At 52.0% G+C, this 57,671-nt stretch carries 53 protein-coding genes and 1 pseudogene (2 of these 54 running past the window's edge); 33 read left to right on the top strand and 21 right to left on the bottom strand.

Going from position 1 to position 57,671, the window contains the following annotated elements; all coding sequences use genetic code 11:
• The 4 genes from ACK13D_RS17755 to ACK13D_RS17740 all read left to right on the top strand — a co-directional run.
• A protein-coding gene (locus ACK13D_RS17755; RefSeq protein WP_418796965.1) for an Ig-like domain-containing protein crosses the window boundary here: on the top strand, positions 1-1,489 show its 3' portion. It extends 4,940 nt beyond the left edge of the window; 1,489 of the gene's 6,429 nt are visible here — the last part of the coding sequence; its start codon lies off the left edge, out of view; it ends in the stop codon at positions 1,487-1,489.
• A 283-nt stretch (positions 1,490-1,772) separates the two neighbouring features.
• Complete coding sequence (locus ACK13D_RS17750) at positions 1,773-3,098, top strand: TolC family protein (RefSeq protein WP_132499722.1); 1,326 nt, start codon at positions 1,773-1,775, stop codon at positions 3,096-3,098.
• Positions 3,099-3,186: 88 nt separating this feature from the next.
• Positions 3,187-5,463, top strand: a complete 2,277-nt coding sequence (locus tag ACK13D_RS17745; RefSeq protein WP_154210940.1) for a type I secretion system permease/ATPase — start codon at positions 3,187-3,189, stop codon at positions 5,461-5,463.
• A complete protein-coding gene (locus ACK13D_RS17740; protein ID WP_010257175.1) occupies positions 5,460-6,704 on the top strand; it encodes an HlyD family type I secretion periplasmic adaptor subunit in 1,245 nt (414 codons plus the stop codon). The genes ACK13D_RS17745 and ACK13D_RS17740 overlap by 4 nt, the downstream gene beginning before the upstream one ends.
• Before the next feature lie 62 nt (positions 6,705-6,766).
• Here ACK13D_RS17740 and ACK13D_RS17735 read toward each other — a convergent pair whose 3' ends face one another.
• Positions 6,767-7,084, bottom strand: coding sequence for a NirD/YgiW/YdeI family stress tolerance protein (locus tag ACK13D_RS17735; protein WP_346550000.1), 318 nt, complete (start codon positions 7,082-7,084; stop codon positions 6,767-6,769).
• 40 nt (positions 7,085-7,124) lie between these two features.
• On the bottom strand, positions 7,125-10,022 hold the full coding sequence (locus ACK13D_RS17730) for an autotransporter outer membrane beta-barrel domain-containing protein (protein ID WP_418796964.1): 2,898 nt from the start codon (positions 10,020-10,022) through the stop codon (positions 7,125-7,127).
• Positions 10,023-10,680: 658 nt separating this feature from the next.
• On the opposite strand from ACK13D_RS17730, the gene ACK13D_RS17725 reads away from it, so the two are divergent.
• On the top strand, positions 10,681-10,893 hold the full coding sequence (locus ACK13D_RS17725; protein ID WP_223566314.1) for a putative hemolysin: 213 nt from the start codon (positions 10,681-10,683) through the stop codon (positions 10,891-10,893).
• 537 nt (positions 10,894-11,430) lie between these two features.
• On the opposite strand, the gene ACK13D_RS17720 is transcribed toward ACK13D_RS17725, so the two are convergent.
• The 3 genes from ACK13D_RS17720 to ACK13D_RS17710 form a co-directional block, all read right to left on the bottom strand.
• A complete protein-coding gene (locus ACK13D_RS17720; protein WP_010257166.1) occupies positions 11,431-11,634 on the bottom strand; it encodes an Hha/YmoA family nucleoid-associated regulatory protein in 204 nt (67 codons plus the stop codon).
• 234 nt (positions 11,635-11,868) lie between these two features.
• The gene (locus ACK13D_RS17715; RefSeq protein ID WP_029519695.1) at positions 11,869-12,291 is read right to left on the bottom strand and encodes a PACE efflux transporter; all 423 of its coding nucleotides are present in this window, start codon (positions 12,289-12,291) and stop codon (positions 11,869-11,871) included.
• A gap of 623 nt (positions 12,292-12,914) precedes the next feature.
• Positions 12,915-13,925 (bottom strand): LacI family DNA-binding transcriptional regulator, encoded by a 1,011-nt coding sequence (locus tag ACK13D_RS17710; protein WP_163852405.1) that lies wholly within the window; start codon positions 13,923-13,925, stop codon positions 12,915-12,917.
• Positions 13,926-14,033: 108 nt separating this feature from the next.
• On the opposite strand from ACK13D_RS17710, the gene ACK13D_RS17705 reads away from it, so the two are divergent.
• The 4 genes from ACK13D_RS17705 (at position 14,034) to ACK13D_RS17690 (ending at position 17,046) form a co-directional block, all read left to right on the top strand.
• Positions 14,034-15,047, top strand: a complete 1,014-nt coding sequence (locus ACK13D_RS17705; protein WP_031292307.1) for a Gfo/Idh/MocA family oxidoreductase — start codon at positions 14,034-14,036, stop codon at positions 15,045-15,047.
• Between the two features lie 143 nt (positions 15,048-15,190).
• Positions 15,191-15,727, top strand: coding sequence for a tetratricopeptide repeat protein (locus ACK13D_RS17700; RefSeq protein ID WP_022624294.1), 537 nt, complete (start codon positions 15,191-15,193; stop codon positions 15,725-15,727).
• A gap of 87 nt (positions 15,728-15,814) precedes the next feature.
• Entirely contained in the window at positions 15,815-16,264 is a 450-nt protein-coding gene (locus tag ACK13D_RS17695) for a sigma-70 family RNA polymerase sigma factor (protein ID WP_022624293.1), read from the top strand.
• Positions 16,261-17,046, top strand: coding sequence for an anti-sigma factor family protein (locus ACK13D_RS17690; RefSeq protein WP_022624292.1), 786 nt, complete (start codon positions 16,261-16,263; stop codon positions 17,044-17,046). Before ACK13D_RS17695 ends, ACK13D_RS17690 begins: the two co-directional genes overlap by 4 nt.
• Positions 17,047-17,072: 26 nt before the next feature.
• On the opposite strand, the gene ACK13D_RS17685 is transcribed toward ACK13D_RS17690, so the two are convergent.
• Positions 17,073-17,651 (bottom strand): YceI family protein, encoded by a 579-nt coding sequence (locus tag ACK13D_RS17685; protein ID WP_031292304.1) that lies wholly within the window; start codon positions 17,649-17,651, stop codon positions 17,073-17,075.
• A 698-nt stretch (positions 17,652-18,349) separates the two neighbouring features.
• On the opposite strand from ACK13D_RS17685, the gene arnB reads away from it, so the two are divergent.
• Genes arnB through arnF form a run of 7 tightly spaced genes read left to right on the top strand, consistent with a single transcriptional unit; the run spans position 18,350 to position 25,698 of the window.
• Positions 18,350-19,486 carry a UDP-4-amino-4-deoxy-L-arabinose aminotransferase gene (gene arnB / locus ACK13D_RS17680; protein WP_418796963.1) on the top strand — a complete coding sequence of 379 codons (1,137 nt, stop codon included), beginning with the start codon at positions 18,350-18,352 and terminating at the stop codon, positions 19,484-19,486.
• A gap of 1 nt (position 19,487) precedes the next feature.
• A complete protein-coding gene (arnC, locus tag ACK13D_RS17675; RefSeq protein ID WP_010257142.1) occupies positions 19,488-20,471 on the top strand; it encodes an undecaprenyl-phosphate 4-deoxy-4-formamido-L-arabinose transferase in 984 nt (327 codons plus the stop codon).
• Positions 20,468-22,447 carry a bifunctional UDP-4-amino-4-deoxy-L-arabinose formyltransferase/UDP-glucuronic acid oxidase ArnA gene (arnA, locus tag ACK13D_RS17670; protein ID WP_045139866.1) on the top strand — a complete coding sequence of 660 codons (1,980 nt, stop codon included), beginning with the start codon at positions 20,468-20,470 and terminating at the stop codon, positions 22,445-22,447. The genes arnC and arnA overlap by 4 nt, the downstream gene beginning before the upstream one ends.
• Entirely contained in the window at positions 22,447-23,349 is a 903-nt protein-coding gene (gene arnD, locus ACK13D_RS17665; protein ID WP_346556406.1) for a 4-deoxy-4-formamido-L-arabinose-phosphoundecaprenol deformylase, read from the top strand. The genes arnA and arnD overlap by 1 nt, the downstream gene beginning before the upstream one ends.
• Positions 23,349-25,016, top strand: coding sequence for a lipid IV(A) 4-amino-4-deoxy-L-arabinosyltransferase (gene arnT, locus ACK13D_RS17660; protein ID WP_187515722.1), 1,668 nt, complete (start codon positions 23,349-23,351; stop codon positions 25,014-25,016). Before arnD ends, arnT begins: the two co-directional genes overlap by 1 nt.
• Positions 25,016-25,336, top strand: a complete 321-nt coding sequence (gene arnE / locus ACK13D_RS17655; protein WP_010257131.1) for a 4-amino-4-deoxy-L-arabinose-phosphoundecaprenol flippase subunit ArnE — start codon at positions 25,016-25,018, stop codon at positions 25,334-25,336. Before arnT ends, arnE begins: the two co-directional genes overlap by 1 nt.
• Complete coding sequence (gene arnF, locus ACK13D_RS17650) at positions 25,333-25,698, top strand: 4-amino-4-deoxy-L-arabinose-phosphoundecaprenol flippase subunit ArnF (protein ID WP_187515721.1); 366 nt, start codon at positions 25,333-25,335, stop codon at positions 25,696-25,698. Before arnE ends, arnF begins: the two co-directional genes overlap by 4 nt.
• A gap of 104 nt (positions 25,699-25,802) precedes the next feature.
• Here arnF and ACK13D_RS17645 read toward each other — a convergent pair whose 3' ends face one another.
• Positions 25,803-25,994, bottom strand: coding sequence for a hypothetical protein (locus ACK13D_RS17645; protein WP_262405363.1), 192 nt, complete (start codon positions 25,992-25,994; stop codon positions 25,803-25,805).
• 177 nt (positions 25,995-26,171) lie between these two features.
• Here ACK13D_RS17645 and ACK13D_RS17640 point away from each other — a divergent pair.
• From ACK13D_RS17640 to ACK13D_RS17630, 3 genes and pseudogenes are all read left to right on the top strand, one after another.
• Positions 26,172-26,447 (top strand): annotated as a pseudogene (locus ACK13D_RS17640) (N-6 DNA methylase); the annotation flags it as partial.
• 119 nt (positions 26,448-26,566) lie between these two features.
• Complete coding sequence (locus ACK13D_RS17635) at positions 26,567-26,899, top strand: type II toxin-antitoxin system RelE/ParE family toxin (protein WP_031292300.1); 333 nt, start codon at positions 26,567-26,569, stop codon at positions 26,897-26,899.
• Positions 26,896-27,186: a helix-turn-helix domain-containing protein gene (locus tag ACK13D_RS17630; protein ID WP_022624282.1), complete on the top strand. Its 291-nt coding sequence runs from the start codon at positions 26,896-26,898 to the stop codon at positions 27,184-27,186. The genes ACK13D_RS17635 and ACK13D_RS17630 overlap by 4 nt, the downstream gene beginning before the upstream one ends.
• Before the next feature lie 269 nt (positions 27,187-27,455).
• Here ACK13D_RS17630 and ACK13D_RS17625 read toward each other — a convergent pair whose 3' ends face one another.
• The 3 genes from ACK13D_RS17625 to pqiB all read right to left on the bottom strand — a co-directional run bounded on the left by ACK13D_RS17625 (position 27,456) and on the right by pqiB (position 29,784).
• Entirely contained in the window at positions 27,456-27,743 is a 288-nt protein-coding gene (locus ACK13D_RS17625) for a type II toxin-antitoxin system RelE family toxin (RefSeq protein WP_010257115.1), read from the bottom strand.
• Positions 27,740-27,991, bottom strand: coding sequence for a type II toxin-antitoxin system Phd/YefM family antitoxin (locus ACK13D_RS17620; RefSeq protein ID WP_010257113.1), 252 nt, complete (start codon positions 27,989-27,991; stop codon positions 27,740-27,742). Before ACK13D_RS17620 ends, ACK13D_RS17625 begins: the two co-directional genes overlap by 4 nt.
• Before the next feature lie 140 nt (positions 27,992-28,131).
• A complete protein-coding gene (gene pqiB, locus ACK13D_RS17615) occupies positions 28,132-29,784 on the bottom strand; it encodes an intermembrane transport protein PqiB (protein WP_418796962.1) in 1,653 nt (550 codons plus the stop codon).
• Positions 29,785-30,378: 594 nt separating this feature from the next.
• Here pqiB and ACK13D_RS17610 point away from each other — a divergent pair.
• The 3 genes from ACK13D_RS17610 (at position 30,379) to yahO (ending at position 32,388) form a co-directional block, all read left to right on the top strand.
• Positions 30,379-30,705 carry a DUF3302 domain-containing protein gene (locus ACK13D_RS17610; RefSeq protein WP_010257107.1) on the top strand — a complete coding sequence of 109 codons (327 nt, stop codon included), beginning with the start codon at positions 30,379-30,381 and terminating at the stop codon, positions 30,703-30,705.
• 1 nt (position 30,706) lies between these two features.
• On the top strand, positions 30,707-31,843 hold the full coding sequence (locus tag ACK13D_RS17605) for an HlyD family secretion protein (RefSeq protein ID WP_010257104.1): 1,137 nt from the start codon (positions 30,707-30,709) through the stop codon (positions 31,841-31,843).
• Between the two features lie 275 nt (positions 31,844-32,118).
• On the top strand, positions 32,119-32,388 hold the full coding sequence (gene yahO / locus ACK13D_RS17600) for a DUF1471 family periplasmic protein YahO (RefSeq protein WP_010257103.1): 270 nt from the start codon (positions 32,119-32,121) through the stop codon (positions 32,386-32,388).
• A gap of 313 nt (positions 32,389-32,701) precedes the next feature.
• Here the strand turns inward: yahO and ACK13D_RS17595 are convergent, their stop codons facing one another.
• Both ACK13D_RS17595 and ACK13D_RS17590 read right to left on the bottom strand, forming a co-directional pair.
• The gene (locus tag ACK13D_RS17595; RefSeq protein WP_010257101.1) at positions 32,702-33,652 is read right to left on the bottom strand and encodes a sulfonate ABC transporter substrate-binding protein; all 951 of its coding nucleotides are present in this window, start codon (positions 33,650-33,652) and stop codon (positions 32,702-32,704) included.
• 95 nt (positions 33,653-33,747) lie between these two features.
• Positions 33,748-35,637, bottom strand: a complete 1,890-nt coding sequence (locus ACK13D_RS17590; RefSeq protein WP_418796961.1) for an aliphatic sulfonate ABC transporter substrate-binding protein — start codon at positions 35,635-35,637, stop codon at positions 33,748-33,750.
• Between the two features lie 274 nt (positions 35,638-35,911).
• On the opposite strand from ACK13D_RS17590, the gene ssuD reads away from it, so the two are divergent.
• The 5 genes from ssuD (at position 35,912) to ACK13D_RS17565 (ending at position 43,022) form a co-directional block, all read left to right on the top strand.
• Positions 35,912-37,084 (top strand): FMNH2-dependent alkanesulfonate monooxygenase, encoded by a 1,173-nt coding sequence (ssuD, locus tag ACK13D_RS17585; RefSeq protein WP_033759967.1) that lies wholly within the window; start codon positions 35,912-35,914, stop codon positions 37,082-37,084.
• Between the two features lie 19 nt (positions 37,085-37,103).
• Positions 37,104-38,516 (top strand): FAD/NAD(P)-binding protein, encoded by a 1,413-nt coding sequence (locus tag ACK13D_RS17580; protein ID WP_418796960.1) that lies wholly within the window; start codon positions 37,104-37,106, stop codon positions 38,514-38,516.
• Positions 38,517-38,584: 68 nt separating this feature from the next.
• Complete coding sequence (locus tag ACK13D_RS17575; RefSeq protein ID WP_033759964.1) at positions 38,585-39,994, top strand: LLM class flavin-dependent oxidoreductase; 1,410 nt, start codon at positions 38,585-38,587, stop codon at positions 39,992-39,994.
• Positions 39,995-40,351: 357 nt separating this feature from the next.
• Positions 40,352-41,812, top strand: coding sequence for an MFS transporter (locus ACK13D_RS17570; protein ID WP_029519691.1), 1,461 nt, complete (start codon positions 40,352-40,354; stop codon positions 41,810-41,812).
• Entirely contained in the window at positions 41,805-43,022 is a 1,218-nt protein-coding gene (locus ACK13D_RS17565) for a monooxygenase (RefSeq protein WP_089415107.1), read from the top strand. Before ACK13D_RS17570 ends, ACK13D_RS17565 begins: the two co-directional genes overlap by 8 nt.
• Positions 43,023-43,316: 294 nt before the next feature.
• Here ACK13D_RS17565 and ACK13D_RS17560 read toward each other — a convergent pair whose 3' ends face one another.
• The gene (locus ACK13D_RS17560; protein WP_346549968.1) at positions 43,317-43,787 is read right to left on the bottom strand and encodes an SgcJ/EcaC family oxidoreductase; all 471 of its coding nucleotides are present in this window, start codon (positions 43,785-43,787) and stop codon (positions 43,317-43,319) included.
• Between the two features lie 934 nt (positions 43,788-44,721).
• Here ACK13D_RS17560 and ACK13D_RS17555 point away from each other — a divergent pair.
• Positions 44,722-45,759 (top strand): tyrosine-type recombinase/integrase, encoded by a 1,038-nt coding sequence (locus ACK13D_RS17555; protein WP_187506003.1) that lies wholly within the window; start codon positions 44,722-44,724, stop codon positions 45,757-45,759.
• A gap of 448 nt (positions 45,760-46,207) precedes the next feature.
• Here ACK13D_RS17555 and feoB read toward each other — a convergent pair whose 3' ends face one another.
• The 3 genes from feoB to ACK13D_RS17540 form a co-directional block, all read right to left on the bottom strand.
• Positions 46,208-48,535: a Fe(2+) transporter permease subunit FeoB gene (gene feoB / locus ACK13D_RS17550; protein ID WP_418796959.1), complete on the bottom strand. Its 2,328-nt coding sequence runs from the start codon at positions 48,533-48,535 to the stop codon at positions 46,208-46,210.
• The gene (locus tag ACK13D_RS17545; protein WP_010257073.1) at positions 48,535-48,759 is read right to left on the bottom strand and encodes a FeoA domain-containing protein; all 225 of its coding nucleotides are present in this window, start codon (positions 48,757-48,759) and stop codon (positions 48,535-48,537) included. The genes feoB and ACK13D_RS17545 overlap by 1 nt, the downstream gene beginning before the upstream one ends.
• 483 nt (positions 48,760-49,242) lie before the next feature.
• A complete protein-coding gene (locus ACK13D_RS17540; RefSeq protein WP_010257071.1) occupies positions 49,243-49,623 on the bottom strand; it encodes a YgiW/YdeI family stress tolerance OB fold protein in 381 nt (126 codons plus the stop codon).
• Positions 49,624-50,594: 971 nt separating this feature from the next.
• On the opposite strand from ACK13D_RS17540, the gene ACK13D_RS17535 reads away from it, so the two are divergent.
• The 3 genes from ACK13D_RS17535 (at position 50,595) to ACK13D_RS17525 (ending at position 51,845) form a co-directional block, all read left to right on the top strand.
• On the top strand, positions 50,595-50,831 hold the full coding sequence (locus ACK13D_RS17535) for a YgdI/YgdR family lipoprotein (protein WP_010257065.1): 237 nt from the start codon (positions 50,595-50,597) through the stop codon (positions 50,829-50,831).
• A gap of 63 nt (positions 50,832-50,894) precedes the next feature.
• A complete protein-coding gene (locus tag ACK13D_RS17530) occupies positions 50,895-51,437 on the top strand; it encodes a YfaZ family outer membrane protein (RefSeq protein WP_022624262.1) in 543 nt (180 codons plus the stop codon).
• A 105-nt stretch (positions 51,438-51,542) separates the two neighbouring features.
• The gene (locus ACK13D_RS17525) at positions 51,543-51,845 is read left to right on the top strand and encodes a hypothetical protein (protein WP_031292295.1); all 303 of its coding nucleotides are present in this window, start codon (positions 51,543-51,545) and stop codon (positions 51,843-51,845) included.
• 52 nt (positions 51,846-51,897) lie between these two features.
• Here ACK13D_RS17525 and ACK13D_RS17520 read toward each other — a convergent pair whose 3' ends face one another.
• The gene (locus tag ACK13D_RS17520) at positions 51,898-52,083 is read right to left on the bottom strand and encodes a DUF2256 domain-containing protein (protein ID WP_010671932.1); all 186 of its coding nucleotides are present in this window, start codon (positions 52,081-52,083) and stop codon (positions 51,898-51,900) included.
• 872 nt (positions 52,084-52,955) lie between these two features.
• Here ACK13D_RS17520 and ACK13D_RS17515 point away from each other — a divergent pair.
• Positions 52,956-53,357: an H-NS family histone-like protein gene (locus ACK13D_RS17515; protein ID WP_010257055.1), complete on the top strand. Its 402-nt coding sequence runs from the start codon at positions 52,956-52,958 to the stop codon at positions 53,355-53,357.
• A gap of 229 nt (positions 53,358-53,586) precedes the next feature.
• On the opposite strand, the gene ACK13D_RS17510 is transcribed toward ACK13D_RS17515, so the two are convergent.
• Positions 53,587-54,033, bottom strand: coding sequence for a VOC family protein (locus ACK13D_RS17510; RefSeq protein WP_010671933.1), 447 nt, complete (start codon positions 54,031-54,033; stop codon positions 53,587-53,589).
• Positions 54,034-54,101: 68 nt separating this feature from the next.
• Positions 54,102-55,664: a sensor domain-containing diguanylate cyclase gene (locus tag ACK13D_RS17505; RefSeq protein WP_418796958.1), complete on the bottom strand. Its 1,563-nt coding sequence runs from the start codon at positions 55,662-55,664 to the stop codon at positions 54,102-54,104.
• Between the two features lie 275 nt (positions 55,665-55,939).
• On the opposite strand from ACK13D_RS17505, the gene ACK13D_RS17500 reads away from it, so the two are divergent.
• A complete protein-coding gene (locus ACK13D_RS17500) occupies positions 55,940-56,341 on the top strand; it encodes an H-NS family histone-like protein (RefSeq protein ID WP_010257048.1) in 402 nt (133 codons plus the stop codon).
• 91 nt (positions 56,342-56,432) lie between these two features.
• Here ACK13D_RS17500 and ACK13D_RS17495 read toward each other — a convergent pair whose 3' ends face one another.
• Both ACK13D_RS17495 and ACK13D_RS17490 read right to left on the bottom strand, forming a co-directional pair.
• A complete protein-coding gene (locus ACK13D_RS17495; protein WP_022624257.1) occupies positions 56,433-57,425 on the bottom strand; it encodes a GlxA family transcriptional regulator in 993 nt (330 codons plus the stop codon).
• A 75-nt stretch (positions 57,426-57,500) separates the two neighbouring features.
• On the bottom strand, positions 57,501-57,671 hold the 3' end of the coding sequence (locus ACK13D_RS17490) for an MBL fold metallo-hydrolase (RefSeq protein WP_010671936.1). The gene runs 609 nt beyond the window's last position; 171 of the gene's 780 nt are visible here — the last part of the coding sequence; its start codon lies beyond the right edge, outside the window — the gene reads right to left on this strand; the stop codon is at positions 57,501-57,503.

Here is a 57,671-nt window from a genome sequence, read left to right as displayed (position 1 = left end):
GGTGGTGTGGAGCACGGATTCCGGTGCGCATATCAAGGGTCAGGGTTATACCTATAGCTACGACGGTGCGGGTAACGTGAACGGCGTCGTGACTAATGGCGCAGAGTACAATGTGGACTCCAGCACCGCCGCCAGCAAAATGCGCGTTCCGGTGATCACTTCGCTGGAAGACGGCGGTTATCTGGTGGTTTGGGAAGCGAGCCTGAACGGCAACTGGACGGTTTATGGCCGTCAGTATGACGCAAACGGCACGCCGGTCACGGCGGAGACCGTGCTGGCAACCACGACCCTGAACGCAAATGCCATCATTCCTGAATGGGAGCCGTTGCCATCTGTTACAACGCTGGAAAATGGCCAGGTTGCGATTACTTATGCGATTAAAGCCACCGGATATGATGTTGGTGTGTCAGTTTATGATCCGTCAACGCATGCTGTAACAGGCAGCTTCGTAGCGAACCAGACCCTGACTAACAATCAGGCGTCATCCGCAGTCAGTGCGCTGCAAAACGGTAACTACGTGGTGACCTGGGACTCTAACGATACCAGCGGACCGGATCAGAATGGTTACAGCGTCTGGGGCCGCATCTACGCGGCAGACGGTACGGCGCTGACCAGCGAGTTCCTGATCAACACCACGACGGCTGGCGATCAGCACATGGCGAGGGTGGTCAGTCAGGCTGACGGCAGCTTTATTGCCGTTTTCCTGTCAACAACCGACATCGCGCCGGGTGCAGGTACCAGCGGTATCTACGCACAGTACTTTGATGCAGCGGGTAATAAAGTGGGCCAGCAGATCCAGATCAACCAGCTGACCTATGGTGAGCAGGTTGAAGTCGATGCGACCTTCCTGGCGGGCGGTCAGCTCTACGTGACCTGGACCGATCAGGGCGTGGGCGACGGCGATGGCTCAGCAATCAAAGGCCGCTTAGTTGATCTGAACGAGACACTGGGACTGACGTCTGAAACGGGATCGACGCATATTGAGTATCAACCTGCTCAGTACGATCTTAATGGCACTTCAGGTAATGATGTACTGGATGCACGCGGCGCGAATTCCGTCGATGCAAAAGAGGGCGATGATACTATCGTCATTAACAGTACTCATTTTAGCAGTGTGAAAGGAGGAGAAGGTCACGATACGCTGGTCTGGGATTCTAATAACGATTTAGAACTCGGAACGGTATCAGGAAAAATTAGTGGAATTGAAGCTATCCATCTGGGTAATAACACGGCGCAGACATTATTTATCAGCGCCAGCGATGTGCTCGAAATTACTAAAGATAATGGTAGTGAAGCGAACACATTACATATTACGGGAGATGTGGGAAGCTCAAACAATAGTAATGCAACTGATACCGTTAATATTGGAAAGTCAGAATGGACGGCTTCGGCCGCACAAACTGAAAATGGCGTTAATTATGACGTCTATACCAATAATGATGACACCACTGTCAAGCTGTTAATCCAGCATGGCTTAAACGTTATCTGATAGAACTGGCGATGACTCCGGTCATCGCCAGCTTTTTTTCACATCAAACTCACCTGATGGGCCTGTTTAAGGCAGGCCCATCAGGTGAGCCCCAGATCTGATTGCGCAGATGAAAAAAATAAATAAAGGCATGTGGGCAGCATGTAAAACCTAAATATTTCTTTTTAGCAGAATTAACGTTGCCATATGACATGTTGGGCGGTTAAAACAGTTCCGGTCGCAGGATTGAATTAGCGACAGAGAAAATTAGCCATCCCACTTTATTTGTTATTTTGAGTTAACTATGAAAAAAAACTTGTTTACTACAAAATCCAGATGTTCGCTGCATGGTTTAATTGCGGGATTGCTATTTTTTAATCCCCTGTTAAATGCCCATGCAACGGACTTTATTGAAATGATTCGTATGACAGCAGACCATCCATCGGTAAAGTCTGCTTTATCAAACAGCACCGGTGCTATGTATGATATCGATCAGGCAAAAGCCGCTGATGGTTTTCAGGTCAGTACGGGTATCAGCGCATCAGGATATTCAGGTCAACCCGGTTATGAGAATAATCCGGTCTCCCCGCATATCACTGTAAGTAAATTACTTTACGATCACGGACGTACTGATGCGAGCGTTGCCGGAAAGCAGGCTGCTTATTCCATGCAGCAGGCTCAGGTAAATGTCACGCGCGAAAATCTCAACGAGCAGGTGCTTTCTCTTTTTACCTCTGCAGCCACTAATGCCACAGTGGTCGCTGTGCTGGATAAAGAAATTAACGCACTGCAGGATCTGCTTAATCGGGTAAAGAATATTGCCAGTATTGATAGCGGCAGAGCTTCTGAGATCAATCAGGTTGCGACTCGCCTCAATTCGGTGATTGCCAGTCGTGAAATGAGCTACACCACCTATATCCAGGCGCAGCAGCAACTCAGCTCGCTGCTGAACCACGAGATTGTTATCACCAGAGGCCTGCCCGATCTGAAAAAAGCGGGTCTGTTGCCCGCGTCACTGGCACAGGCACAACAGGTACTGAAAGAAAATCCCAACTGGGCGGTCTCACGCGAGCGTAAAGAGGAAGCGAGAGCCGCAGTGGATCTGGCCTCAAAGTGGAACAGGCCGAAATGGAGTGTGCAACTGAGTATGGACAGTCCAAAGCGCAACGGTGAAATGGAACCGTTTAAAGCGGTGACGTTACAGGTGAGCAGCGATATCAATCTTTGGGATGGTGGGGCTGGCAGGGCAAATGCTAAAGCTGAAACTCAGCGACTCATTGCTGCAGAGGCGGATCAGGATGCAACACTCCGGACATTGAAACAGCAGCTGGATCAGCTGTGGGTCTCCTTACCGCTTCGTGAACGCCAGCTCAATGCATTACAGAGACAGTCAGAAACCGCGTTGAAAACCTGGAAAGCGGGGGAAGTGCAGTTCTTCGCGGGGCAGCGCCCGTTAACGGATTTAATCTCGTTTGCTACCGACTATTACTCCAGTCTCGCAAGTTATCAGGAGCAGCAGATGCAGTATCTGGCTGCGCAATGGAACATCGTTGCGGCACTGGGTAAAACCAGCCAGCTGGTGCAGAAGGTTAACGCTTTACCAGCGAATACCATCGAAGCGGTGCACTAATCACGCTGACGTAAAAAACGAGTATTTCTGGCCGCTGTCATGCTTTGCCGCCAGACCAGAATGAATTAGTTGTCCAGGGGACGCCATTGTGACTGATATACAATTTGAGCCTGCTGGCTCTGAACTGAATGCTGAAAACAGAGTGTTATCCAGATCGCCATCAGATACGCAGGAGACTTTGCTGGTTGCACTGCAAAGCGCACTGCGCCTGTTTGACGTCCGGCTTACGCTAAATGCTTTACGTGTGGGTATGCCTGCATTTCCACCAGACGCTGATATCAGCGCCCAGAATGACTGGGCATTGCGCACGCTGCAGAGCCGCGGCATGAGTGCTGCCTGGCAGAAGATTGACCTGACGGATGTGAAAAGCTTTGTTCTCCCCGCCATCATGCGTCTGGAAACGGGCTACTGCGTGCTGACACAGTGTAGCGAAAAGAAGTGCGCCATTATCGATCCCGCACTGGGCAGCCAGCCTGTTGAGGTCGATTTCGCTCGCCTGGCTCAGCACTATAGCGGCGAGTTGTTGCTGCTGCGACCTAAGTCTTATCTTGATCATCGTGCCGATGACATTGTCCATGTCGGTAAAGGGCACTGGTTCTGGAATACTTTGTGGGGATTCAAACGTTATATCTTTGAAGCCGCCGCATTGTCAGTCGTTATTAACCTGCTCGTTCTGGCGATGTCCGTATTCACCATGACGGTTTATAACCGGGTACTGCCTAACCAGACCTACGTAACACTCTGGACGATGGCTATCGGCGTGAGTCTGGCGTTGTTGTTTGAACTGGCTGCACGGCTGGGTCGGGCCTGGATTACCGATCGCGCCGGTAAAAAGATCGATCTGGTGTTGGGCGCACAACTTTTTCGTCACGTGCTGAACGGCAAAATGTCGGGTCGAGCCCAATCCAGCGGTGCATTTGGCAATGTCATGCAAAGCTTTGACAGCGTCCGCGAGCTTACTACGTCAGCCGCTTTAACGACGGTTGCTGACTTACCCTTTGTTTTACTCTTCCTGGTTGTAATCCATCTGGTTGCCGGGCCACTGGTCTGGTGTGTGATCCTGATATTAGTGGTCATCGTGGCGATGGTGCTGCTGATGCAGATCCCTTTGAAACGCCACGCTGAAGAGTCAATGAAAATAGGCAGTAACCGTTACGGTCTGGTTATTGAATCACTGGATAATCTTGAGACCATCAAAGTTCTGCGTGCTGAAAACCTGGTCGCCTCTAAACACGATGTTGCCAGCGTAAAACTCTCTGCAGTGAATATGAAATCGCGGTTCCTTGCCACTATGGGCTCAAGCGTCATTCAGACGACCCAGCAGTTTGGTACCGTTATTCTGCTGGTCTGGGGTGCTTATCTGGTCGGTGATGGTGATATCTCAATGGGAGGCATCATTGCCACTATGACCCTGATGGGGCGCGCCATAATGCCCATAGCAACGCTTGCCGCGCTGGGATTGCGTATTCAGCAGGCAAAAACCTCGCTGGCCATCCTCAATAAAGTGATGCAGGCCCCTGCTGAACGCGATAATGAGAAGGTTTATGTGCAGCTTCCCCAGGGCAGCCAGACCGGGATTGTCTGTCAGGGCGTTTCATTACGTTATAAAGACGATTTACCGGCCATCGTTGAGCAGCTTGATGTCCGGTTCTGTCAGGGCGAGCGGGTTGCCATACTGGGCAAAATGGGCAGCGGTAAATCTTCGCTGCTGCGCATGCTGGTTGGGCTATATCCACCCACAACAGGCACGATCACCGTTGCTGGCGTAGATATAGGCCAGGTCGAGCCGGTGGAATTACGGACGCGTATCGCGCTGGTCAATCAGGAACCACGTTTTATGTATGGTTCGCTGCGTGACAACCTGGTGATGGGAGCACCCTACGCCAGCGACGAAGAACTGATGGCCGCTGCAAAAATGACCGGGGTGAGTGATATTGTCGCGGCTCATCCCATGGGCTTTGGTATGCCTGTCAGTGAGCGTGGTGAAAACTTTTCCGGCGGACAAAAGCAGGCGATAGCCCTGGCTCGCGCCATTCTGTCGAATCCGGATGTTCTGCTACTGGACGAACCTACATCGGGGATGGATATGGGGTCGGAACGCACTATCCTGCAGGCGCTCATCCCGGCAATGGAAGGCCGAACCGTGATTATCGTGACCCACCGTCCGGCAGTGCTGAAATACGTTGATCGGGTGATTGTGATGGATGAAGGCATCAAAGTAGCTGATGGGCCGCGTGAAGAGATTATCGGTTTATTAAACAGCGGGAAGATCCCGGCCGCATCGGTGCTGCGTAACGCAGCGAAACATGCTGGCGTTGAGATAAGCACAGAGCGTCAGCCACAATCTGGCGAGGTAACAGTATGAGCAGCCTGTCCCCTGATAAAAACGTTGATCAAAAGCGCCTGACCGAACATACAGCCAGTGACATGGTGAGGGCCGCCCGTCAGGATCGCTGGGAAGGCTGGCTATTTATTGCCTGGGGCAGCGTGGCGTTAATGGTGCTGGTAATCGTCTGGGCCGCCAATTTCAACATCGAAGAGGTGACAACCGGGTCAGCCAAAATTGTTCCCAGTTCCCGCGAACAGGTTTTGCAAAGCCTTGAGGGCGGTATTTTGCAGGAGTTAATGGTGCATGAAGGCGATACGGTTGAAAAAGGTCAGGTTGTGGCCAAAATCGATCCCACGCGCGCCGAAGCCTCCTTCCGCGAAAGCGCTAACCGCCTGCTGGCACTGAAAGCCCAGGCCGCGCGTCTTGAAGCAGAAGCGACCGGCAGCGAGCTTGTGTTCCCGCCAGAGGTCATGAAAGTACCTGAACTGGTTACCCGTGAAACCGATGCCTGGAAACTACGTAAAAGGGCGGTAAATGAGTCAATTGAAGGCTATCTGAAGTCAAAAACATTGCTGCAGAAAGAGCTTGAAATGGCGCGACAGCTCTCAGCCAGATCGCTGCTGTCAAAAACTGAGGTTCTGAAACTTGAGCGTCAGATGAATGATGCCGAATTGCAAATTACCGAGCGAAAAAACCGCTACCGTAACGAGGCTAACGATGAGCTGTCCAAAGTCGATGTTGAGATGACAAGCCTGCAGGAAACTGCCCATGGCCGCCATGATACGCTTGAGCGTACTGAAGTCCGCACGCCAGTACGAGGCATTGTTAACAGTATTAAAATCAATACGCTTGGCGGTGTGATCCAGCCTGGTGCCGCAATAATGGAGGTGACACCATTGGATGACCAGCTGCTGGTGGAAACCCGTATCCGGCCCTCTGATGTGGCTTTTCTGGCACCCGGTCAGGAAGCTGTGGTAAAAATTTCTGCCTATGACTATTCGATTTATGGCGGCCTGACCGGACATGTTCAAAGTATCAGTTCGGGCGCGCTAAAAGATGAGGAGAGTAAAGCTGCCCGCAGGCCAGGCGTCGATGATACTTATTACCGGGTAATGGTATTAACGGAAAATAATACGCTGACGAAAAGCGGCAGTCAGGAACTACGGGTTATTCCCGGTATGACGGCCACCGTTGATATTCGTACGGGCGAGAAGAGCCTGCTGCAATATCTCTTGCGTCCTCTGTTGCGCGTACAGGAAGCGTTTCGCGAAAAGTAAAACCTGCCCTGAATGTAAAAAAGCCAGCGCTATAGCTGGCTTTTTTACACAGAAGTCCGGAATTATTTCAGAATGAAGAGCCGATCAACATCGATTTCGCTATGGCCGTCATCGCGATCTACCTCACCCGTTATCCGTACCTTTTTACCAATAAGGAAGCCGTTGTCGTCTTCGTCATCCTCGTCGACATCAATACGGATACGACCCGTTGAGTCCTGTAACCAGTAGTGGTCATCGTCAGCCCGTCCACTAATCGTACCGATAAGGGTAACATGACGTTCGTCTCGCATGTTTTTTGCTTCTGCGATGGTGGACTCCTGCCGTGCGAAAGCGGATTCTGAGCAGATCAAGGCCAGCAGCATCCATAATGTTTTTTTCATTAACACCTCCTGTTATACGAGCGCTTGCTGCACGTTGATTCTAAAAACTAAAACGGTAGCCAGCATTAACCTGACGTTGGTTAAAACGTTTTCCGTCTACCATATCTGCCTCCAGGAAAAGCGTATGGCTGCTGATTTGGGCACTCAGGCCGACGCCGTTATTCCAGCCATTTCCTTTAAAGGAAAGACGTTCATTTGATCCGTTCAGAGCATAAGCAGCATCCCCGGCATACTCGCGCATTACACCCGTTTTTACATAGGTGTTGAGTTTGTAATTGCTCTGATTGATTTCATACCCTGCCAGCACGCTTGCCCGGCTCATCAGTGATTTGTAGCTTGAAAGTGTGATATTGAGACCATTAGACGCACCTACGGAAGCACCATCCTGATGACCTGCTGTCAGCTGTAGTTGCGGTTCAAGATAAAAACCTGCCAGCCGATCAGAGAAGCTGAACTTTTTGCCCGCCTCAAGCGATCCGCTCAGACCTGAAGAGACACCGTTACCGGATACCTGGTTATTCTGTGTATCGTGAACATTGAACTGATTCCTTAGCCGGTTGACTTTCACAACGCCATCAACATAGAAACCGGCATCATTTACCCAGGTGGTGTAGAAGCCATAATGCTCAGAACGGATGTTGCCGTTACCATTTTGGTAATGAGGCGATCCTTCAGTTACCCCCATGAACAGGCCCAGATAGATCGGAATTTCATCGGACAAACGTTTATCGACCCCAAACTGATAACCGGTGTAGTTCAGGCTGAAACGGCTCAGCTTGCCATTATCAAAGCCGCTGAACCGTCCATCTATAGCGCGCAGCCAGACATTCCCGGCTGTCTTACCCTGACGAACATCACCCATACGCTGCATCAGCGTCTGCATTTCGGCATAGTTCATCAGATAGCCAGTGTTGAGGAAGTTAGCCCCTGCGTTGGCCGTGCTGGTAATAGGGGAAGTTGCGTTGTCTTGCCCGGCAGGCGCCGTGCCACCGTTATCGGCTGGAGTCGCGGCAGGCTCATTGGCAGGAGTCGCGGCAGGTTCATTAGCAGGAGTCGCGGCAGGCTCATCCGCAGGGATAACGGCCGGATCATCTGCTTCAGGGGTTTCTGGTGCTTTAGGTGAGGAGAGTACCCAGTTGTTGCCTTGCTTATTGACCGAGTAAACATAGCCACCAAGTTCCACGTCGGCGTTGCCTTTAAAGGTGGCGATGCCATCAGTCGTTTCAACCACAGTCAGTACTTCGTTGCCAGTGGTGACGGCACTGCCGCGGTTCTGTATGGTCAGACCGTAATCACCGGAACTACTCTCTGTCACCACAACTTTATCGCCAATGTTATTCACGCCAGCACCATCGCCTGCCAGATTGGTGCGCAAGGCGAAGTCGCCGCTGCCGCTGAGGTTGGCGATAGTCAATGTTGAATAGGTTGCGTCATCCGAGGCTGCAGAGAGGTCAACCAGCGAGTTACTCAATGTCAGATTATCGACATTGGATGTTCGCGATACATTCCAGGTGCTGTCGGTCAGATTAACGTTCAGATGGCCATTATTGACGTTATCGCTGCTGGCGCTGCCAGACCAGAGTGAACCCGATGTCAGATTGAGGTCGATGAGTCCGGCCCGGGATAAAACGCTACCAACGATCTGCGCTTTTCCGTCGGTGGTGATGACACCTGCTGCATAACCATCATCATATTGCGTAGCCATGGCTATCCCATTCGGAGAGCCCATATCAATGGTCAGATCACCCGTAAGATTCGCTTTACCACCAGCCATGGCGTAGACACCTGTAGCATTCTCCGGGCCGGTAATGGTCACTGCATCACCGTTAACTGTGCCACCGCTTGTGGACCAAATACCCAGGGTCATGGTATCCACATTTTTCATCATAATATCGGTGTTCTGCAGATTAATGGTTGCGCCGGTTGACTGTGCGGATACGCCATAAAAACCTGCTGAATAGACCGTATTGCGTTCTTCTTCACTGCCAATGAAGTTAACGATGGCATTGTCGCCCATAGCCACAATGCCGCCAGTCTGATCAGAGGAGATCACGCTACCGGCACCAATGTTTGACAGGCTGTTGTCACGGCCTGACAGACCTGCAGAGGTCTCACCCGCAGTACTGATTGTCAGATGATCGGCCTTCAGCTCACCCCAGCTCCAGATGCCAGCAGAAAGATCCCCAGTGGTAATAATGGTCGAGTTGCTGCCCAGATCAACCGAACCATTATCCTGGATATTAATACCCTGCGAATTATTGCCAAGGGTGTTGATCGTCAATGCATTTGCTTTCAACGTGGCCACGCCATTAATCGACTCACCGGTCAGGTTATCAACCTGAACGGCATTACTGTTAAGACCATTCGTCTGTAAATTACTGTCGTCGCCCAGACTGGCGTGACTTCCGTAACCGCTGACGCGCAGAGCCGTTCCGCCAGTGCCCTGGGTGCTTATTTGCAGGTTGTTTGCCTGCAGCGAGGAACTATTGCTGACAACGACGCCCTCGGCGAAAGAATCACCTGATGCTACCGTGGTGACCGAGGAACCTGATCCTAAACTGGCGGTTACATTTTTTCCGCCGAACTCAATGCCGACCGCTGTTTTACCGGAAACGTTGAGGGTTAACTTATCTGCAGTAAATTCACTGTTTGCCGCTTCAATAAAAATCCCTTTTGCATAACGTTCAGCATCTGACACGCGAACTGTGCTGCCGCTGCCGATGGTAACCGTTGCGGCGGTAGCGCCATTAACCAGGATGCCATAATAACCGTCGCCAGATGACTGGTCGGCAATCAGCGTGGTGCCATCAGTTAAGATGATCTCATTGCCTGTCTGGCTTCCGATGACTGCAGCATAGCTAACCAGAGGCACAACCCCCATCCCACTTGCCAGCATTAATGCTTTTGCGATTTTATTTCGCGGGAATTTATTATTCATCTCAGTCACTCTTCCTTAAGATTTTATTGATAGTCTGATCGTTAAATAGCACCTGAATCGTGAGTTGTTATTCAGGTGTTAAGCAGCAGCGATATTTAAGCGATACCAATAAGTTGTAGGTTATATTGATCCCATTAATGGCAGTGCGCATACAAATGTTGCGGGATTATGCAGCGGGAAAAGGATTTATGTAAAGGCATCGCAAGTGTGCCTGTTTTAAGTAAACGTTAAAGGCGATGCCCTATTCGCGAGGAATTTCCATTAAAAATTAAGATAGTGCATCGATTGTAATAATGGGGTTTTTGTTAATTATCTTCACATGCATTCTAATTTTGGCTTTATTCATTTTTTAATCACTGCATTAAAGGTCTATCTGCTTATGTGTCGCGTGAGGTTGTTAAGCGCGGGTTTAGTGGCAGCACGCTATAATTATGCATCGCTACCCATAGTGGTGAGTGCAGAGTGGACGGCAGAATGGAAACATGATGATTGTCACCCCTGAGGTTAACATGTGGCAGGAGAAAGGAGGATTCCTGATAAAGTCGTTGTTGTGCTATCAGACTTAATCACACTACTGGAGGGTAAATGCTTAATTCACAAAAATAAGGTTAAGAGAGGTTTTATGACCGTCACAAACAGGTTAGCAGGAGTTTCACTGATGTTACTGGCTTCACTACTTATCGCCTGCACACCGCACAGCAAGGAACCGCAGCGTTTAACAATGCGTAATCCAGCCAGTGAATATTGCGTTAATCGCGGTGGTCAGCAGGTCCAGGAAAAATCTTCGGCAGGTATAACAACCTATTGCCTGCTACCCTCTGGAGAAAGGATTGAGCAGTGGGCTCTGTATCATCGTGACCATCTGAAATGAATTCCCGTTTTGTTCGCCTGCATGCTCCCTGTTCGGGCGAACAACATTTAAATTTAATGGTATTGCATCATCTGAATGTGCTTAATACACCCTTGCTTAACGACTGAGCAGCCTTTTTTATCACCCTGACACGATTTGCCGTTCCGGGATCGGTGCTGGTGGAGCATGAGCTAAATTGGCAGCATATCGCCTGAACAGATAATCATTATCGTAGTCGTGTGAGTCCGTAAGGCATTATTTGTACGAGCTTTTCTGAATACAACAGATGAAGCCAGTTTTGGCGTCATATTTAAAACGGTTTACAGTGGTCTGGCAGGTTTGTCTTACTATTTCTTACAGCGCTTTATGTCGTGCGTTTGTTGAGAATGACAGAGCATCACAGCACTAAAGGTGATGCTCTGATTTATCTGTTCACCGATTCTGCCCGACGGAGATCAAAATGCATCGCGCCAGGATTATCAGGAATTGATGATCTGCAGGGTGATCAGCCCTCAGCAGATAATGGGTTATGAGTGATCATGCCCTCCTTTTTACGCCTCAGCACACCAGTCTCCATACTTCTGAAGGAACTTCACTGTAGGTTTCATTCATTATTAGTTCGGCTTTACGATGATCGTAAGCGCCTTCAAATGAAGAGAGGTCGTCACCAGGCAGTTTTTTCCGCATATAGCTTGTTACGATATCCAGAATATCGGTTGACGGGCAGTTCCTTAACTTATTCAGATAGTAGACTTTGTCCATAATATTCTTGCTGCTTTAACCTGTGAAATGAGCTTATACGCAGTCTGAACTTAATTTATGCAGACGCGCCGTTATATCAATGCTGCCAGGCGAGAGTAAGCTTCTCCTGACACCAGATATACTTGTTTCCTTACGCATCGGATACATTCGGGCGCGATCACTCGCACGCGAAGTTCCATTAGCCGGCTAAGCGAAAGGTTAATTTCTGAAAGTAAATTTTAATGGCATGATACATTAATTTAATATCTTCATTGATTTTGCTGATCTTCCCCAATCCCATAACAAATTGAACAGAAAAGCATAGGTCAGAAAAAATAGCACCAGTCCGGATTCAAGTCTCAATGCTGAGAATAGCGTAATATCCAGCCACCATGCTGCAAAGGGGATTAACACTAATAACAGACCCGCCTCAAACAGAACGGCATGGAGGCATCTCACTCGCAAGTTCTTTTTAAATCCTGTTTTTAGCTGAACACTGTCAAACATCAGGTTGAACAGGTAGTTCCATCCCATAGCCAGAGTTGATGAAACCAATGTAAGCAACAACGACTGCGATGGTGCTGCGGAGGTAAAAATAATCAGGATAAAGAAAACCAGCACATTAGCGACAACTTCGAATACCACTGCGTGCAGCACCCTCTCAGTTCTGGTACGCACCGGATATAAACACTTTTCCAAATCATACGCTCATTAATTAGTCAGGCACCGAACTGGCGCAGGAAAAATTCAGGGTGGCCGTAATATCAGTGAAACGGTTCTTCATACTGCCCTGTTTTAAACCGACGAGAACTTAGCATCAACCTGGCAGAAAGTGAAACCCAATAGGAATATGACGATAAAAACCCATTAAGTTTTGATATTGATCAACTCTGCAAAGTACGCTTTTAATGGCTAACCGTTCAGGACTGCGAGTGTTATTCCTGCTCTGTTTCCGCACCTCTGTCGCACATTAATTCACCCGTTTCACTTCGCTGTTTGTTCAGTCGGATACGATATTAACGTCATCAGCCTGCATCTGAATATTAAAACCATAAAAAATGCATATATAGATTTATCTTTTAATATTTAGATGATAGTTAGATTTTTTATCTGACATAAAGGGGCGGTTTCAGCTTGTCACTGCGATCAGATTATCTGTGGCAGGCTATTTTCTATGCACTTCTGAGCCAGTGAGCCACTTTCCCGGGCACTGTCTCGTGCGGGAAATAGTGCTGAATGCAATGATCGACGGCAGGTAAAGCATATTTCTTTACCGGTGGATATGACACAACGGGCAATCTTTAGAGACAGTTTTCTGCCGTATAAATGATGAAATCCACTTTTCCGTTAATGTAGATATCGGGTTTCTCTCCCTGCTCCAGATAATTCAGCATCAGCTGCAGCGCGAGCTGGGCATGCTGCCGGGTGTTTTGATCCAGTGTCAGCGCAACGCTCTGCTGCGCCATCAGCGTGCGGGTGGTGGCGTAAAGCTCATGAGTGATCCAGATGCACTGATTCAGCCGACGATGTCGTGCCAGCGCCTGCCCGATCTCGGTATTCCCCAGCCCGGTGTTATAAATGCCCTGCAGATGACCGCTCTGAACCAGCTGCTTCTCCAGCAACTTACTGAGGGTGTCGCGATTTTCCTGGGCGGCCAGAACTTCACATAACTGAAGATGGGGAAACCGACTGGTTATCAGGTCACGGAACCCTTCAATACGCTGACGATGCGCGCTGTAATCCCGGTGCCCACTGACCATCAACACCTCACCGGGTTGATGCAGCATTTTGCCCATCAGCTGAGCGGCTGTACGTCCGGCCTGCAACTGATTGATCCCCACATGACAGAGCCGGGCGGCACCGGGTAAATCGGTGACCAGCGAGATCACCGGTACGCCACGCGCCTGGCAATGGTCCAGCGCCTCATAGATCGCCGGATGTTCATGGGCAAAAACGATCAGACCATCCCGCGTTTCACCGCCCTGCCTGATAAGCTTTGCCAGTCGTTCTGGCTGAGCCTCGGGGACAAAAGTGCGGCGCAGCGTTAACCGGCGATAGCCCAGATGCGAGGCAACCTCAGTAAAATCCTGTGCCAGCTGCTTAAAGAAAAACGAATCGTTGCTGCTCAGCAGCAGTTCTATCTGCCAAGGATGACGATGCTCCTCCGGCAGGATCCGCTTCAGCCCGACTTCACGTGCTGCCTGCAGCACCCTGTGAACCGTCTCCGGCGCGACGCCGCCACGTTCATTGAGCACCCGATCCACGGTTGCCAGTCCCACACCTGCCCGTCGGGCGACCTCTTTCAGCGACATGCCGATCTCCTCTGAGGTAAACACCTCAAAACACCGTGCCGCCAGTGTAAAACGCAGCGTTATCCTGCAGATGCATCTTTCTGCCGGACTATGATGGAGTTCAAAAAAATGAATAAAAAGCAACGTGTTGCCCTGCTGGGGTGTGGCTTTATTGGTGAAGTTCATGCCGCGAATCTTCAGGCGCACCCCGGAGTTGAGTTGGTATGGGTTGCGGATGCGGATACCGCGCGCGCCGCCGCCTTTGCGACCCGCTTTGGTGCCCGGTCCGCGTCTGTCTCCGAGGCGATAAATGATGGGCAGATTGATATGGTGCTGATCGCCAGCGCGACGCCGACCCATGCTGACTTACTGGAAGCCGCAGCCCGCGCCGGTAAAGCTATTTACTGTGAAAAACCGGTCGATCTCTCTCTTGAGCGGGCCCGCTCTGCCGTGGCTAATGTTCTCCCCTACAACGTGCCGGTCACAGTAGGGTTTAATCGCCGTTTTGATGTCAGCCATCAGCAGCTGAAGCAACAACTCCGCCAGGGGCGGATCGGCCCGGCGGAACTGATTCAGATGGTCTGCCGCTCCTCAGCCATGCCGCCGCTGGCCTATCTTCAGGCGTCCGGAGGACAGATGCGCGATCAGGCTATCCACTTTTTTGACCTGTTGCGCTGGCTGACTGAAGAGGAGGTGACAGAGGTGGCTGCGATGGGTGCAGCGCTGGCTCTGCCCTCGATCAGGGAATTTGACGACGTGGACACCAGCACGCTGCTATTGCGGCTGCAGGGCGGGGCGCTGGCACAGCTCGATAATGTCCGCCGCACCGGCTATGGCTACGATGAACGCATCAGTGTGATGGGACCGCACGGGATGCTGGAATCAGCCTCTCAGCCACAGCGCGGCGTCAGCTGCTATCAGGGTGCGCAGATTCAGCAGCCAGGCTTGTTGCCCGACTGGTTCAGCCGGGTGCAGCCAACTTACTATGCTCATCTGGATGCGTTTATCCGATCGCTGAACGGTGAGCAGGTTGACGATCTTCCTGGCCTTGAGGATGGACTGAAAGCCCAGGCGATTGCGGAAGCTGCAGTGATCTCCCTGGCGGAACGGCGTTTCTGTGCGGTGGAAAAACTACCGTTCTGATTCAGCGTGGCACCCTGGCAAAAAATAATTTTATTTTTATCGAATAGAAACCGGCGCTGAGCTGTTTACCGTACAGCGCCGCGCTAGCGGACTGCATCCGGCGGGCTTTATCGCCTGTCTCACAGACCCGATAAGGATAAATTATGACAACGCATTCTGGTTTTTCTCTGCTTGCCGTTCCGGCACTGCTGCTGATGCTGCACTCTCCGCTGAGTATGGCGATGGGCGACAATGACAGTGATAAAAAGACGCCTGACTGCCCCAAAGGTCAGGTCTATGACAGTCACACTAAAAGTTGTGTGCCTGAGAAGACCAGCAAGCTGAGTGACGACGATAAAACCCGCTATGCCTGGCATCTGGCGAAAAAGGGCGAATATCAGGCGGCGCTGAACCTGCTGGATACGCTGAAAAATCAGGATACCCGTGAAGCCTGGAACTATCGTGGTTACGCCACCCGTAAACTGGGCCGCACGGACGAGGGCATTGGCTATTATCAGCGCGCCATTGCACTTGATCCCCGTTACGCTAAAGTGCGTGAATATCTGGGCGAAGCCTGGATGATCAAAGGGCGTCCGGATCTGGCGCGCGAACAGTTAAAAACCATTGCCGGGATTTGTGGCACAGACTGCGAGGAATATCGCGATCTGCAGGCCGCGATCAATGGCCACCCCGAGGTCTGATGCGGAAGGGAGGAGCGAAAAATCACTCACAGTGACATCCGTCAGCACCTTGCGGAACATCTGACGCGGCTCTGGCGTTACGGCTATGTGCTGTCACACAACCGTGACATGGCAGAAGAGCTGGTGCAGTCAACCTGCGTACGCGCGCTGGAACGCAGCGCGCAGTTCACGCCGGGTACACGCATTGATCGATGGCTTTTTTCGATCCTTCACTCCATCTGGGCCAGTGATTTACGGGCGCGAAAGGTCCGGCAGGGACAGGGATTCGTGGATCCCGATGCGCTGCTGGCCGCAGATAACCACACCACCAGCGACGACAACCGCCATTTCCAGCGCATTATGCTACAGGTTAACGCCTTACCCGAGGCGCAGCGTAATGCACTGTTTCTGGTGTATGTCGAAGGTCTGACCTATCAGGAGGCGGCAGAGACGCTCTCGGTTCCGATTGGCACTATTATGAGCCGTCTGGCCGCCGCACGTGCCACGCTGGCCAGACAGCCGGCGACCTCGCCCGCACCGCAGGAGAAACGGAGATGAACAGGGAAACTTTTACGCCACCGTGGCGCGATGAGGCAATCGTTGCCTGGCTGGATGGTGAGATGACGCCACAGGAAGCCGTGCAGTTTGAGCAGGCGATGGCAGGGGATCCCGAACTGGCGGCACGGGTTGAGCATTTACAGCACAGTAATCTCGATTTTGAACAGGCTTTTGCGCCGCTGCTGGAACAGGCACCGCAGGCCAGAATGGCACAGCAACTGGCAGCCATCACGGCACCAGAGTCAATGCCAGCCAAAGGCTACAGCCGTCGGGCACTGATTGCTGCGTCTGTCAGCTTTTTGCTGGTGGGCAGTGGCATCGGTTTCCTGGCAAGACCGGAAGATGATGAGAAAGATGAAAGCCAGAATATCCGCGATCTGGAGGCGCGTTATATGTCGCTCTACAGTGCTGAAACGCTGGCCGATACGCCTGATGACGCCGCCATGCTGCAAAGGGGGCTGGACCGTACCCGACTCGATTTAGGATTGCAGCTGCATCCTCAGCAACTCAGCCTGCCAGGGGCTGAACTGAAAATGGTGCGGATCCTGCGCTACGAACGGACGTCGATTGCACAAATCGCCTGGCTGCATGCTGATTATGGCCCGATGGCGCTCTGTATCTCGCCTGAGCCGGACAGCGCGAATCCCATCGCCCATGAAAAGCGCCATGGCATGCAGCTGGCCTGGTGGAAGCGTGACGGCTATCAATATGTGCTGATTGGCCGCAACCCACCGGCTCAACTGGCTGCCACAGCGGAAACATTGCAGACAGCACTCAGTTAATCCGGCGGACCCTTCAGCGGTTACCGCTACAGCGGCTTTCTGCCCTGCGCGGCAATGGCCAGCGCAATGTTGACGCGATCATCAACCACCCCGACCAGCCGATCCATTCCGAAGGCTGAGCGGGAGATGGCGGTGGTGGCATGCAGCGCCAGCGAGCCTGAAGCCGGATCAATTGTCTTTCCGCTGTCCAGCGAGGCCAGCATCACGACTGGCCGGCTGACATTTTTAACCGTCAGCACACCAAAAATACGGTAATTCCCGCCACCCAGTGAGGCCACGCGACTGCTGACAAAGTGAATGTTTGGGTAACGCTCTGCATCAAAAAACAGATTACTTTTCAGTTGCCAGGTTAACAGGCTGTTCGAGGCCACCAGCGTCCCTACCGGAATAGTCACTTCAATACGATCGTCACGGTCTTCATCAGGATTGAGTGTCACCGTACCGGTCACACCCTGCAGTCTGGCCTGCGAAAATTGGTGACCAAAGGCGCGCCATGAAAGGCCTATCGACGTTTTATCGGGGGTAATGGCATAGGTTACCGGCGCGGCGTAAAGCACCGGGCTGAGCAGGGCTAACAGAGTGCATAAACAGGCGGCACGCATCATCACTATTTTCTCTTTTTTAGGCAGACCCAACGTTAACGCCTGAAACCGCGATCCTATTCACTTTTTTTAGCACTGTTTTTACCTTACAGGCACAGATAATCTGACAGATATTAACTGACTGTCACCTGAGAATCACCAAAGTGTAATGATTATTGCAAGGGCAGAACATTAATAACGAAAAATATTAAGAATGCATTAAGACGGCTTTATTAATCTGTGATTCATCCTGAGATGAGCGGAGCGCTATTTTTTTCGATGTGATACTGTGAGTAGCAGACTGAATTTAGCCCAGCAATTTCAGCGTGTTAATTTTTCTTTCCAGAAGTGACTTCATTCGGATGAGCTGAATCCTGCTCTGGTGACTGACAGAGTCTGCTGATTTTAAACAAAATATCAATAAATCAAAAAGAGTTGAGGTCAGGGCTATTATTAGCCATTTAATAGTGAACTTTTTCTGAAATCCTTAACTTGCTCTCCCTTGATTTTATTTCAATTCACACTCTTCATTTAATGTTCAGTTAACTTTCATACGGTAGTTTGTATTAGCAGTCCGGTAACCTTAATTCCAGAACGGGAAAGCGTGGTGTCGATAACACCCTGGCCGACTGTGAGTCATTCGCTATTTCAATTATTTTCCGGCGTTGTGCCTGATTAACAACGCGCGACAGCTTATGGGTTTGATCTGCAGGAGTTTTAGCATGGATTTTTTGCCATTTTCCCGGCCTTCATTCGGTGATGAAGAGCTGGCTGCTGTTAAAGCGGTATTTGACTCTGGCTGGATAACGACCGGCGCAAAATGCGCCGAACTGGAGCAGGCCTTTGTTCAGATGACCGGCAACCAGCACGCCATTGCAGTAAGCTCTGCCACTGCCGGAATGCATGTCACGCTGATGGCGATGGGGATCGGGCCTGGCGATGAGGTGATCACGCCGTCCATGACCTGGGTCTCTACCCTGAACCTGATCACGCTTCTGGGTGCCACGCCGGTGATGATTGATGTGGATCCCGACAACCTGATGGTCACGCCGGACCGGATAGCGCAGGCGATTACGCCCCGCACCCGCGCGATTATTCCGGTGCATTACTCTGGTGTACCTGCCGATCTCGCGCCAATCTATCAACTGGCTGAGCAGCGTGGGATTGCCATCATTGAAGATGCGGCTCACGCGGTGGGCACCACTTATCACGAAAAGCCGGTCGGGCAGCGCGGTACGGCGATTTTCTCTTTCCACGCCATCAAGAATATCACCTGCGCGGAAGGGGGCCTGGTGGTGACCGATGACGCCACTCTCGCCGATCGTATACGCAGCCTGAAGTTTCATGGCCTGGCAGTAGATGCGTTTGATCGTCAGACCCAGGGGCGTCTGCCGCAGGCGGAAGTCATGATGCCGGGCTTTAAATACAATCTGCCCGATATCAGCGCGGCGATTGCGCTGGTGCAGTTACAGAAACTGCCGGGCTTTATTGCCCGCCGCCGTGAGATTGCTGAACGCTATCTTGAAGCGCTGCGCACGCTGCCGTTCACGCCGCTGTCACTGCCCGCCTGGCCACATCAGCATGCGTGGCACCTGTTTATTATTCGCATTGATGAACAGCGCTGCGGTCTGTCGCGCGATGCCTTTATGCAGGCACTGAAGACGCGGGATATCGGCAGCGGATTGCATTTCCGTGCGGCGCATACCCATAAATATTATCGCGAGCACTATCCCGATTTACGTCTTCCCGCCAGTGAACTTAACAGCCAGCAGATGTGTTCGATTCCACTGTTTCCGTCAATGACGGATCAGGATGTCGAACGTGTGATTCAGGCTTTCCATGACATTGCCGGAGCCTGAGATGCGCGATATTAAACCGATCAATATGCTCTCCGTGGTCATCCCGGTCTATAACGAGCAGGAGAGTCTGCCGGAGCTGCTTCAGCGCACCTGCGCCGCCTGTGACTCAATTAAGATTGAGTATGAAATTCTGCTGGTGGATGACGGCAGCAGCGATCGTTCTGCCGAACTGATTGAACAGGCCGCCACCGTTCCCGGCAGCCGAATAACCGGCGTGCTGCTCAACCGCAACTACGGTCAGCATTCCGCCATCATGGCCGGATTCAGCCAGGTTCGTGGCGATCTGATTATTACGCTGGATGCCGATCTGCAGAACCCGCCGGAAGAGATCCCGCGGCTGGTTGACGCCGCGCGTCAGGGTTATGACGTGGTGGGTACCGTCCGTCAGCAGCGCCAGGACAGCTGGTTCCGTCGGAAGGCCTCGCGCACGCTCAACCGGCTGATTCAGCGGGTCACCGGTAAGGCGATGGGCGATTACGGCTGCATGCTGCGCGCCTATCGTCGCCACATCGTCGAGGCGATGCTCAACTGTCACGAACGCAGCACTTTTATTCCGATCCTGGCCAACACCTTTGCCCGACACACCATTGAGCTGCCGGTGATCCATGCCGAGCGCGCTTTTGGCGATTCGAAATACAGCTTTATGCGCCTGATTAACCTCATGTATGACCTGGTGACCTGTCTGACCACCACGCCGCTGCGATTGCTCAGCGTGGTCGGCAGCCTGATAGCGCTCTCCGGCTTCGCCTTCTCTTTGGTGTTGATCGTGTTGCGACTCTTTTTTGGTGCGGCCTGGGCGGGTGACGGCGTCTTCGTGTTGTTCGCCGTGCTGTTCATGTTTATCGGCGCCCAGTTTGTGGGTATGGGACTGCTCGGGGAGTACATCGGGCGCATTTACAACGACGTTCGGGCGCGTCCGCGCTATTTCGTTCAACGCATTGTTCACGCTCCAGAAGAGCCTTCAGTACAGGATATTCAATCATGAAGACCGTTGTTTTCGCCTATCACGACATGGGCTGTGTCGGCATCAATGCGCTGCTGAGTGCAGGCTATGAGATCACCGCCATTTTTACTCACAACGATGTGGCGACCGAAAACCACTTTTTCGGCTCAGTAGCCCGTCTGGCGGCAGAGCATGGCATTCCGGTCTATGCACCTGACGAGGCGAATCACCCGATCTGGCTTGACCGCATCCGTACCATGGCACCAGAGATGATCTTCTCCTTCTACTATCGCCATCTGCTGAGTGATGAGATCCTGCAATGCGCTCAAAAGGGTGCTTTTAACCTGCACGGCTCGCTGCTGCCAAAATATCGCGGCCGGGCACCGCTGAACTGGGCGCTGGTCAACGGCGAAACTGAAACGGGCGTTACGCTACATCGCATGGTGAAGCGCGCGGATGCCGGTAATATTCTGGCGCAGCAGAAGGTCGCTATTGAGGATCAGGACAATGCGCTGACGCTGCATCGTAAACTGACCCAGGCTGCAGTGCAGTTGCTCGGCGACGTTTTACCTCGTCTGCGCGAGGGTGAGGTGAGTGAATGGCCACAGGATGAAAGTCAGGCGACCCGGGTTGACCGCCGCACGGCCGAGGATGGCCGCATTGACTGGAATCAGCCTGCTCAGACGATTCACAATCTGGTCAGAGCGGTTACCGATCCCTGGCCTGGCGCATTCGCCTTTGCCGGTTCGGTTAAATTTATCGTCTGGAAGAGCCGGGTTCATCCGCAGCAGCATCAGGCAAAGCCAGGGACGGTACTTTCTAAGCAGCCATTCCTGATCGCCTGTGGCGAAGGCGCGCTGGAAATCCAGACCGGCCAGTCCGAGCATGGCGTTTACATGAATGGCAGCCAGCTGGCGCAGAGTCTGGGCATCGTCCCTGGCGCACTGCTCTATTCAAAACCGCAGTCAGCGCTGCAACGTCGTACCCGCGTGCTGATCCTTGGCGTTAACGGCTTTATCGGTAATCATCTCACTGAGCGTTTGTTACAGGATGAGCATTTCGAGGTCTATGGCCTGGATATCAGTTCAGACGCGATCAGCCGCTTCCTGGATCATCCGCGCTTCCATTTCGTCGAAGGGGATATCGCTATCCATTCCGAATGGATTGAGTATCACATCAAAAAATGCGACGTCATCCTGCCGCTGGTAGCCATCGCCACGCCAATTGAGTACACCCGCAATCCACTGCGCGTGTTTGAGCTCGATTTCGAAGAGAACCTGAAAATCATTCGCGACTGTGTGAAGTATCAGAAGCGCATCATTTTCCCATCCACTTCAGAAGTTTACGGCATGTGTACCGATGACAGCTTCGATGAGGATTGCTCTAATCTGGTCGTCGGGCCGATCAACAAACAGCGCTGGATCTACTCGGTATCCAAACAGCTGCTGGACCGCGTTATCTGGGCCTACGGCGAAAAAGAGGGGCTGCGGTTTACCCTGTTCCGTCCGTTCAACTGGATGGGACCGCGTCTGGATAACCTTAATGCAGCGCGCATCGGCAGTTCCCGCGCGATAACCCAGCTCATCCTCAACCTGGTAGAAGGTTCGCCCATTAAGCTGATTGACGGCGGCAAACAGAAGCGCTGCTTTACCGATATTCAGGATGGCGTTGAGGCGCTATTCCGCATTATCGAAAACAAACAGCTGAATTGTGATGGTCAGATCATCAATATCGGTAATCCGGACAACGAAGCCAGTATTAAAGAGCTGGCAGAGCAACTGCTGGCCAGCTTTGAACGTCATCCGCTGCGCAGCCAGTTCCCGCCGTTTGCCGGTTTCCGCGAAGTAGAAAGCAGCAGCTACTACGGCAAAGGCTATCAGGATGTGGAGCACCGTAAACCGGCTATCCGCAATGCGCGTCGCCTGCTCGGCTGGACACCGACCGTGACGATGGATGTCACTATCGACAACACGCTCGACTTCTTCCTGCGCACCGTTGAGCCACAGGCTGATAAGTGATGAAGAAGATCGGTCTGCGGATTGACGTAGATACCTGGCGCGGCACGAAGCAGGGTGTGCCGGCGCTGCTTGAGCTGTTCCGGCGTCATGCGGTGCGGGGCAGCTTTTTCTTCAGCGTGGGACCAGACAACATGGGCCGCCATCTCTGGCGGCTGGTGAAACCGGCGTTTCTTATGAAGATGCTGCGCTCCCGCGCTGCATCGCTCTATGGCTGGGACATCCTGCTCGCCGGAACGGCCTGGCCGGGAAAGCAGATGGGACGGGGATTGCGGCACATCATGCAGGACGCCACTCGTCAGCACGAAGTCGGTCTGCACGCCTGGGACCACTTTGCCTGGCAGACCTGGGCCGGCGTCTGGCCGCAGGATAAGCTGGTTGAGCAGATAGCACGCGGCACCGAAACGCTGAGTGAGATACTCGGTCATCCTGTCAGCTGTTCGGCCGTCGCGGGCTGGCGAGCCGATGGCCGGGTGATCGCCGCCAAACAGGACTTTGGCTTTCACTACAACAGCGACTGTCGCGGCAGCGGCCCGTTCCTGCCCATGCTGCCGGATGGACAGATCGGAACCGTACAGATTCCGGTGACGTTGCCCACATGGGATGAAGTGGTTGGCCGCGAGGTCAGCGCAGAAGGCTATAACGACTACATTCTGGCGAAAATGCTCTCTTCTGACGATGGGGCGGTCTACACCGTGCATGCTGAAGTCGAAGGGATTATTGGCTACCCGGACTTTGACCAGCTGCTGGCTGCTGCGGACCGTCACGGCATTCAGTTCTGCCCGTTAAGCGAGCTGCTGCCCGACGATCTGACTACTTTGCCAGTGGGCAAAGTAGTCAGGGGCGAAATCCCCGGACGGGAAGGGTGGCTGGGCTGCCAGAAACTGACTGAAGAGGCGAACTAGTGCGGATACATAACAACACGAAGTGGCTACTTTTTTTCAGCTTTTTTATTCTCTATTACCTGCTTCCGCCGATGTTCCGCGACCTCTGGCAACCGGATGAGACCCGTTATGCGGAGATCAGCCGGGAGATGCTGACAACCGGTAACTGGGTGACACCACACTTTTTCGACCTGCGCTATTTTGAAAAACCGATTGCGGGTTACTGGGTCAACTCGCTGGGTCAGTGGCTGTTTGGCCACAACAATTTTGGCGTGCGGGCGGGTTCGATATTCTCCACGGCGATGACCGCCGTGCTGATCTACTGGCTCGGCAGGCGGCTGTTTAGTTCGGCACGCACGGCTGCCGTCGGCACGATTATTTTCCTCAGTTCGCTGCTGGTCTATGGCGTTGGCACCTATGCGGTGCTCGATCCGATGCTGATGCTCTGGCTGGCTGCCGCGATGTGCAGCTTCTGGCTGGCGACGGAGGCCAGCGGACGCGCCGGGCGGGCGGGCGGCTATCTGCTGCTGGGTCTCGCCTGCGGCATGGGGTTTATGACCAAAGGCTTTCTGGCGCTGGCAGTGCCTGTGCTGGCGATTCTGCCTTGGGCGATCTGGCGGCAGCGACTGCGCGAACTGCTCTGCTTCGGTCCGCTGGCTCTACTCTCAGCCGCGGCGATCAGCGCACCCTGGGCGCTGGCGATCTATCATCAGGCACCGGATTTCTGGCACTACTTCTTCTGGGTTGAGCATATTCAGCGCTTTGCTGAGGACAATGCCCAGCACAAAGCGCCTTTCTGGTATTACCTGCCGGTTCTGCTGCTGGGAACGCTGCCGTGGCTGGCGCTGTTACCGGGCGCATTGATGACCGGCTGGCGCGAGCGTCAGCAGCATCCCGGTGCGCTCTATCTGCTGAGCTGGACGGTGATGCCGCTGCTGTTTTTCAGCCTGGCAAAAGGCAAGCTGCCAACCTATATCCTGCCCTGTTTTGTGCCGCTGTCGCTGCTGATGGCGCACTATGGCCTGAACGCCGCACAGCGGGCAGGGCGCGCATTAACAGTCAATGGCGGGCTCAACCTGATTTTCGGCATCATTACCCTGGCAACGGTCGTGCTGGTGCTCGCTCCCTGGAGTGTGACGCATCATCCGCTGTTCGCCACGCACGAGATGCTGAAGCTTGCGCTGGGGGCACTGGCATTTCTCATCTGGGGGCTGGTGGGCGCATATAGCTGCCGCTCTGCACAGCGCCGCTGGCTGGCGGCCGCGCTTTGCCCGCTGGGCGTCGCCCTGTTTATTGGTACGGCAATCCCGGATAAAATCCGCGACGCCAAACAGCCGCAGCGTTTTGTCTCGACGATCAGCCAGCGTCTGGCCTCAAGTCACTTTATCCTGGCGGACAATCCCGGCGTGGCATCTGCCGCAGCCTGGCATCTGCAACGTAGCGATATCGGCTTCTATGACACCAAAGGCGAGCTGGAATATGGGCTGAGTTACCCGGATGCGCAATCCCGCTTTGTCTCTCAGGCGGACTTCGGCGGCTGGCTTGCCGATCATCGCCGTACGGGAAGCGTATCACTGCTGTTGCTGGTTGATTCAGTACACAGTGATATCGGCGAGGATGTTCCGGTGCCGGACGCCGTCTATCGCCAGGGCAGGCTGGTCTGCCTCTATTACAGTCAGATGAAGTGATGCTGCTGCTGATAGTACTGGTCAGTCTGCTCAGTTGCAGCGCGCAACTGTGCCAGAAACAGGCGACTCACGCGGCATCGCGCCGGGTCCGCTTAAGCTGGATTGGGGTGAGCGTGCTGTTGCTGGGTGTCGCGATGCTTCTCTGGCTGCTGGTGCTGCAGCGGGTGCCTGTCAGCCAGGCCTACCCGATGCTGAGCCTTAACTTCATTTTCGTTGCGCTGGCAGGACGCATCCTCTGGCGCGAGCGCCTGACGCTGCGCCAGATCTTCGGCACGCTATTGGTGGTGACGGGTGTGGCGCTGATGGCGAGCCAGCTATGAAAGGGTATGGATGGGTCGCATGCAGCGTGCTGCTGGTCTCAGCAGCACAGCTGATGATGCGCTGGGCGATGCCGCGACTGCCCGATGTCAGCAGCATAACGTCGCTGCCTGCTGTTGCCCTGCTGCCCGCATTGCTGCTGCTGGCCGGGCTGGGCTCTTATGGAATTTCGATGCTCTGCTGGATTAGGGCGCTACGCTATTTTCCGCTGAACCGCGTCTATCCGCTGCTCAGCCTCAGTTATGTGCTGGTGTGGCTGGTGGCTGTCTGTCTGCCGGTATTCCATGAGGCGTTCAGCTGGCACAGCCTGGCGGGCGTAGTGATTATTGTCATCGGCCTGCTGTGTATCGTGGTTAAGCCCTGATTTAAGAATATTGTTAGTGTTTTCGCATCAACTATGCTTTTTCTTAGCCTTTTCGGGCAGCGAGTAACTCTCGCGGCATTAAAGTATTTGCGGTAAACGGCGGGTCAGCAAAGCGGTTTTATCTTTGCAATCAGCTCGCCAATATCGCTGACGATTAGATCGGGTGCAGGTGCCAGCGGGTAGAGTGCCTGTCCTTTGCGGGTAATAAATGCAGTTTTCATGTCTGCACGTTTTGCTCCACCCACATCCCAGCCATGCGCAGCCACCATCATGCACTCTGAGACGGGCTTGCCCATCTCTTTCATCGCTTACTGATGCGCTGGGGAGACTCTATCCGCTGAAACAGGCATGCAATGAGAACGGGGACTGTGAAACGTTCATGTTTGCAGAAATGTACTGCGGCGGGATAACGGACATTTATGCCCGTATCGGTGTGCGTTACTTCCGCCTGCTTAATTACACCCACATAACCGATGCTACCTTATGCAGATTGCCTGATTGAAGTCGGATTTAATCCATCAGTTCAGATGTCCGTCAGTTGATTTGATATTGATCCTGTCACGGTGGATATGGCGTTTATACAGCTTTCCCTGCTGGGCATTGCAGCCGAGGTTGTCACCGGTAATACGCTGACGCTGGAGTTTAACCGGGTGCGCTATACACCGGCTTACTATCTCAACGATTTTGAAGAACGTCTCAAAAGCCAGCGCCGGAGCAAGGCGATGCTGGATTTTATCAGGGCAATGTAGGCCATGGACAAAACAGCAGGAAACTACATGGTAGGGAAGCAGTGGTTACGGGTTTGTATGGGGTGCATGAGTAATGCAGAAATTGCACAATATACGAAATTTCGTATAATGAGGTGATGATGCGTAAGAAAATCAGTTTTATTGACAGCAGTCTTGAGGATCTACGGGCTTTCCCGGAAGAGGCCCGGACCGCATCAGGGTATCAGCTTGACCTGATCCAGCAGGGACTGGAGCCGGACGACTGGAAGCATTTTGCTACGGTAGGTCAGGGAGCACGTGAAATCCGAATCCGGGGTAATGACGGCATTTTCCGGATCATGTATGTCGCCAAATTTGAAGAAGCCGTGTATGTGCTGCACTGTTTCCAGAAAAAGACACAAAAAACCAGCCAGAGTGACGTAGAACTTGCCCGAAATCGTTATCGCCGATTGGTTGAGGAGCGTAAAAAATGAATATTCAGACTTTTGATAATGTGTGGGACGCTCTTAGCGAAACGCCAGAGCAGGCGGAAAATATGAAACTCCGCGCCGAGTTAGTAGGACGCCTGAATAGCTGGATTAAACGTAATGGCCTGAATCAGGCCACTGCTGCTGCTGCGCTGGGCGTTTCACAGCCCAGAGTGTCCGAGCTGGCAGGAGGTCGGATCAACTGCTTTTCAATTGATAAGCTGGTCAGCATGATGTCACATGCCGGACTGCACATAACCAGTATTGAGATAAGCGAACCAGAGGAAGCTTGAGCTGCCTTTTTGCATCGCGCGAACTGCCAGGACGGTAGCCCCTTCGGGGCAGGATAAACCCGGTGCTGATGCACCGGCTATACCCTTTCACCTGACCGTCTTCATCCCTTCCCATCTGACGCTGATAGCTTGCCGTTTCTGCTATCAAGTGACACTACCAAATTGGCCATCTGCAGAAGTGCGCATAATGTAATTTATGTTAAATAAAGTGTCTGATTATCAATATCGCTTGAATTACGTCAATACTCATCGGACACAGCCCTCCCTCCCTACCGCATCCTCTCACTGGCAAGATGATAAACATCGCTGCGCTCGCGTTTACCCACAGCAACAACGGCAATCACCAGCTGATCGTCTATTACCTGATAAACCAGGCGAAACCCGGACGCTCTGAGTTTGATTTTATAGCAGTCTTTAATCCCACGTAGTCTGGCAGAAGGAATATGGGGATTATCACAACATTTCTTCAGTTTTTTGGCAAACTGCTGCTGGAGAGATTTGTCCAGCTTCTGCCACTCTTTAAAAGCCTCTTCCCTGAATTTGACGGTATAACTCACAAAAGCGCATCCAAATCGACATCAAGCAGACGCTGGCCGCTGCGTTCACTGACCAGCTTAACCAGTTCCTGATCGTCAAGGGCATCAAGCATTTGTTCATAAAGCTCAGCCGGGACGCAATAGAATGCAGGCTTGTTGCGGTTAAGAATGGCGACAGGATAACCGTCACCTGCACTAACCGTGGCCATCGGGTTTTTCTTCAGTTCGCTTACGCTGGCACTGGTATCGCTTAAAATAATGTTTGGCATAGAGCCTCCAGGACTGCTTAACAGGTCTTTATAGTAGCAGCCTGAAGACCTGATAACCAGTCTCTTTCAATAGATACAAATGGCTATATTTGATGAACTGCAAAGGCTGAATGAGCTATTTGAAATGCCGGAAGATGGGATTATTTTTCATTTCTCTTTTTCGCGCCGACAGGAACAGGATCGTCAGTTGCAGCATCCTGAATAATCAGCGCGTTGCTCTTCTTATCTAATGTCTTGAGAAGTGGCTGCAATTCTCTGAGCACAAGGTCCAGACGCTGCATATCCCCCGTCAATTTTTGATATACGGGCGATCCAGGCAGAATACCTTTTATGCTGCGGCTGAGCTGTTGCAGGCTTTGCTGCATATCGTCAGACAGTGTTTTCATTGCAGGGCTGCTGATAAATCCATCAATATGCCTGAGCGATTTTTGTATTTCTGTCATGGTGCGCTGACTTTGTTTTAGCGTACCGGTCGCAACTGAAATCAGTGGCCGAAGCGGAAGGCTGTTCATCTTATCCACTATAGCCATAATCTTTTGCTGTATCTGGTTTAAACCACCTGGCGTTGTGGGGATGACTTTGTAACCCGCGACGATATCCGGTCCTTTGTCAGGCTCAACATTTGCATAATAGTCTAAGTCGATAAACAGCGAACCGGAAAGCAGACTGCCTGTTTTCAGCGAGCCTCTTAACCCCTGTTTTTTACCCAGCTGTAGCTTTTTCTCCAGGTCAAAGTCTTCCCTCATACCGCTCATGAATCTCTGGGGTTCAATGTGAATCAGTACGGGAACCTCATAATGGCTGCGAAAATTCTGGGTTATCTCTGGCGAGTTAAAAGGAACCTGAGCAACCGTCCCCAGGCGTATTCCACGAAACTCGACAGGCGCGCCTGCCTGAAGTCCGCGAACAGAATCGGAAAAGAACAATAAGAAGTCGAGGTGTTCGGTATAACGAGAATTCTCGATGCTTCGCAGATCGTCATAAAGAGTATAAGTTGCTACGCCCCTAACCGGCTGGCCCAGGGCCACGCCTTCAGGCAGGTCAAAACTGACCCCGCCACTTAATAATGTGGTGATAGACCCCATCTCCACGCGCATCCCGGATGAGGATAAATCTACAGCAATCCCACTATTCTTCCAGAAACGAACGTTTGAGGTGACAAGCTGATCAAAGGGCGAAGCGATAAAAATCTGATAACGCATCATCCTTTTTTCCATATCAAACCGGCTGTTCTCGACTGACCCGACACGCAGGCCGCGAAACAGAACCGGGTAGCCCGGCATGAGTTGCCCCGCTTCACGACTATTAAGCGTGATTCTGATCCCCTTTGCATTCGGTGAGGCCTGGGGAGGCGCATCTGACAGCCGATAGCGTTCCAGCGCTGGCCCCGGAGAACCTGGCTGTAAGGCTATATAGGCGCCTGAGAACAAGGTACTTAAGCCCGTTATTCCTTCGAATCCAATTTCAGGCCTGACCACCCAAAATGCGCTATTGCCGTTCAATAGTTTTTGCATACCAGTGTGCATGCGAACCTTGATCTCGACGTGCTTAAGATCGTCAGTAAGCTCGGTACTTTCAACGACACCCACATCAATGTTGCGGTTTTTTATTACGGTTTTACCTGCCTTAATCCCCTGTGCGTTTTCGGTCATCAGAATCACCAGAGGTCCCTGCTGGCTTTTATGGTAATACAATAAAAAGGCACCAATGAGCAGCGTGACAAAGGGAATGATCCAGACAGAAGACCATCTTTTGTTGGGGTTTACATGAGCACTATCCGGCTTATCCGACAAAGTATGGACTCGTGTAAGAACAGAGTAACCTGAACTTTTCAGGGCGTTCTGTTGAAGCAGGATTCGATCCCATAGCTATGTATTCGCTCGTCTTTCCTGAGGCCATGATAGTTAATCTCATCATTAAGCGTTAAATTTCGATAAGTCAGGATCATAAAATCTACTATCAAACGGAGATCCATTATTTTCCAGTAAATAATGGATCGGATAGTCTGTAATAACTTCGGAAGAGGAGGGTTAATAAGTATAAAGATATTTTTTTAAATAAAGCTTAAAAAATACAAATCTGTGATCAATGTGTCATGTTATTTTAATAAAATTAAATCAATCAGTTACCAACATCATGGAGGTTAGCGGCTCAAAATAAAGTGGAATTACCCTGCGTTTAAAGTGTAATAAATCCACTAAAATCATCACCAATGAACAGTGTTGCCCAACTACGTCATTGCTGAAGTGCCTCAAATCCCTGGGCGCTGCATGACTTTATGGTATTGCGTCTGTCAACGAGGTGTGTCAGGTTAACTCTTTTACGAATTGAAATATTCTTGCAGCCGATCTATTTTTACTTCGCATTCCAATTTAGCAGAGGCACCTATGTTCCTTAACTATTTTGCTTTGGGTATGCTGATCTTCGTTTTCATAATTATTTTTTATGGAATTATCGTTCTTCATGATATTCCCTATTTAATCGCAAAGTCCCGTAATCATCCTCATGCCGATGCCATTCACGTCGCAGGTTGGGTAAGTTTGTTTACACTGCATGTCATATGGCCTTTCCTGTGGATCTGGGCCACTCTTTATCGTCCTGAGCGCGGCTGGGGGATGCAGAGTCAATACACTTCATTACTGGAACTGCAGCAGCGCGTAGCAGAACTGGAGCGTTTACAGGCTGATTCGAAACCGCTGCGACCGGAGCGATGATATGGATCTGCTCATTATTTTAAGCTACGTTGCGATAGCCTGGGCTGTTTTTAAAATATTTCGCATACCCGTCAATAAATGGACAGTGCCAACAGCGGCCCTCGGTGGCGTTTTTCTGGTCAGTGCGCTAATTCTGCTAATGAATTATAACCATCCCTATACGTCACTGGCACAAAAAGCGGTTGTCGCGATTCCTGTTACCCCACAAGTGACTGGCGTCGTAAATGAAGTTACTGATAAAAAAGAAGTGCTTATTAAAAAGGGAGAAATGCTCTTCACCCTGGATCAGACACGTTATAAGGTCCGCGTCGAAAGATTACAAGCCGACCTGAGCACCGCTATTAATAATATTGAAGCGATGAAAGGACAATTAAGCGAAGCCGTTGCCTACACAACCCATGTATCTGCTGAGCGGGATAGATTATTTCTGGACTATCAACGCTATCTCAAAGGCAGTAAGGCGAAAGTCAATCCATTCTCCGAACGTGACATTGATAATGCCAGGCAGGCATTTCTGGCGCAGGATGCCCTGGTAAAAGGTTCACTGGCGGAACAGGAGCAGCTCAGAAGCCAGTTGACCAGTGTATCAGGAGGAGAACAATCCCAGATAGCCAGTCTGCGCGCGCAATTAGCAGAAGCCCGGTATAACCTGGATCAGACGGTTGTTCGCGCACCCAGTGATGGTTATGTCACTCAGGTCTTAATCCGTCCCGGAAGCTACGCAGCCGCCCTGCCGCTGCGCCCGGTCATGATATTCATTCCTGTACAAAAGCGTCAGATCATTGCTCAGTTCAGACAAAATTCCCTGCTTCGCCTCACGGCGGGAGATGAAGCAGAGGTCGTTTTTAATGCCCTTCCGGGACAGGTATTCTCAGGAAAACTGCTCAGAGTTTTGCCAGTGGTTCCAGGCGGAGCTTATCAGGCACAGGGAACGGTTCAATCACTGAGCCTTGCTTCAGGTTCTGATGGCGTATTAGCCATAATTGAATTAAACCCAAATCAGGACGTTGATACATTGCCAGACGGCATATTTGCTCAGGTTGCGGTCTATTCTGACCACTTCACGCATGTTTCGGTCATGCGTAAAATTTTGCTGAGAATGACCAGCTGGGTGCATTACCTCTACCTGGATCACTGATGATGATAAATATATCCTTAACTTTCCATCGATTAACCGTTTGCCCCCTTTCAGAAGAAGTTAATCAGAACAGTTATGAGCGGCCTGACTTTGTAATAAGCCCTGATTTGAAATTACCCTGAAAACACGATGGGTGGTTAATTAAATTACTGATCGGTTATCACAAAACAGGATCGTAAATAAGCTCTTGAAATAGCTGTTTGCATTGAATATGCTATGTTTTAAATGTAGTTACGAATTCTAATCGTCTTTTATAACATTCCGAGGATACGCATATGAAAAAATTAATTTTTGGTGTGGTTATTTGCTCTTTATCGTTTGGCTCATTTGCTGCCGAAATGATGTCAAAGAATGATTTTATGAAAGTGAAGGATCAGTATGAAAAGATAGGCGATATCTCAACATCAGGTGAGACCAGCCCTTCAGATGCAAAAGCGGAGCTATCAGAAATGGCCGATAAAAAAGGCGGCGATGTGTTCGTGCTGACCTCAGCCAATACGAATAACAAAATTAAAGGTACCGCTGATGTATACAAGAAAAAATAGTGAAGTAACGAAGCTATCTGTCTGAAATACAGACTGAAATAGATGATTTTTTCGGAGCCTCAGGAAATATGTTCTTAATACAGGTTAATCGATGCCCTTTACGTTAGTAAAGGGCATCTTTCTTACAGCACCATCAGGACTTTAAACCGTTTTCAGCGAGGATGAGCTGAACGTCGGTGACAGGACCTTATCTGCCCAGGCTGATGCGCGGATAACACGTCACGCTAATCCGCCTGCACTTGATTAACTCCAGGCGATGACGTTATCAGCCGTCAGGCGAAGGTTCCCCTAATCAGCCGCCGCCCGCCTCACCCTATTTGTTATCCAGCGACCAGGTTGCACTGCGGATATCGACCTTCACTGGTAACAGACCAATCTGGGTAAACTTATCGGCCAGAGCCTGCTGCTGCGTGAAGACTTCAGGTGTCATCCGCTCAGCCCCGAACGGCATCCTTGCCAGCGCCCGTTGCCAGATCGGCTGCGGCAGACCGGTTGAGGTGGACATGATTTTTGCCGCCTCTTCCTGATGTTGATTGGCCCAGGTACTTAGCGACCCAAGCTCATCCACCACCTGGCTGGCGATTTGCGGCCAGGTTTCCGCAAACTTACGGCTGGCAAGATAGAAGGTGTAGTGTGGCACCAGGCCTTCGGCATTTTTAATCAGCCGCGCGTGGGCGTTGGTTTCAACTTCTGCGTAGTAAGGATCCCAGATTACCCAGGCATCCACTGCACCGCGCTGGAAAGCGGCACGCGCATCCGCGGGTGGCAGATAGACCGGTGTAATGTCTTTATAGCTCAGCCCCGCCTGCTCCAGCGCAGTGACCAGCAGATAGTTAACGTCAGAGCCTTTATTCAGCGCCACGCGTTTGCCTTTGAGATCCGCCACGCTTTTAATGGGGGAGTCGGCGGGCACCACAATCGCCTCAGTTTTGGGGTTGGCGGGAGAATGTGCCAGATAAACCAGATCGGCCTGTGCGGCCTGAGCAAAAGTCGGTGGCGCGTCGCCGGTTGCGGCCAGATCGATACTGCCGATGTTCAGGCCTTCCAGCATCTGCGGCCCGGCCGGGAACTCAATCCAGTGAACCGCAATCCCCTGTTTCTTAAATTCCTGATCCAGCGTGCCGCGATATTTCAGCAGGGCGAAGATATTGGCTTTCTGAAAACCAATGTTAACTGTTTCGGGCTTCTCTGCTGCAGCCTGGGTGTTGAACGCTAATCCCGCCTGGGCGGCAATAATCAATGCGCTAAGCAAAACTCTTTTCATTTCTCATTCCTGAGTCTGGTTGTTGTCAGCGCAACATAACAAACGCGGGTTGAAGCGCTTAGCGATCAAATGTTCGATGCTTAGCGAAAAAAACGCTATGGATGCCAGACCGACTCACGTACCCGAATGGCGCGACTCAATAGCCCCAGTGCATAGAAGCGGTCAGCGATGGTCTGCTGTTCCCGGATGATGGCCAAGTTCATGCGCTGGGTCTGGTGGCTGCGCCGCGCTAAGGCATGCATCAGTGAAGGCGCTGATATCCCGAGTTCGGTTGAGAGCAACGCAGCGGCTTCAGCACGGTGTGCATCGATGTAGCGGCCTGTCTGCTCCAGCGCGGTGAGCAGAACCTGCAGCAGATCGCCCGACTGCGCGGCGAACCCGCGTTCGGCAAGGTAAAACTGATGATTATTGACCCGGCCGGTGCCATCAGCGATCACCCTGAACTGTCCGCTGTTCTCTGCATCGCTGAGCAGCGGATCCCATATCATCCAGGCATCCACTGCGTTGAGATCGCTGGGCGTCAGCGGATATTTGGGCGGTGCATAGACGATGCGCACATCATCCAGCCCTAAACCCGCTTCATCCAGAATCTGCAGCAGCAGATAGTGAACGTTGGAACCACGATTTACGGCGATGCGTTTTCCTCTGAGATCGCCAATCTGCTGAACCGGGCTGCTGTTCGGTACCAGCAGTGCCACGCTCTGCGGCGCGGCGGGTTCCCAGGCCACATAAACCATCGGGCTGTTGCTGGCCTGCGCAAACAAGGGGGGAACTTCACCGGTCGTCCCGAAATCGATCTCCTGTTGGTTCAGCGCATGCAGAAGCTGCGGACCCGCAGGAAACTCACTCCACAGCACGCTGACGCCTCTATCGGCCAGCTGCTGTTCCAGTGACTGGCGCGCTTTCAGGATGCCGAGGTTGCCAAATTTCTGATAACCGATGCGTAGTTCCCGCTCCCGTTCGGGCTGCTGATTCAGAGAAGTGTCGCGCTGACGCAGTGAAGTGCGGCGCGGTTTAATCACTCCCAGATGGCCCAGTTGGGTGCGCAGTGTATGACGACTGATGCCAAGCAGCGCGGCGGCCTGCAGTTGATTGCCCTGAGTGAGTTCCAGCGCATTCTTTATCAGCGCCTCGATCACCCGGGGATAGAGCGGTGTTTCGCTCTGCTGCATCTGTTGCCGTAAAAACTGATCCAGCGCCTCCTCTCCCGGTGGTAACTCGCTACCCGTGAGGTTATTCAGCCGGAGCTGCTGCGGCGTGACCAGCGAGGTTTTGCTGAGCAGGACGGCATTATGCAGGGTGTTCTCCAGCTCGCGGATGTTGCCCGGCCAGCTGTAGTCCATCAGCGTGGCGACAGCATCTTCACTGAGACGTAACTGAGGTCGGCCCAGACGGCGCGCATAGAGCTGCAGGAAGTGAGTGGCCAGCACCGGGATATCTTCGCAGCGCTGGCGCAGCGGCGGCAGCGTGACGCTGGCCACATTCAGCCGGTAGTAGAGGTCTTCCCGGAAGCGCCGTTCACGAATCGCCACCGCCAGGTCGCGGTTGGTGGCCGCAATGACCCGCACATTGACCTTAACAGCCCGGGAGGAACCCACACGGGTAATCTCGCGTTCCTGCAGCACGCGCAGCAGCTTCACCTGCAGCGACGCACTCAGTTCACCGACTTCATCCAGCAGCAGCGTCCCGCCCTCTGCCGCCTCAAACCAGCCGCGATGCCGATCCTGTGCGCCGGTAAATGCCCCTTTCTCATGACCAAAGAGCTCCGACTCCGCCAGACTCTCGGTGAGGGCACCACAGTTGACCGCCAGAAACGGCTGTCTGCTGCGGGCGCTGTGATGATGCAGATAGCGCGCCATCACCTCTTTGCCGGTGCCGGTTTCACCAATGATCAGCACCGTCGCGTCGGTAGGCGCAAGCTGATCCAGCACGCTTTTAAAGGCGCGCGATGCGGGGTCAATCAACTCAGGGCTGGCAATCTGCATCTCATTTACCGGGTTAACTGGAAAGCCATGACCATACCGCGTGGCTAACGCGGAAACGAGAGGCTAACCGGACCGGATTGTTGCCAATGCAGCAGGCTGTAACTTTACCTGTCGCAAATGCAGCAATATGCATCAAGCGAAATTATGAATATATCGTTGAATTAATGAGATAAATATTAAGTAGCAGACTGGCACGCATCCTGCTAAAAGCTATATAACTAAAGAATTTATGCCTATGTATTAAATTCAAATATCGTTATAAAGGAATCTGCTAATGAGTCATGCGACACAGGAAAACCTCAACCTCTTCTGGTTTCTGCCCACCCATGGCGATGGGCGCTATCTTGGCACCACCGAAGGCGGCAGAGCAGTCGATTTACCCTATTTACAGCAGGTTGCGCTGGCGGCAGATAATCTGGGCTACTACGGTGTATTAATCCCGACCGGTAAGAGCTGTGAGGATTCCTGGCTGGTCGCCTCTGCGCTGGCACCGATCACCAAAAAGCTGCGCTATTTAGTGGCCGTGCGTCCTGGTCTGCAACCGCCAAGCCTGGCGGCGCGTATGGCGGCTACGCTGGATCGGCTTTCTGGCGGACGGTTATTGATTAACGTGGTCACGGGCGGCGATCCGGTTGAGAACAAAGGTGACGGCATCTTTCTGAGTCATGAAGAGCGCTATCAGGTGACCAGAGAGTTTCTTGAGGTCTACTCCCGCCTGCTGAAAGGCGAGAAGGTCGATTTTTCGGGTGATCACATCCGCGTGGAAGGCGCTGAGATCCTCTTTCCGCCGGTGCAGGAAAATGGCCCACCGCTCTATTTTGGTGGCTCGTCTGATGCCGCTATCGACGTTGCGGCGAATCAGATCGACACTTATCTGACGTGGGGCGAGCCGGTTGAACAGGTGGCGGAAAAACTGGCGGTAGTTCGTCAGCGGGCGCAGGAGAGTGGCCGTAGCCTCTCCTACGGCATCCGGCTGCATGTCATTGTCCGTGAAACCGAAGAGGAAGCCTGGGCGGCGGCCGAGCGGCTGATTTCTCATCTGGATGAAGAGACTATTGCCGCCGCACAGAAGATCTTTGCCCGCATGGACTCAGCCGGACAGGCGCGGATGAGTGCGCTGCATCAGGGCTCGCGAGACAGCCTGCGCATTGGTCCCAATCTCTGGGCAGGCGTCGGCCTGGTGCGCGGCGGCGCGGGTACTGCGCTGGTGGGGAGTCCGCAGCAGGTAGCCGATCGCATCCGGGAGTATCAGGCGCTGGGGATCGAGAACTTTATTTTCTCCGGCTATCCGCACCTTGAAGAGGCGCACCGTTTCGCTGAACTGGTGATGCCGCTGTTACCGCTGGCTGCCAACGCCGAAAAGAGACAGCGCAGCGTGAACACCGGTCCTTTTGGTGAAACCATTGGCGGTGACCGTCGTCCTGATAAACAGGCCAGCGCCAGTTAACAGAAGAGAAGGTTCGCTTATGTCACAGCAGCAGATAGTCATTATCGGCGGTGGTTTTACCGGCACCGCGCTGGCAATCCATCTGGCCCGGGCTGGCCAGGCAGGGTTGCACGTGACGGTGATTGAACCACGAGCGCAGCTTGCTCAGGGTGTGGCATACGGTACTACCGATCCGGCCCACCGCATCAATGTGCCAGCCGCCAGAATGCAGCTCGCTGGGGATGAGGAGGGCATATTTGACCGCGACTATCGCGCATCGCCCGCCTTTCAGGCCGACCCGGACGCGTTGTGGCGTGACGGCAATGTCTACCCGCAACGCGGTGAGTTTGGTCGCTGGGTCAATGCGCAGTTTGTGCATCAGCAGCAGCATTCGCCGGTAAAACTTAGTCATCTGCGTGATAGCGCGGTTGCGCTGCAGCATGGTGTAGTGACCACAGCCTCAGGGCAGAAGATCCGGGCTGATCAGGTGGTGCTGGCCATCAGCCATCCACCGCCGGACCTGCCTGCGCTGCTGAAGCCCTTACAGGGGCATCCGGGGTTGATTGCCAATCCCTGGCAGAATGGCGCGCTGGCACAGGTCGCACCTGACGATCGGGTAGCGATTATCGGTTCAGGGCTGACCATGTCCGATGTGGTGGCATCGCTGCATCGCCAGCAGCATCGCGGAGAGATTACCGCCTTCTCACGCCGTGGACAGCTGCCGCGAGCCAACCTGAGCGGCAGCGATGAGAGCTACACCCTGGATTACAGTCAGCCGCAGCCCCCCAGCGCACGTGGTTGGTTACATCGGGTGCGTCAGGAGGTAAAACAGGCAGCCGCGTTAAATCTGCCCTGGCAGCTGGTGCTGGATGATATCCGCCGTAACGGCCAGCGTATCTGGCAGAGCCTTTCACTGCATGAGCAGCAGCGTTTTCTGCACCATCTTCGCCCCTGGTGGGATGTTCACCGCTACCGGATTGCCCCGCAGGTAAGCCAGATTCTCAACCAGCAGCAGGCGAGCGGTCAGTTGTCACTGCTGGCGGCGCGTCTGATGGGCGCGGAAGCGATGGGAAACAATCTTCAGCTGACACTGCGCCGGCGTGGAGCGCAATCAGAAATCCGGGTGGTGGATAAAGTGATTGTCACCACCGGGCCAGCGCACAACGCACTGCTTAAAAGCAACGCGCTGCTGCGACAGCTCCACGGCGACGGCGTGATTCAGCCCGACCCGCTGGCGCTGGGCATCCAGGTTAACGCGCTGTCACAGACGCTGAATGCGCAGGGTGATGCCAATCCTCATCTCTATGTAGCCGGGCCTGCCGCGCGTGGTCGCTTTGGCGAACTCATGGGATTACCGCAGGTTGCAGAACACGCTGAGTCCGTAGCACGGCAGCTACTCTCCACCACGCCGCTGCCCCTCAGCGAGCGATGTCCCGGCTCACTCATCTACTGAATCACCCTTCCGGAACAATCACTAAAAGGTGGGCGGCAAGCGATTGCCGCATCCGCCCAGGAGTCGCTATGTCATCGCAACGTGAAATTCGCCTGAATGCTTTCGATATGAACTGTGTCGGTCATCAATCGCCCGGCTTATGGGCGCATCCCCGGGATCGTTCCTGGCAGTACAAAGATCTGGAGTACTGGACCGACTTAGCACGCCTGCTGGAGCGCGGCAGGTTTGATGGACTGTTTATTGCTGATGTGCTTGGGGTATACGACGTGCTCAATGGCAATAACCAAGCCGCGATTCGGCACGCCACGCAGGTGCCGGTAAACGATCCGCTGGCGTTAATCACGCCGATGGCGCTGGTGACGGAACATCTGGGCTTTGGCCTGACCGCCTCACTGTCGTTTGAGCACCCCTACCCTTTTGCGCGGCGGATCTCGACGCTGGATCATCTGACCAAAGGCCGCATTGGCTGGAATATTGTAACCTCCTATCTGGAAAGCGGTGCGCGTAATATCGGACATCAGGCTCAGACCGACCATGATGCGCGCTACGACTATGCCGATGAATATCTGCAGGTTATCTATAAGCTGCTGGAGGGAAGCTGGGAAGATGGCGCGGTCCTGCGCGATCGTGAACGTCATATTTTCAGTGACCCGAATAAAATCCATCCGATTAATCATCAGGGTAAATTCTTCCAGGTGCCCGGCATCCATCTGTGTGAACCTTCGCCGCAGCGCACGCCGGTACTATATCAGGCGGGCGCCTCCAGCCGCGGTAAAGCGTTTGCGGCGGAGCATGCCGAATGCGTGTTCGTAGCGGCTCCTTCAAAAGTGCTGCTGAAGAAAACCGTGGCGGATATTCGCCGGAGAGCCGCTGAAGCGGGACGCGATCCCCGCTCCATACTGATCTTCAACCTGCAGACAGTCATTGTGGGTGAAACCGACCTGGCGGCGCAGGCCAAATGGCAGGAGTACAAACGCTATGTCAGTTACGAAGGCGCGCTGGCGCTGATCTCAGGCTGGACCGGCATTGATTTCGGGCAGTATCAGCCGGATCAGGTACTGAAACATCTGCACACCAATGCGATTCAGTCGGCGGTTGAGACATTCTCCACTGCCGATCCCAACCGCCAATGGACGGTGCAGGGCCTGGCAGACTGGGTGGGCATTGGCGGATTTGGTCCGCTGCTGGTGGGCAGCGCCGAAACGGTGGCCGATGAGCTGCAAAGCTGGGTCGAAGAGACAGACGTCGATGGTTTTAACCTCGCCTACGCCGTAACGCACGAAACCTTTACTGACGTGGTGGAACTGCTGGTGCCGGAACTGCAAAAGCGTGGCGTCTACAAGCAGGAGTATCAGCCCGGCACGCTGCGTGAAAAGTTATTTGGCCAGGGGCCGCGGCTGGCGTTGCCGCATCCGGGTGCCGGTTATCGCCGGAGTGCTGATGTGGAACAGCGAGCAGCAAGGGTGGAAGTTTCATAACAGAGACGGCTGGCTGTCCGGCATGAATAACCGGCGCATAGCAAAGTGCAAAGAGATAAGAGTACGTCTTGTCGCCGGTTGATGACAGGCATTACAGGACCGGTCATTGCTGTTAACCGTTGCTGAACCGGTCTGCCATGTGCTGCTGAAACCTCACCCGTTTCAGCAGTATAAAAACAACATTTCGCTGAACGCTACCGGATGAATTTTATATTTCATGCGGGGTCTGGTGTGGGTGAGATATAATCCTATCTTATTGAATTAATTATAATAGTTATCTGATTTTGTTGGTTGTTAACTATGCCAGTAATTCATATAAAACCCTCGCTACCTGCTGAATATAATAACGAGGATACGATGAGTACATTAGAAATTGACAACACCTTAACTGCGCCACCGCCTCACTCTCAACCGGTTCGATCGGTGAGTGATGTGGCCCGGCTGATCAACAGTAACACCGAGAAAAACAGCTATGCGCGCTGGATTGTTTTCCTGGCGCTGGGCGGCGTGTTTCTTGATGCCTACGATCTCACTACCCTCTCCTACGGCATCGATGATGTGGTGAAGGAGTTTGGTTTAACCCCGGTACTCACGGGCCTGGTGACGTCGTCAATCATGATCGGCACCATTGTGGGTAATCTGGTCGGCGGCTGGCTGACCGATAAATATGGCCGTTACTCAGTGTTTATGGCGGACATGCTGTTTTTTGTCGTCTCCGCCATTGCGGCAGGTCTGGCCCCCAACGTCTGGGTGTTGATTGGTGCCCGTTTTCTGATGGGCATCGGCGTCGGGATCGATCTGCCGGTTGCCATGGCCTATCTGGCAGAATTCTCTAAGTTCTCCGGCAAGGGCAATAAAGCATCGCGCCTCGCAGCCTGGTGCCCGATGTGGTATGCCGCTTCGTCTGCCTGCTTCTTTATTATTTTTGCACTCTATTTCCTGCTGCCCGCCGAACATATCGACTGGCTGTGGCGCGCCTCGCTGCTGTTTGGCGCCGTACCGGCGCTACTGATTATTGCGGTGCGCAGTAAGTTTATGAATGAGTCACCGCTGTGGGCGGCGAATCAGGGCGACCTGAGCGGTGCGGTGCGTATTCTGCGTGACTCTTACGGCATTGTTGCGCATGAGGAGCCGCCCGCTAAAACCGATGCGGTGAAAGCGACGCCGAAAGTGCGTTTCCGCGTACTGTTTCAGAAGCCTTATCTGGAGCGCACGGTCGTCAGTGCGGTGATGAACGTCTGTATTTCATTTGAATACACCGCCATCGCTTTCTTCCTGCCCTCTATCCTGGCGCAATTTCTCGGCGCGGGCGTATTTGAAACTATCTCTGCCTCGCTGGGACTGAATGCGTTGTTCGCCTTTACCGGCGGGCTGTTGGGGATGCGACTGGCGTGGAAATTCCCCTCACGACATGTCGCGATCGCCGGATTTGCGCTGCAGTTTATCGCACTGATTTCGCTGGCATTGATCGGTCATCCGCAGGCGACAGCTGGCGTGGTGTTTGCGGTACTGATGCTGGGTTTGTGGCTCTTTGCAGAGGGATTCGGACCCGGCGCACAGTTGATGATCTATCCGGCGCTCTCCTACCCGACCCACATACGCGCCACCGGTGTCGGCTTTAGTCGTTCGCTCTCCGGTGTGGGCAGCGCGCTGGCGCTGTTTATTCTGCCAATTTTGCAGGCGCGTTACGGCACCAATATGTTCTGGATTGTCTCACTGGCCGCCCTTATCCCGATTATTTTCCTGTTAATCATTCGTTTTGAACCGACACGACAGGACATCGATGAACAACCCGACTCAGGAGAGGATCATGTCTGAATTAAATCGTACCGAATTTGCCGAACTGGTTCAGCATTTCAGGCCGCTGTTCGCCCGCATCGCTGAGGGGGCAAGTGCCCGTGAAACCGAACGCACACTGTTGCATGAACCGATTCGCTGGCTGAAAGCGGCGCGCTTCGGCACCCTGCGTATCCCTAAAGAAGAAGGCGGCTTTGGGGTTTCGCTGCCGCAGTTATTTGCTCTGCTGACCGAACTGGCTGAGGCAGATTCGAACCTGCCACAGGCGCTGCGTGCGCACTTCGCATTTATTGAGGATCGCCTGAACCAGCCAGCCAGTGAGGATCGGCGTCGCTGGTTCCGCCGCTTTGTGGACGGTGAGCTGGTAGGCAGCGGCTGGAGCGAGATCGGCGCGGTGAAGCTGGGTGAAGTCAACACTCAGGTTTCTCCCGATGAGGGTGGATGGCGGATCAGCGGTGAGAAGTTCTACAGCACCGGCACACTCTATGCGGACTGGATTGATGTCTATGCTCAGCGCGCGGATAACGGTCGTGATGTGATTGCCCTGGTGAACACCCACCAGAATGAGGTGGAGCGCGATGATGACTGGGATGGCTTCGGGCAGCGACTGACCGGCAGTGGTACTACGCGCTTTCATCAGGCCCGGGTTGAACTGCCACATGTCTATGATTTCAGTGAGCGTTTCCGCTATCAGACGGCATTCTATCAGCATGTCTTACTGGCCACGCTGGCGGGCATCGGGCGGGCGGTGGTGCGCGATGCTGCTCAGGGCGTGGCGCAGCGTAAGCGTATTTACAGCCACGGTAATGCGCCGCAGGTGAAGCAGGATGTTCAGGTGTTGCAGGTGGTCGGTCAGATAAGCAGCTGGGCATGGGCAGCCGAAGCCGCCGTCGACCGGGCGACCCATTCGTTGCAGCGGGCATTTGAGCTGCAACTGAGTGGCGCAGATGAGGCACAGCTTCATGCGGCAAATGTGCTGGCCGAAGTAGAGTCCGCTCAGGCACAGGCGGTGGCCGTTGAGCTGGTGACGCGTGCGGCAACAGAATTCTTCAATGCGCTGGGTGCATCTGATACCCGAGTCAGCAAGGCACTCGACCGCCACTGGCGTAATGCACGAACGGTGTCGTCGCACAATCCGGTGATCTACAAGCTACGTAACGTGGGTGACTGGGAGGTGAACGGCACCGATCCGACCTTCATCTGGCAGATAGGCAATGGAAATGGCGTATAAAATCGCTATTTTATGGGCAGATATTTGCGTTTGGGAAATGATCAGCCTGCAATGGAAGCACCAAACCGACAGATTTCATTTTATTCGGATGAGAAAATGACGCTGGCCATTTAATAGCACTTATACTGTCCGTGATACAGGAAACAGACACGCTAAATGCGAAAAATATTAATTGCCATTTCTTAAGTATGAGTCAGGCGTTATTATCTTCAAGCCCGAACGTTTATTTTCGCGCAAAGGGAAAAGAGCCAGTATCACATCATGACGCTGGCTCTTTTTTCATCAGTGCGTCTGTTAAGGCTTGCTTACAGGCTCTGGCATAGCTGAAGAGTGATGGGTTGAGATTTTCCAGCCCTTACCATCCCAGACATAAGTGAAGGTGTAACGTGCTGTGACGTGCGTGTTATCTTTAAAAGTAAATGTATAAACGCCGGTATCAATCGCTTTATTACAACCGATTCTGATAGTCCGGGAATCGATTTTACCGCTCGGCCCTTTTTTCAGGAAATCTTTAAAATAATCGATACGTTCCTGATCGGTCAGACGTACCTGATTTGAAATGGTCGGCAGCAAAACGGCATCGCTGACATATAATTCAGAGACTTTTGTTGCATCACCGGTTGCCAGAGAGTCATTCCAGGCGTCAAACAGGTTGGCTACATCCTGCTCTGAGGCTCTGACACAGGTCACGGAATGTTGTGCCTGCGTAACAACTGGGGCGCAGGAAAGACCTAAAAGACACAGCGATAATAACGTTTTTTTCATGAAAATATCCTCATATTTACCCTGGGTGAAACCAGCGTTCTGTGCGTTCTTCCAGACGCCGCCATAAAATGTGTATAACTCGTTAATACGTTTTAATCCGGCTGATCAGCCAGAATAAGACCGCTGCGATAAATACATTAGCTGCTTTATTCGATTAAAAAGCTGATGCATATACTTATCGACGCTTTTGATATGCAGGGGAACAAGATAGATGAAAGGAAGTGCTGTCTGGTATTTAAATCGGCGATAAGCTGGTATTTAGTTTTTTGTTCTGAGGATTAATGCCTGAGTCTCTTTTGGTAGCGTAAATGACATGTCGCCTGTTCAGAACTATGAACGTAATATCGGGAAGTTGTGTTTAATTTATGTACTCTATAAAAATTTTAAAAGGATATTGCCTTTGAGCAGTGTTATATGGAACCTTTTTAGGAGTCATTAATTTAACTGACTAACTAATTAACGTAGTCTGCCATTTTTCAACATCTCTATTTTGATGCTCCTGTTCATTATTGCGCTGGAAAAATAAAGCATCGTGATGCGCTGATTTAATTAAATAATGATTAAACCGTTCATACCCTGGTTTAAACGCACCTTAGTTTGAGACATTTTTTTTGCATCGTGGTTTCACTTGAACAACTCGCAGTGAGTTACGTTCAGCTATCGATAAAGCGTGTGACCTATACCTTCCCTGACTGACTGCGATGAGCGTCAATCCGTTAAAAGCCAGACGGGATCAGTTACGCCACACTAACTTCGTATAATTGTTCTTATACGAAGTCATGACATAGGGAAGGTGCCGGGTTAAGATGGATAGCAGTAGAGTTCGTCCTGAAAATGACAACGCTACGTAAATTCTGCCCGGTTATCCCCCTGCTTAGTTCTCAGAATTAACGTAGCGCGATCATCGGCGTTTTTGGTTGATAAGTGAGCAAATATGAGTGAGTTAGTACCGTTAACCCCTCTGACGGTTGACCGGAATAGCGATATCACCGAGCGGCTCCGGCAGTTCGTTCAGGATAAAGAGGCTTTCTCACCTAACACCTGGCGACAGCTGCTTAGCGTGATGCGAATCTGCAATCGCTGGTCGGAAGATAACCAGCGCAGCTTCCTGCCGATGAGTGCAGACGATTTGCGTGACTATCTCTCTTTTCTGGCTGAAAGCGGCCGGGCCTCCTCAACCGTCACTTCACACGCGGCGTTAATTTCGATGTTACACCGTAACGCCGGGTTGCCGGTGCCCAATGTCTCTCCGCTGGTTTTCCGGACGATGAAAAAGATAAATCGTGTGGCGGTGATCAACGGAGAGCGTGCAGGCCAGGCCGTGCCCTTCAGGCTGAGTGACCTGCTGGCGCTGGATAAAGAATGGTCAGGTTCTGATAACCTTCAGGCGCTTCGCGATCTGGCTTTTTTACATGTGGCTTATGCAACACTACTGCGTATCAGTGAACTGTCGCGTTTGCGGGTGCGGGATGTGATGCGTGCCGGTGATGGTCGCATCATTCTGGATGTGGCATGGACAAAAACTATTGTGCAGACCGGCGGATTGATTAAGGCGCTCAGCGCCCGTTCAACTCAGCGACTGGAAGAGTGGATTGAAGCGTCCGGGCTATCCAGCCAGCCTGATGCCTGGCTGTTTACTGCAGTACATCGGTCTGGCCGGCCACTGATTGCCGAAAAGCCGATGAGCACAAGGGCACTGGAACAGATTTTTAGCCGGGCATGGCGCACTGCCGGAAAAGAAGGCGCAGTAAAGGCCAACAAAAATCGCTACACCGGCTGGAGTGGCCACAGCGCCAGGGTAGGAGCTGCGCAGGATATGGCAGATAAAGGTTATCCGATTGCCAGGATCATGCAGGAAGGCACGTGGAAAAAACCAGAAACACTGATGCGCTATATCCGCCATGTGGATGCACACAAAGGTGCCATGGTGGAGTTTATGGAACAATACGGTGACCCTGATTATCCTGACTGATGGCCTCCTGAAAAGAGAATAAAGCCCCTTTTCGGGCTGAAGTTATCCACAGAAAAAGTGGACAGCCTGTGTGTAAGCCGGTACGGATTATCACTGTGTTGGCCATCCACAGAGCTCATCCGGCTGATTTAGTTGATTTATTCTTATTGTCATACCGCATGCTGCAAATCTGTCTGCAAATCTGTCTGCAAAACAGGAGCCGCTATCCATAATAAGCGCATGCTGCAGTGCATGGTCAGAGTTGCTTTGGTAAACATCTGCCTTCAGCGGGAAGGATAATGCTTCTGGCCGGGTTAATTGTCATGTGGCCTTTGTCACTGCTCATACGCTAATCATCCCACTATTCTGGCTTCAAATCGTAAGAACAATCAACAGGACAATCCTCACCTGTCCGCTGCGGCCAGGAATCGCCGGCAGCGGAAAGAGTGAATGTCATCAGTACTTATTTTTACCGGGCAAAGCCTTTCTGCTTATCACAGCCGCCGTGGCAGCCGCTGCAACTCCCCTTTTCCTCCCTGAGCATGACCGGTATTGACTGCACCCGGCTTCCCGCTTTTCGCAATGCCAGCAGGATGATTCCGTTCAGCACCAGCACGCTTATCAGGCAGGTCGCACTGAATGCAGGATGGTCGGCAAAAGTGACGGTCTGGTAAAACAGCGTGGCGGTGGTGTAGGCGATGTTGAGTCCCCAGAAGAAGGAGAACATCATCCATTTTTTACCGGCTTCCCGCGCAATAGCCCCCATGACCGAGACGCAGGGAACATAAAGCAGGACAAAAATTAAGTAACTGTAAGCGGCAAAACCACTGCCAAATTTGGCAGACATCACGCCCATCGAACCAGTCGCCATCTCACCATCGCCTTTACTGGCATCGATGGGATGGGCCAGCGCATCAATTCTAAAGGCAGCCGTTAACCCCGCCCAGGTCTCTGTCAGCGCCTCTTTAAGCTCACCAGGCAGGTCAAAAGCCTGCGGATCAAATGGACTACTCTGGATTGCCTCTGTGGTGTAAAGGCTGTTGAGCGTGCCGACCACGACCTCTTTCGCCATGATGCCGCTCACCAGCCCCACTGTTGCCTGCCAGTTATCCTGAGTGACACCAATCGGCAACAGCACGGGGGTGATTGCTTTGCTGGTCGCCGCCAGCGCAGAGTGGTTAATGTCATTAACCATCTGGCCATTAAAGGCAAAACTGCTCAGTACGCCAATCAGCATGCTCACCAGGATAATCACCTGTCCCGCTCGCACCACAAACATTTTCAGCCGTTGCCAGGTCTGCAACAGCAGGCTTTTAAGGTGAGGCCGGTGATAGACCGGCAACTCCATGATAAACGGCGAGGCTTCTCCGCCCAGCAGGGTATGCTTAAGCACCAGCCCGGTCGCGATGGCCACCACAATGCCCAGCAGATAGAGGGAGAAAACCAGGCTGGAACTGTGGGTGTTAAAGAATGCCGCAGCGAAAACCGCAAAAATCGCCAGCCGTGCGCCACATGACATAAAAGGCGCAATCAACACCGTCAGCAGACGCTCACGCGGTGTATCCAGCGTCCGTGTCCCCATGACCGACGGGACATTACAGCCAAAGCCGACAATCAGCGGCACAAAGGATTTTCCCGGCAGGCCCAGTGACTGCATCAGACGATCCATCACAAAAGCGGCGCGCGCCATGTAGCCGGAGTCTTCAAGGAAAGCGAGGAACAGGAACATCAGGCCAATCTGCGGAATGATCGGCAGCACGGTATTGATACCGGCACCGATACCCTGCGCCAGGAAAACCGTCAGCCAGTCAGGGAAGTGGCAGACATAGCCCAGCCATTGCGCACCATGAATGAATATCGCCACCGAACTGCTGTCGAACAGTGGCTGTAGCGCGGCACCAATGTTAATTGAAAGAACAAACATCACATACATCACTGCCAGGAATATCGGAATGCCCAGCCAGCGGTTCAGCACAATTTTATCGATCCTGCGGGTCAGACCGGCGGGCATTGCGTGATGAATGTTACTCACTGCCGCGCAAAGCGCATTGATGGTGCGATAGCGGTAATCGGCAATCTGTACGCCGGTCTCTCCTCCGGCCTGCTGCATAATCTCGGGCAAATGCGGAACCAGCGCCGGACAAAGTTTCTGACTGTTGATATCCCCTTCCAGCAGTTGCAAGGCCAGCCAGTAGCGTTTTTGTGGGGCTATGGCGGCGGGCATCTGTTGGCAGAGCTTCTCAATGGCCGTTTCAATCGCGGCCGGATAACGTACCCGTTCAGGTGCGCGGTAAATATGGGGCTGGTCAATCAGCGCTTTGAGCTGGGCAATGCCATCACCTTTGGTTGAGGTCAGTGAAACGACCGGACATCCCAGATGAGCTGACAGTGCTGCGACATCAATAGTGATGTTCTGGCTGGCGGCAATATCCTGCATGTTCAGGGCGACAATGCAGGGTACGCCCAGTTCCAGCAGCTGAAAGGTCAGGAACAGATTACTTTCCAGACTGGAGGCATCGACGACGTTAATCACCACATCGGCGTGATCCTGATAGAGATACTGGCAGGCGATGCTCTCATCTATCGAGCTTTCAGCAGATAGCGTTGTCAGCGATCGGGTGCCTGGCAGATCAATAAGCCTGACATCTGACTGCGCGGTAAAAAATTGACCCTCTTTGCGCTCAACCGTGACGCCAGCCCAGTTCCCGACCCGCTGTCGGGCACCGGTGAGCTGGTTAAACAGCGTGGTTTTGCCGGTATTAGGGTTACCAATCAGCCCGATGGTTATCTTCTTCATCAGACGATTTCCTCCAGGATGATGTCATCCAGGTCACGCTGCCGCACCGCCAGGCTGACACGGCGGGTAGAGATCTGCACCGGATCGCCCATTGGCGCCACGCGAATGACCTCAATAACTGCGCCGGGAAGCATACCCATTGTCAGTAATTTCTGGCGCCAGGCGGAATTTACCGATGGCTGATAGCCAAGGATCCGGTAGGTGCTGCCCATATTAATTGCCATATCACGCCCTGCCTAAAAGTAAGAAGCACTCATTCTATAAATGATACTCGTTTCGGTTTTTGATCTGGCATCGGGCAGGCAGAAGAAAACGGCCGTCAGGGTCAACGGCAGGTCAACAGCGCATTAAATGGGGGTTCTTCCAGGCGCGGGTTCAACAGTTAAAGGCGGATGTGGAGAATGTTGAATCATTCCCGCACTCTACATTTAGTTACATCATTCAATGTACCGTAAATAACTATTACGGCCCTTCGGACCGTGCGGGGCGGCTAGTTAATGAGCACTCGGATTCACAGAACGGCTCCGTTCAGGTTTAATCAAAAAAACCAATCTGGCAGGATATCGGCGGTAACGTAATCTGCTCAAATAGGGTGTTGTAACTAAATTGCGGCCGCTGTAATGAAAGAAAGGCGTCCTGGAAGGATCATTTTCACAATGGCAGTGCCCTGATTTTCAGGCCACCACCAGGTGATGAGCGAATAAGGATTACTTAAGAACCCGAACCGTTTTTACATCAATCTCAACACTGTTCCAGTCTTTATCAACTTCACCTTCAAGACGGACTTTATCACTCGGTGATAACGATTGTCCCATCCAGCGCTTGTCATCAATATCGACATTAATCGTTCCGGTAGCATCTTTGAACTCATAAAGTTCATGCCCCACTTGTCTGATGATGTTACCTTCCAGAACGACCCATGCGTCATCACGCAGCGTCTTAACCTGAGCGACAGAAGAGACGCCGGGTGTCGGACCTTTAAATCCGCCCTGAGAATACCCCTGCCCTGCTGGATTAACAAAACCTTCCTGTGCAGCAACTCCAAAACTCATACCGGCAAACAATGCTGCTAAAAGAAACTTTTTCATATTTATCTCCGTTAAAATTGTCGGGCTAATTTACGATGCAGATCTTAACGGGATCTTAAGAAAAGTGATTACCTCCATGTGTTTTAAAAATGTAATGAGCATGATGCGCACGATAAATCCGCATCAGAAAAACAATCAAAGTTAAATCCATGTTGTTAACAAAATAAATTGATAGATAAACAGTTACGTGAGAGCTGAACTTTTAACATTCACTTTATTATGGTCATTGTTACGCTTTCACTTTGCATCATTTCTTATAAATCCCATAGCTAACATGTCTGTTAACGGATATTATTTCCTGGCATAGATATATCCCAGCATTAAAACATTATGTATCGCAGTTTTGCTCATTAACTATTTTTTTCTTTTTACAACCACTCAACTGAGTGGTTTTTTTTATGCCTGGTTCCCGATGATAGTAACAGAACCCAGTAACGCTGAGTATGCAGTGTATCGACAACGGCTCCCATTCGGAATGCAGCCCTTTCTGGCATTAAAAGGGGAAGAATGTTGCCTGATACTGTCTGAAAATGCATAAAAAGAAGAGGAGAGTGGTGATAGCCTGATGCCCACCCAAACTGACAAGAGATAAAGGATCATGCGGAATTTACCGAAGATCGGAGATTCGCCAGCGTGAGTCTCCGAATAAATGCGTTTAGTTCAGTCTTTGAGCATCAGCCTATGCTTCTTACAGATTCATTTTTGGGGATTCGAGCTTAAGTTTCTTTTCCTCTACCTTGCTGGTTTTCTTCCTGATTCTCTCAGTACAACCTTCTGCCTTCGCTTCCGCAAGTACTGGTCGCAAAACAATCAATACCCGCCATGGTTGCATACTCCTGAGCAACCCATGATATTGATCCAGATCATTATCATCCTGATAAAGAGGCAAACAGCCGGATTGTTAGCATGTCGTTTAACAATCACAGCGAATAATGCCGCATCTTCTTAAAAAGAAACGACAGGAAAGTAAAATGACATCTTTTAATTCTGGCAAGAAATTCGCTTTTGCTATTGCGATGATAACTTCTGTTATGTCCCTTTCCGCCTGCTCAAGCAATTATGTGATCTCCACCAACGATGGGCACATGATTACGACTCATGGCAAACCCGCAAAAGATAAAGAAACAGGCATGATCTCTTATAAAGACACGGATGGAAACATGCATCAGTTACAACAGCACGATGTTAAAGAGATTGTGCAAAAGTAAAACTGCTTTAATAGCAATCTTAATCATTATCCTGAAAATCTGATTCTGTGGAAAAACTGAGCAATGAAAATTTCTGTAATTGGCTTTGGCTTATTATTGTGTGCATCCTCCTCTGCTATGGCCATTGGCCTGAATGTCGAACAAAGTAAAAACACCTCGGTGCTGGACGCAGAAATCGGCCGTTCATCCGGCGGGCTTTATGTTGATGGCCAGTGGATCAAAAATACATCGGATGGTGTTCAGATTGGTCAGGCGGGTACCGGTTATAACCTTGAAATCGGTCCGGTGATGCTGACGGCTGGCGTTAAAGCCGCTTACATCGGCGGCAAAAAAGGAGATAACGGCGTTGCGTTTCCTGTTGGCGGCGGTGTGAAAATCAATCTGCCCGCTAATTTTGCGTTGTATGGAGAAGGTTATTCCGCCCCGGAACAGCTGACCAACAGCGTTAAGAATTTCGTTGAGGCCAATGGCGGTGTCAGCTGGTCACCTGTGGATCCACTGGTTTTAAAAGTGGGCTATCGCTATGCGGGTGTTGATGGCAAAGATGGACGTCCGGGTCATACCCTGATCGATGGTCCCTATATCGGTGGCGGCCTGACATTTTAACGTCGGATGACTCTTCCCTTTTTTTGTGGTGAGGAAACCCTGCCGATCGGTTTCCTTACTCAATCACTCGTCTCAACTCAGGCGGGGAGCACTGAGAAACAGATTATGAAACCTCTTATGCTGATGTTATTTACTCTCTGTCTGACCGGATGTGTGCAGTATAAATGGGCCAAGCCAGATGCATCTGAACAGCAGGAAACAATAACGGAAACAGCCTGTCGGGCCCAGGCACTGCGGGATTTACCCCCTGACAATGTCGTTAGCGGTAAATACACCTCAAAAGACAGTAAATATAAAACCACTGACACTGATTACTCCACCAGCGACGCCAATGAAAGCCAGCGAGAGATACTGGTTAAAGATTGTATGTTTAAAAGAGGCTGGCAACAGATCGAGGTACAGCAATAGCCCCATTCCCCTGACTGAGGCCAGGTCAATCCCTGGCCAGTTTTGATCAGCGTCAGAGGTCAGGTTCAGGTTTTATTTCTGTATCATCCTCTTGCCGATCAGTACGCTGCCGCCGGCACCGTTCCGAGCAATACAACACCTCGTCCCAGCATCGTTCCCACTTTTTTCGCCATGACATCGGTTTATTACACGTTTTGCAGTAGCGAACCGGTAATGACTTTTTATTGCCTTTGAACACGCCAGTCTCTCCTGAAAACCCCTTATAACGCTGACAATAGCGTCTCTTATACAGTTTAGCTTGCTTGTGAGTAAGTATTGAGGGCAATTGAGATCGCACTGTTTACCGCTTCATCGGCGCATAAGGCAATATGGTACCCGGATGATGTGGCTCAGGTTTCCTTGATTAGCGGACAGCCTCTCTGGCCCCATACGGCGGCTAAAAAGTCATTACGCCCGTAAATAATCAATCCAGGGTCATACAGGTCACGCGTGATTCTGACTGTTTTATCCCCCTTTACTGGGGTTTGTCTCTCCGGGCTTTTAAAACAAAGCCATAACCCGTCTGGTGATGATCGCCTTAACCAGAACGTTAATTAAGTGATAAATTAATCTGATTTCATGACCTTACATATAGTCTGAATAAATCAGCCGCCTGATGGTTATTTTTTAGTAATTTTGCTATGCGTCCTTTACAACCCTATTATGGTGGCCTCATGGACATATCCAGCTTTATCTGGAGAAGTATGCACGGTGACTGCCTCTCGGAACAAAGCAGCTCCGTGATTAGCGAAGCGATTCCGCTGGAAAAGCGACGTGAAAGCCCGGTTTATCCATAACGTAACTAAATTATTGAACATCATCAGATGAGGCACCTTTTTGACATTTTGAGCGAAGAGTGTAAAAAAAAGAGTAACTTTACTTTTGTTTAAGGGTCTTACGTTAATTACAGTTTAAACTCTTTGAGAAAGCGATTAATATGTTGGCGTTGAACTATCGGTTCTGTATTTTGATTCTTCGAAGGCAAGCATCTTAAAAAAGCAGGTCTGACGAAAAGCATCAGCGTGAACCCGCTCTGTATTTTATTATCTGAACATGACTATGGTGACTTTGATGAGTGACACTCTCAACAGCTTGAATAATATCCGTACCCTTCGCGCAAACGCTCGCGAGCTTGACCTTGCTGCCCTGGAAGAAATGCTGGAAAAACTGTCGGTTGTGGTGAGTGAGCGACGTGAAGAAGCACAGGCTTCTGAAGCAGCTAATCGTGAAAAAGCTGAGAAACTGGCAAAATACCGTGAATTACTGTTGCAGGAAGGTATCGATCCTAACGAACTGTTAAATGGTATGCCGACTGCACCAGCCGTGAAGAAAAAACGCGCTCCTCGTCCGGCTAAATATCAGTACACCGACGAAAATGGTGAGGTTAAGCAGTGGACTGGCCAGGGCCGTACCCCATCTGCTATTAAATCTGCCATTGATGCAGGTAAATCGCTGGATGATTTCCTGATTTAATTCAGTATGCATAATGAAACACCGCCTGCATCAGGCAGGCGGTTTTTTCGCCATAAATCGTCAGGCTCAAGCATCTCAATTACCGGCCAGCCTGTACCCTTTCCTTTCTCATCTTGTTATTGTCTCTCCATCCATAATCCTGCTCAGGCGTTACCCTGAACTCAATAACTGAAAAGCTTTACGCAGTCACGCAACAAGTAATGGGATTCATTCTGTTCTCTCAACCGCTTTATTTATTCAGCGATTGCGTGTTGCGGGCTGTGATAATTTCCAGTCCGATCTGCTGACCATAAGAGAGCTCAAGCGTATTGCCATCAGGATCGGCAAAAAATGCCCAGTAGCCGACTGGCACACCAGATTGCTGCGCGTCGCGTCGCAACACACCTTCGAGCCGAGCGAGTGCCACTTTTTCATCTATCTCTTCACGGCTGCTACAGGCCACGCCTATATGACCAAATGGACCCAGCGGCGTATCTTCATTGTTGTCAGATTGCACCAGCACCAGCGCAAAAGGTCGGGTTAAATCCGACAGCCATGCCACTTTCTGTGCTTCAGGAATGCCAGGTTTACGCTGATGTATCACCTGCATCCCGGCATAACGCTGATAAAAATCTACGCTCTTCTCTAAATCCCGTACCTGTAAAGCAAGATGAGTGAAACCGGTATCGTTTGACATGGCCGCTCCCTGTTTAAGTTGAGCTGTCACCATGCCACAGGCAGGATTCAGGATTTGATCACGGATGCTCAGCCGCTACGTTCTTCACACATGGCCTGGTTACGCCCTGCCCGTTTCGCGTGATACAAAGCCTCATCCGCGCGCGCTATCAGCGATTCTTTTTCCTGTTGTGAGTCTGAAGCAAGATAGACGGCGCAGCCTGCACTCAGGGTGACGTGCTTTTGCGGCAGTTCCGTGGTGAGATGCGGAATATCGAGCCTGTTAACGGCGTCGATGATCAATTCAGCGAAGTTCAAGGCGGCTGACAACGGCTGTCCGGGCAGAATAATGGCAAACTCTTCGCCGCCATATCGGGCCGTAAGTTCGTTTTTGCGGCGGGCGGCGTTTTTCAGAACAGTAGCCACTTTTTTCAGGCAGTCGTCACCCGCCACATGGCCGTAGGTATCGTTGAAACGTTTAAAATAATCGATATCGAGCAGGATTAATGACACCGGCTGGCCACTGCGCTCCGCGTTATGCAGGCATTCAGTCAGCATGTGATCAAAATGGCGCCGGTTGGCAACACCCGTCAGCCCGTCACTCTGTGCCAGATTTTCCAGTGCGCGATTAGCCGCGGTCAGATCATCGCGTAATCGGGTCAGCTCAAGCTGATAACGCAGCGTATGCCGTGCCTGACGCAGTACAAATGCACCCAGTAAAAGAATAACAATCAGCAGCGCCAGGCTCAGAATCAGATCATGTACCCAGCTCTTGAGCCAGTGGTTAAACAGCGCGCGCTTGTCATATCCCGCGGCCACCACCAGCGGGTATCGCTGTGAGCGGACAAAGCCAAAGATGCGTTTTTTACCATCAAGCGCAGCGGTCCACTGACCGCTGCCTTTATCCGCATGGGCCAGCATCCTGAGGAAAAGCGGACTCACTGAGAGGTTTTTGCCGATGTAGCTATCCGGCATCGGACGGGCGTAAAGCACGGTACTGTCTGCCAGCATCAGTACCAGTACATCGCCTTCGCTAAGTTCATAATAGCTGTAGAAACGGCGGAAATAGTCCACTTTGACGGTGGCGAGTAAGACACCCCGAAAGCCGTTAAAGGCATCGTTCACACGCAGCGTAACCGGAATCATCAGCTCGTGAGTGGTGCGGCTGCGAAGCACCGGGCCGACGTGCAGGGTATCGCGCGGGCTGGTGCGGTGATAATCGAAATATTCACGATCGGAATTATTGATGTCAGGCGGTATCCGGCTCATAGAAGTGGCTATACATTTCCCCTGCACATCATAGTAGAATAAGCCATGTAGTTGTGGCAGGTGGCTCTGCAACAGGCGCATCGTCTGGCTCAGCGCCTCGCCATCTACACCGGTTGTGGCAATCTGCTTTTCGAGCTCGCGTTGCACCTCGCGCAAAGAGAGCTCGGTCTGCAAAAATGTATCGTCCGCCTGGCGCGCCTGTGACAGCGACAGATTAACCGCCGTATCTTCAGCTTTATCGACGGTTTCATTCCAGTCTTCCCGCAGCGTCCACACATTTAAGCCAATCACCGCCACGCTGAGCAATACGCCTGAAAGGATAATACTTCTTAGCAGCGGCGAGATTTTTGGCGCTGAACCCTCATTTTTTTGGCGAAACTTCATGCCTGTCCTTAATAAACCCTGTTGACTGATTTAAGCACAGTTAATCAAAAGCAAAAATGCAAATCCCACAATCCTGTTTCAACAATGATAATCCGCAATTAACCAGCAGATTTCGCTTAAAATTTCTTCTTTGTTGGTTCAACCAGCACCCTTAATAGAGGATTAATAGCGAATAAGGCTACACTAGCGCTTCAAATATCACGTGGGTAAATGTTACCCTTGCCAGCTGAATAATTTGCACTTCATTGATTAAGTTGAGTATTTGAGGATTTGTTATGAGTAAGAACCTGAGCAGCCTGAACAATATCCGCACGCTTCGTGCAGAGGCGCGCAATATGGCTTTAGATATGCTGGAAGAGTTACGCCAGAAATTAGAGACCGTGGTAAATGAACGTCGTGAAGAGGAAAACGCGCGGGCAGCGGAAGCCCGTGAGAAAGCAGAAAAACTGGCGTTCTACCAGGAGCTGTTAATGGAAGAAGGGATTAACCCGGCGGAGCTGGTGAATAGCGCATCCCCCTCGGTAACCGGCAAAAAGAAACGCGCAAAGCGTCCGGCGAAATACCGTTACAATGACGAAAATGGTCAGGTTCGTTACTGGACGGGTCAGGGCCGAACGCCCTCCGTAATTAAGGCGGCCATTGAAAACGGCCAGTCGCTGGATGATTTCCTGCTGTAGTCGCATTTATTTCTGCCGGAATAGTGACCGTCATTACGCGGGAATATTCCGGCAGGCAAAGTCACAGGCGCAGAAATTCATCCGGGCCTGGTCACTCATCGTCCTGTCGTAATGTCTCATCACTCATCACCGGATGCGGCCCCCGAAATGTCCGGCGCCACTCACTGGGAGAGACGCCAAACCGGGATTTAAAACGCTGACGAAATGACACGGGCGAATCAAAACCCGCCTTTTCTGCCACACATTCAATGCTGATGCCGGTGGTTTCGAGTAATAGCTGGCTGCGTTGCAGACGCTCTGCTGTCAGCCACTCTCCCAGGGACATGCCTGTCGCCTTGTGAAAATGACGCGTCAGCGTTCGCCTGCTCATGCCAAGCGTCCGCGAAAGTGAGTCAAGATCCTGCGGCTGATGCAGATTCTGTCGCAGCGACGCCAGCAACGCGTTGAACTTACTGTCACGCGTTGTTTCCGGAACCGGCCGCTCAATGAACTGCGCCTGACCGCCTTCACGGTAAGGCGGCACCACCATGCGTCTGGCTACCCGATTAGCCATGGCGCTGCCATAGTGGTGACGGATGATATCCAGACAGCAGTCGATGCCCGCCGCGGTGCCGGCAGAAGTGATCAGACGAGTGTCCCGGGTATAAAGAGCATTACTGTCGAGGTGAACCTGTGGAAAGCGCTCGCTGAAGTCACGCTCAAATTCCCAGTGAGTGGCAGCACGATGCTTATCGAGCAAACCGGCATAAGCCAGTACGTAAGTGCCCAGACATAGTCCAACGATCTCTGCGCCGCGCTGCCAGGCTGCCACCAGCTTATCAAGCAGCGCCTGCGCAGGTTTTTCAGCCGGATTATGCCAGTAGGGCACGATAATAATGTCCGCCTGATCAAGCGGGTCAAGACCCTGTTCCACCGTAATTGACAACCCCATCTCTGAGATGACCGGGCCTGGTTTCAGTGCGCAGATATCGACATGAAACAGATCCGGCTGCGGCAGGGCTGAGCCGAACAGAATACAGGGAACTGAAAAATGAAACGGACTAAAACCGGCCGTTGCCAGCACCGCGACTCTCAGAGCAGCCATCCTCTCCCCCTTATTGTGTGAAAGCGTAGTGTTGAGAACTCACGGCACAATTGTGCCGGTTTAGTGCCACGACGCTCAGAACGTCATTGTTTCACCATCTTCCGGGATCAGCACCTGGTCAGCAATACCCTGTTCGGTAGTCCAGGCTCGCAGCTCTGCGCGCGTCAGCAAACAGTGGTTGATCGCCTCCATGTGTGAGGCAACCAGCGTTGCGTCAGGCAGGATATTCAGCGTGCGCTGGGTATC

The sequence above is a fragment of the Pantoea sp. K16 genome (assembly GCF_048452805.1).
Taxonomy (GTDB): domain Bacteria; phylum Pseudomonadota; class Gammaproteobacteria; order Enterobacterales; family Enterobacteriaceae; genus Pantoea; species Pantoea agglomerans.
The sequence above is the reverse complement of the archived record's forward strand: the minus strand, read 5'-3'. Positions and strand labels throughout refer to the sequence as shown.

Coding starts and splice junctions, on each gene's coding strand:
- ACK13D_RS17690 (WP_022624292.1), top strand. CDS start 16,261: ATGAACAGGGAAACTTTTACGCCACCGTGGCGCGATGAGGCAATCGTT.
- ACK13D_RS17595 (WP_010257101.1), bottom strand. CDS start 33,652: ATGAAAAGAGTTTTGCTTAGCGCATTGATTATTGCCGCCCAGGCGGGA.
- arnE (WP_010257131.1), top strand. CDS start 25,016: ATGCTGCTGCTGATAGTACTGGTCAGTCTGCTCAGTTGCAGCGCGCAA.
- ACK13D_RS17575 (WP_033759964.1), top strand. CDS start 38,585: ATGTCATCGCAACGTGAAATTCGCCTGAATGCTTTCGATATGAACTGT.
- ACK13D_RS17720 (WP_010257166.1), bottom strand. CDS start 11,634: ATGGACAAAGTCTACTATCTGAATAAGTTAAGGAACTGCCCGTCAACC.
- ACK13D_RS17630 (WP_022624282.1), top strand. CDS start 26,896: ATGAATATTCAGACTTTTGATAATGTGTGGGACGCTCTTAGCGAAACG.
- ACK13D_RS17530 (WP_022624262.1), top strand. CDS start 50,895: ATGAAAATTTCTGTAATTGGCTTTGGCTTATTATTGTGTGCATCCTCC.
- ACK13D_RS17685 (WP_031292304.1), bottom strand. CDS start 17,651: ATGATGCGTGCCGCCTGTTTATGCACTCTGTTAGCCCTGCTCAGCCCG.
- ACK13D_RS17510 (WP_010671933.1), bottom strand. CDS start 54,033: ATGTCAAACGATACCGGTTTCACTCATCTTGCTTTACAGGTACGGGAT.
- ACK13D_RS17730 (WP_418796964.1), bottom strand. CDS start 10,022: ATGAATAATAAATTCCCGCGAAATAAAATCGCAAAAGCATTAATGCTG.
- ACK13D_RS17610 (WP_010257107.1), top strand. CDS start 30,379: ATGTTCCTTAACTATTTTGCTTTGGGTATGCTGATCTTCGTTTTCATA.
- ACK13D_RS17525 (WP_031292295.1), top strand. CDS start 51,543: ATGAAACCTCTTATGCTGATGTTATTTACTCTCTGTCTGACCGGATGT.
- ACK13D_RS17705 (WP_031292307.1), top strand. CDS start 14,034: ATGAATAAAAAGCAACGTGTTGCCCTGCTGGGGTGTGGCTTTATTGGT.
- ACK13D_RS17500 (WP_010257048.1), top strand. CDS start 55,940: ATGAGTAAGAACCTGAGCAGCCTGAACAATATCCGCACGCTTCGTGCA.
- ACK13D_RS17635 (WP_031292300.1), top strand. CDS start 26,567: ATGCGTAAGAAAATCAGTTTTATTGACAGCAGTCTTGAGGATCTACGG.
- feoB (WP_418796959.1), bottom strand. CDS start 48,535: ATGAAGAAGATAACCATCGGGCTGATTGGTAACCCTAATACCGGCAAA.
- ACK13D_RS17565 (WP_089415107.1), top strand. CDS start 41,805: ATGTCTGAATTAAATCGTACCGAATTTGCCGAACTGGTTCAGCATTTC.
- ACK13D_RS17560 (WP_346549968.1), bottom strand. CDS start 43,787: ATGAAAAAAACGTTATTATCGCTGTGTCTTTTAGGTCTTTCCTGCGCC.
- ACK13D_RS17505 (WP_418796958.1), bottom strand. CDS start 55,664: ATGAAGTTTCGCCAAAAAAATGAGGGTTCAGCGCCAAAAATCTCGCCG.
- ACK13D_RS17495 (WP_022624257.1), bottom strand. CDS start 57,425: ATGGCTGCTCTGAGAGTCGCGGTGCTGGCAACGGCCGGTTTTAGTCCG.
- ACK13D_RS17740 (WP_010257175.1), top strand. CDS start 5,460: ATGAGCAGCCTGTCCCCTGATAAAAACGTTGATCAAAAGCGCCTGACC.
- arnD (WP_346556406.1), top strand. CDS start 22,447: ATGAAGAAGATCGGTCTGCGGATTGACGTAGATACCTGGCGCGGCACG.
- ACK13D_RS17535 (WP_010257065.1), top strand. CDS start 50,595: ATGACATCTTTTAATTCTGGCAAGAAATTCGCTTTTGCTATTGCGATG.
- ACK13D_RS17555 (WP_187506003.1), top strand. CDS start 44,722: ATGAGTGAGTTAGTACCGTTAACCCCTCTGACGGTTGACCGGAATAGC.
- ACK13D_RS17645 (WP_262405363.1), bottom strand. CDS start 25,994: ATGGGCAAGCCCGTCTCAGAGTGCATGATGGTGGCTGCGCATGGCTGG.
- arnF (WP_187515721.1), top strand. CDS start 25,333: ATGAAAGGGTATGGATGGGTCGCATGCAGCGTGCTGCTGGTCTCAGCA.
- ACK13D_RS17700 (WP_022624294.1), top strand. CDS start 15,191: ATGACAACGCATTCTGGTTTTTCTCTGCTTGCCGTTCCGGCACTGCTG.
- ACK13D_RS17580 (WP_418796960.1), top strand. CDS start 37,104: ATGTCACAGCAGCAGATAGTCATTATCGGCGGTGGTTTTACCGGCACC.
- arnB (WP_418796963.1), top strand. CDS start 18,350: ATGGATTTTTTGCCATTTTCCCGGCCTTCATTCGGTGATGAAGAGCTG.
- ACK13D_RS17605 (WP_010257104.1), top strand. CDS start 30,707: ATGGATCTGCTCATTATTTTAAGCTACGTTGCGATAGCCTGGGCTGTT.
- arnC (WP_010257142.1), top strand. CDS start 19,488: ATGCGCGATATTAAACCGATCAATATGCTCTCCGTGGTCATCCCGGTC.
- ACK13D_RS17515 (WP_010257055.1), top strand. CDS start 52,956: ATGAGTGACACTCTCAACAGCTTGAATAATATCCGTACCCTTCGCGCA.
- yahO (WP_010257103.1), top strand. CDS start 32,119: ATGAAAAAATTAATTTTTGGTGTGGTTATTTGCTCTTTATCGTTTGGC.
- ssuD (WP_033759967.1), top strand. CDS start 35,912: ATGAGTCATGCGACACAGGAAAACCTCAACCTCTTCTGGTTTCTGCCC.
- ACK13D_RS17545 (WP_010257073.1), bottom strand. CDS start 48,759: ATGGCAATTAATATGGGCAGCACCTACCGGATCCTTGGCTATCAGCCA.
- ACK13D_RS17540 (WP_010257071.1), bottom strand. CDS start 49,623: ATGAAAAAGTTTCTTTTAGCAGCATTGTTTGCCGGTATGAGTTTTGGA.
- ACK13D_RS17710 (WP_163852405.1), bottom strand. CDS start 13,925: ATGTCGCTGAAAGAGGTCGCCCGACGGGCAGGTGTGGGACTGGCAACC.
- ACK13D_RS17725 (WP_223566314.1), top strand. CDS start 10,681: ATGTTACTGGCTTCACTACTTATCGCCTGCACACCGCACAGCAAGGAA.
- ACK13D_RS17620 (WP_010257113.1), bottom strand. CDS start 27,991: ATGCCAAACATTATTTTAAGCGATACCAGTGCCAGCGTAAGCGAACTG.
- ACK13D_RS17735 (WP_346550000.1), bottom strand. CDS start 7,084: ATGAAAAAAACATTATGGATGCTGCTGGCCTTGATCTGCTCAGAATCC.
- ACK13D_RS17590 (WP_418796961.1), bottom strand. CDS start 35,637: ATGCAGATTGCCAGCCCTGAGTTGATTGACCCCGCATCGCGCGCCTTT.
- ACK13D_RS17570 (WP_029519691.1), top strand. CDS start 40,352: ATGAGTACATTAGAAATTGACAACACCTTAACTGCGCCACCGCCTCAC.
- arnA (WP_045139866.1), top strand. CDS start 20,468: ATGAAGACCGTTGTTTTCGCCTATCACGACATGGGCTGTGTCGGCATC.
- ACK13D_RS17750 (WP_132499722.1), top strand. CDS start 1,773: ATGAAAAAAAACTTGTTTACTACAAAATCCAGATGTTCGCTGCATGGT.